Annotated in this window: 56 protein-coding genes (1 of these 56 only partly in view); 18 read left to right on the top strand and 38 right to left on the bottom strand. The window is 57.6% G+C overall.

The annotated features are described in order from the left end of the window. Positions 1-273, top strand: partial view of an amino acid ABC transporter substrate-binding protein gene (locus AKL27_RS21105; protein WP_050464840.1) — the 3' portion only. The gene continues 642 nt to the left of window position 1, outside the view; 273 of the gene's 915 nt are visible here — the last part of the coding sequence; its start codon lies off the left edge, out of view; it ends in the stop codon at positions 271-273. A 6-nt stretch (positions 274-279) separates the two neighbouring features. On the opposite strand, the gene AKL27_RS21100 is transcribed toward AKL27_RS21105, so the two are convergent. Then, a complete protein-coding gene (locus AKL27_RS21100) occupies positions 280-1635 on the bottom strand; it encodes a chloride channel protein (RefSeq protein ID WP_050464839.1) in 1356 nt (451 codons plus the stop codon). Between the two features lie 52 nt (positions 1636-1687). Further along, on the bottom strand, positions 1688-2629 hold the full coding sequence (locus AKL27_RS21095) for a CysB family HTH-type transcriptional regulator (protein WP_050464838.1): 942 nt from the start codon (positions 2627-2629) through the stop codon (positions 1688-1690). 125 nt (positions 2630-2754) lie between these two features. Here AKL27_RS21095 and AKL27_RS21090 point away from each other — a divergent pair, with 125 nt between their 5' ends. The 8 genes from AKL27_RS21090 (at position 2755) to AKL27_RS21055 (ending at position 10305) form a co-directional block, all read left to right on the top strand. Continuing rightward, complete coding sequence (locus AKL27_RS21090) at positions 2755-3528, top strand: sulfite exporter TauE/SafE family protein (protein ID WP_050464837.1); 774 nt, start codon at positions 2755-2757, stop codon at positions 3526-3528. A 66-nt stretch (positions 3529-3594) separates the two neighbouring features. Next, positions 3595-5289: a nitrite/sulfite reductase gene (locus AKL27_RS21085; RefSeq protein ID WP_050464836.1), complete on the top strand. Its 1695-nt coding sequence runs from the start codon at positions 3595-3597 to the stop codon at positions 5287-5289. Beyond that, on the top strand, positions 5276-5830 hold the full coding sequence (locus tag AKL27_RS21080; protein ID WP_050464835.1) for a DUF934 domain-containing protein: 555 nt from the start codon (positions 5276-5278) through the stop codon (positions 5828-5830). Before AKL27_RS21085 ends, AKL27_RS21080 begins: the two co-directional genes overlap by 14 nt. 85 nt (positions 5831-5915) lie before the next feature. Further along, a complete protein-coding gene (locus AKL27_RS21075) occupies positions 5916-6647 on the top strand; it encodes a phosphoadenylyl-sulfate reductase (protein ID WP_050464834.1) in 732 nt (243 codons plus the stop codon). Positions 6648-6753: 106 nt separating this feature from the next. Beyond that, the gene (gene cysD, locus AKL27_RS21070) at positions 6754-7689 is read left to right on the top strand and encodes a sulfate adenylyltransferase subunit CysD (protein ID WP_050464833.1); all 936 of its coding nucleotides are present in this window, start codon (positions 6754-6756) and stop codon (positions 7687-7689) included. Next, positions 7689-9035, top strand: a complete 1347-nt coding sequence (locus AKL27_RS21065; RefSeq protein ID WP_050464832.1) for a sulfate adenylyltransferase subunit 1 — start codon at positions 7689-7691, stop codon at positions 9033-9035. Before cysD ends, AKL27_RS21065 begins: the two co-directional genes overlap by 1 nt. Before the next feature lie 92 nt (positions 9036-9127). Continuing rightward, positions 9128-9856: a uroporphyrinogen-III C-methyltransferase gene (cobA, locus tag AKL27_RS21060; protein WP_050464831.1), complete on the top strand. Its 729-nt coding sequence runs from the start codon at positions 9128-9130 to the stop codon at positions 9854-9856. A gap of 77 nt (positions 9857-9933) precedes the next feature. After that, positions 9934-10305: a tRNA-binding protein gene (locus tag AKL27_RS21055; RefSeq protein ID WP_050464830.1), complete on the top strand. Its 372-nt coding sequence runs from the start codon at positions 9934-9936 to the stop codon at positions 10303-10305. Positions 10306-10347: 42 nt separating this feature from the next. On the opposite strand, the gene AKL27_RS21050 is transcribed toward AKL27_RS21055, so the two are convergent. From AKL27_RS21050 to lptF, 3 genes are read right to left on the bottom strand one after another with little or no spacing between them, the layout of a single operon-like run. Further along, entirely contained in the window at positions 10348-10719 is a 372-nt protein-coding gene (locus AKL27_RS21050; RefSeq protein WP_050464829.1) for a sirohydrochlorin chelatase, read from the bottom strand. After that, positions 10719-11852: an LPS export ABC transporter permease LptG gene (lptG, locus tag AKL27_RS21045; RefSeq protein WP_050464828.1), complete on the bottom strand. Its 1134-nt coding sequence runs from the start codon at positions 11850-11852 to the stop codon at positions 10719-10721. The genes AKL27_RS21050 and lptG overlap by 1 nt, the downstream gene beginning before the upstream one ends. A 1-nt stretch (position 11853) precedes the next feature. Then, positions 11854-12981, bottom strand: a complete 1128-nt coding sequence (gene lptF, locus AKL27_RS21040) for an LPS export ABC transporter permease LptF (RefSeq protein WP_050464827.1) — start codon at positions 12979-12981, stop codon at positions 11854-11856. A gap of 59 nt (positions 12982-13040) precedes the next feature. On the opposite strand from lptF, the gene AKL27_RS21035 reads away from it, so the two are divergent. Both AKL27_RS21035 and AKL27_RS21030 read left to right on the top strand, forming a co-directional pair. Next, on the top strand, positions 13041-14558 hold the full coding sequence (locus AKL27_RS21035; protein ID WP_050464826.1) for a leucyl aminopeptidase: 1518 nt from the start codon (positions 13041-13043) through the stop codon (positions 14556-14558). Between the two features lie 249 nt (positions 14559-14807). Beyond that, complete coding sequence (locus tag AKL27_RS21030; RefSeq protein WP_050464825.1) at positions 14808-15902, top strand: alkene reductase; 1095 nt, start codon at positions 14808-14810, stop codon at positions 15900-15902. A gap of 232 nt (positions 15903-16134) precedes the next feature. Here the strand turns inward: AKL27_RS21030 and AKL27_RS21025 are convergent, their stop codons facing one another. Further along, a complete protein-coding gene (locus AKL27_RS21025) occupies positions 16135-16443 on the bottom strand; it encodes a transcriptional regulator (RefSeq protein ID WP_232311058.1) in 309 nt (102 codons plus the stop codon). Positions 16444-16523: 80 nt separating this feature from the next. Here AKL27_RS21025 and AKL27_RS21020 point away from each other — a divergent pair, with 80 nt between their 5' ends. Next, complete coding sequence (locus tag AKL27_RS21020) at positions 16524-17225, top strand: S24 family peptidase (protein WP_050464824.1); 702 nt, start codon at positions 16524-16526, stop codon at positions 17223-17225. A 6-nt stretch (positions 17226-17231) separates the two neighbouring features. On the opposite strand, the gene AKL27_RS21015 is transcribed toward AKL27_RS21020, so the two are convergent. Together AKL27_RS21015 and AKL27_RS21010 are read right to left on the bottom strand one after the other, a co-directional pair. Further along, entirely contained in the window at positions 17232-17546 is a 315-nt protein-coding gene (locus tag AKL27_RS21015) for a hypothetical protein (RefSeq protein WP_050464823.1), read from the bottom strand. Between the two features lie 312 nt (positions 17547-17858). Further along, entirely contained in the window at positions 17859-19121 is a 1263-nt protein-coding gene (locus tag AKL27_RS21010; RefSeq protein WP_050464822.1) for an MFS transporter, read from the bottom strand. 92 nt (positions 19122-19213) lie between these two features. Between AKL27_RS21010 and AKL27_RS21005 the strand changes: the two genes are divergently transcribed. Continuing rightward, positions 19214-19675, top strand: a complete 462-nt coding sequence (locus AKL27_RS21005; RefSeq protein WP_050464821.1) for a winged helix-turn-helix transcriptional regulator — start codon at positions 19214-19216, stop codon at positions 19673-19675. Positions 19676-20145: 470 nt separating this feature from the next. After that, positions 20146-20913, top strand: a complete 768-nt coding sequence (gene xth / locus AKL27_RS21000) for an exodeoxyribonuclease III (protein WP_050464820.1) — start codon at positions 20146-20148, stop codon at positions 20911-20913. Between the two features lie 102 nt (positions 20914-21015). On the opposite strand, the gene AKL27_RS20995 is transcribed toward xth, so the two are convergent. The 7 genes from AKL27_RS20995 to AKL27_RS20965 all read right to left on the bottom strand — a co-directional run bounded on the left by AKL27_RS20995 (position 21016) and on the right by AKL27_RS20965 (position 28137). Continuing rightward, a complete protein-coding gene (locus AKL27_RS20995) occupies positions 21016-21282 on the bottom strand; it encodes a hypothetical protein (protein WP_050464819.1) in 267 nt (88 codons plus the stop codon). Positions 21283-21291: 9 nt separating this feature from the next. Beyond that, the gene (locus tag AKL27_RS20990; protein WP_050464818.1) at positions 21292-21783 is read right to left on the bottom strand and encodes an arsinothricin resistance N-acetyltransferase ArsN1 family B; all 492 of its coding nucleotides are present in this window, start codon (positions 21781-21783) and stop codon (positions 21292-21294) included. Between the two features lie 93 nt (positions 21784-21876). Then, the gene (locus AKL27_RS20985; RefSeq protein WP_050464817.1) at positions 21877-23787 is read right to left on the bottom strand and encodes a propionate--CoA ligase; all 1911 of its coding nucleotides are present in this window, start codon (positions 23785-23787) and stop codon (positions 21877-21879) included. Between the two features lie 231 nt (positions 23788-24018). Beyond that, positions 24019-25470: a bifunctional 2-methylcitrate dehydratase/aconitate hydratase gene (locus tag AKL27_RS20980; RefSeq protein WP_050464816.1), complete on the bottom strand. Its 1452-nt coding sequence runs from the start codon at positions 25468-25470 to the stop codon at positions 24019-24021. Positions 25471-25542: 72 nt separating this feature from the next. Continuing rightward, the gene (locus AKL27_RS20975) at positions 25543-25938 is read right to left on the bottom strand and encodes an MliC family protein (RefSeq protein ID WP_050464815.1); all 396 of its coding nucleotides are present in this window, start codon (positions 25936-25938) and stop codon (positions 25543-25545) included. A gap of 92 nt (positions 25939-26030) precedes the next feature. After that, entirely contained in the window at positions 26031-27185 is a 1155-nt protein-coding gene (gene prpC / locus AKL27_RS20970; protein ID WP_050464814.1) for a bifunctional 2-methylcitrate synthase/citrate synthase, read from the bottom strand. A gap of 70 nt (positions 27186-27255) precedes the next feature. Continuing rightward, on the bottom strand, positions 27256-28137 hold the full coding sequence (locus AKL27_RS20965) for an isocitrate lyase/PEP mutase family protein (protein ID WP_050464813.1): 882 nt from the start codon (positions 28135-28137) through the stop codon (positions 27256-27258). 545 nt (positions 28138-28682) lie between these two features. Here AKL27_RS20965 and AKL27_RS20960 point away from each other — a divergent pair. Then, the gene (locus AKL27_RS20960) at positions 28683-29963 is read left to right on the top strand and encodes an MFS transporter (protein WP_050464812.1); all 1281 of its coding nucleotides are present in this window, start codon (positions 28683-28685) and stop codon (positions 29961-29963) included. Between the two features lie 108 nt (positions 29964-30071). Here AKL27_RS20960 and ntrC read toward each other — a convergent pair whose 3' ends face one another. The 4 genes from ntrC to glnA all read right to left on the bottom strand — a co-directional run bounded on the left by ntrC (position 30072) and on the right by glnA (position 34854). Next, positions 30072-31553, bottom strand: a complete 1482-nt coding sequence (gene ntrC / locus AKL27_RS20955; RefSeq protein ID WP_050464858.1) for a nitrogen regulation protein NR(I) — start codon at positions 31551-31553, stop codon at positions 30072-30074. 64 nt (positions 31554-31617) lie between these two features. Further along, positions 31618-32691 (bottom strand): nitrogen regulation protein NR(II), encoded by a 1074-nt coding sequence (gene glnL / locus AKL27_RS20950; protein ID WP_050464811.1) that lies wholly within the window; start codon positions 32689-32691, stop codon positions 31618-31620. Positions 32692-32795: 104 nt separating this feature from the next. Beyond that, positions 32796-33284 carry a hypothetical protein gene (locus tag AKL27_RS20945; protein ID WP_050464810.1) on the bottom strand — a complete coding sequence of 163 codons (489 nt, stop codon included), beginning with the start codon at positions 33282-33284 and terminating at the stop codon, positions 32796-32798. Positions 33285-33438: 154 nt separating this feature from the next. Then, positions 33439-34854 carry a type I glutamate--ammonia ligase gene (glnA, locus tag AKL27_RS20940; RefSeq protein ID WP_050464809.1) on the bottom strand — a complete coding sequence of 472 codons (1416 nt, stop codon included), beginning with the start codon at positions 34852-34854 and terminating at the stop codon, positions 33439-33441. A gap of 378 nt (positions 34855-35232) precedes the next feature. Here glnA and AKL27_RS20935 point away from each other — a divergent pair, with 378 nt between their 5' ends. Further along, on the top strand, positions 35233-35697 hold the full coding sequence (locus AKL27_RS20935) for a rhodanese-like domain-containing protein (RefSeq protein WP_050464808.1): 465 nt from the start codon (positions 35233-35235) through the stop codon (positions 35695-35697). A 10-nt stretch (positions 35698-35707) separates the two neighbouring features. Here the strand turns inward: AKL27_RS20935 and AKL27_RS20930 are convergent, their stop codons facing one another. The 3 genes from AKL27_RS20930 to AKL27_RS20920 all read right to left on the bottom strand — a co-directional run bounded on the left by AKL27_RS20930 (position 35708) and on the right by AKL27_RS20920 (position 38555). Then, positions 35708-36409 (bottom strand): response regulator, encoded by a 702-nt coding sequence (locus AKL27_RS20930; RefSeq protein ID WP_050464807.1) that lies wholly within the window; start codon positions 36407-36409, stop codon positions 35708-35710. Positions 36410-36422: 13 nt separating this feature from the next. Then, on the bottom strand, positions 36423-37112 hold the full coding sequence (locus AKL27_RS20925; protein WP_050464806.1) for a response regulator transcription factor: 690 nt from the start codon (positions 37110-37112) through the stop codon (positions 36423-36425). A 156-nt stretch (positions 37113-37268) separates the two neighbouring features. After that, complete coding sequence (locus AKL27_RS20920) at positions 37269-38555, bottom strand: EAL domain-containing response regulator (protein WP_050464805.1); 1287 nt, start codon at positions 38553-38555, stop codon at positions 37269-37271. A 428-nt stretch (positions 38556-38983) separates the two neighbouring features. Here AKL27_RS20920 and AKL27_RS20915 point away from each other — a divergent pair, with 428 nt between their 5' ends. Beyond that, a complete protein-coding gene (locus AKL27_RS20915) occupies positions 38984-40489 on the top strand; it encodes a DUF1800 domain-containing protein (protein ID WP_050464857.1) in 1506 nt (501 codons plus the stop codon). A gap of 7 nt (positions 40490-40496) precedes the next feature. Beyond that, on the top strand, positions 40497-41813 hold the full coding sequence (locus tag AKL27_RS20910; RefSeq protein ID WP_050464804.1) for a DUF1501 domain-containing protein: 1317 nt from the start codon (positions 40497-40499) through the stop codon (positions 41811-41813). A gap of 22 nt (positions 41814-41835) precedes the next feature. On the opposite strand, the gene iscX is transcribed toward AKL27_RS20910, so the two are convergent. The 16 genes from iscX to AKL27_RS20830 all read right to left on the bottom strand — a co-directional run bounded on the left by iscX (position 41836) and on the right by AKL27_RS20830 (position 56887). Then, positions 41836-42030, bottom strand: a complete 195-nt coding sequence (iscX, locus tag AKL27_RS20905; RefSeq protein WP_050464803.1) for a Fe-S cluster assembly protein IscX — start codon at positions 42028-42030, stop codon at positions 41836-41838. Between the two features lie 41 nt (positions 42031-42071). After that, entirely contained in the window at positions 42072-42410 is a 339-nt protein-coding gene (gene fdx, locus AKL27_RS20900) for an ISC system 2Fe-2S type ferredoxin (RefSeq protein ID WP_050464802.1), read from the bottom strand. Positions 42411-42472: 62 nt separating this feature from the next. Further along, positions 42473-44335: a Fe-S protein assembly chaperone HscA gene (gene hscA / locus AKL27_RS20895; protein ID WP_050464801.1), complete on the bottom strand. Its 1863-nt coding sequence runs from the start codon at positions 44333-44335 to the stop codon at positions 42473-42475. 9 nt (positions 44336-44344) lie between these two features. Beyond that, the gene (locus AKL27_RS20890) at positions 44345-44959 is read right to left on the bottom strand and encodes a LysE family translocator (RefSeq protein WP_050464800.1); all 615 of its coding nucleotides are present in this window, start codon (positions 44957-44959) and stop codon (positions 44345-44347) included. Between the two features lie 10 nt (positions 44960-44969). Beyond that, positions 44970-45485, bottom strand: coding sequence for a Fe-S protein assembly co-chaperone HscB (gene hscB, locus AKL27_RS20885; protein ID WP_050464799.1), 516 nt, complete (start codon positions 45483-45485; stop codon positions 44970-44972). A gap of 123 nt (positions 45486-45608) precedes the next feature. Then, entirely contained in the window at positions 45609-45932 is a 324-nt protein-coding gene (iscA, locus tag AKL27_RS20880; RefSeq protein WP_050464856.1) for an iron-sulfur cluster assembly protein IscA, read from the bottom strand. Between the two features lie 93 nt (positions 45933-46025). After that, complete coding sequence (gene iscU / locus AKL27_RS20875) at positions 46026-46430, bottom strand: Fe-S cluster assembly scaffold IscU (protein WP_050464798.1); 405 nt, start codon at positions 46428-46430, stop codon at positions 46026-46028. 52 nt (positions 46431-46482) lie between these two features. Then, complete coding sequence (locus AKL27_RS20870) at positions 46483-47736, bottom strand: IscS subfamily cysteine desulfurase (RefSeq protein WP_050464797.1); 1254 nt, start codon at positions 47734-47736, stop codon at positions 46483-46485. A gap of 17 nt (positions 47737-47753) precedes the next feature. Next, complete coding sequence (gene iscR, locus AKL27_RS20865) at positions 47754-48233, bottom strand: Fe-S cluster assembly transcriptional regulator IscR (RefSeq protein WP_050464796.1); 480 nt, start codon at positions 48231-48233, stop codon at positions 47754-47756. Positions 48234-48455: 222 nt separating this feature from the next. Then, positions 48456-49478 carry a GGDEF domain-containing response regulator gene (locus AKL27_RS20860; RefSeq protein WP_050464795.1) on the bottom strand — a complete coding sequence of 341 codons (1023 nt, stop codon included), beginning with the start codon at positions 49476-49478 and terminating at the stop codon, positions 48456-48458. Between the two features lie 2 nt (positions 49479-49480). After that, positions 49481-50548 carry a chemotaxis response regulator protein-glutamate methylesterase gene (gene cheB / locus AKL27_RS20855; protein WP_050464794.1) on the bottom strand — a complete coding sequence of 356 codons (1068 nt, stop codon included), beginning with the start codon at positions 50546-50548 and terminating at the stop codon, positions 49481-49483. After that, the gene (locus tag AKL27_RS20850) at positions 50545-52758 is read right to left on the bottom strand and encodes a hybrid sensor histidine kinase/response regulator (protein WP_050464793.1); all 2214 of its coding nucleotides are present in this window, start codon (positions 52756-52758) and stop codon (positions 50545-50547) included. The genes cheB and AKL27_RS20850 overlap by 4 nt, the downstream gene beginning before the upstream one ends. Beyond that, entirely contained in the window at positions 52755-53468 is a 714-nt protein-coding gene (locus AKL27_RS20845; RefSeq protein WP_050464792.1) for a chemotaxis protein CheW, read from the bottom strand. Before AKL27_RS20845 ends, AKL27_RS20850 begins: the two co-directional genes overlap by 4 nt. Next, on the bottom strand, positions 53461-54702 hold the full coding sequence (locus tag AKL27_RS20840; protein WP_050464791.1) for a CheR family methyltransferase: 1242 nt from the start codon (positions 54700-54702) through the stop codon (positions 53461-53463). Before AKL27_RS20840 ends, AKL27_RS20845 begins: the two co-directional genes overlap by 8 nt. Next, entirely contained in the window at positions 54699-55154 is a 456-nt protein-coding gene (locus AKL27_RS20835; protein ID WP_198156034.1) for a chemotaxis protein CheW, read from the bottom strand. The genes AKL27_RS20840 and AKL27_RS20835 overlap by 4 nt, the downstream gene beginning before the upstream one ends. A gap of 113 nt (positions 55155-55267) precedes the next feature. Further along, positions 55268-56887, bottom strand: a complete 1620-nt coding sequence (locus AKL27_RS20830; RefSeq protein ID WP_050464854.1) for a methyl-accepting chemotaxis protein — start codon at positions 56885-56887, stop codon at positions 55268-55270. Positions 56888-57150 lie beyond the last annotated feature (263 nt).

Below are 57150 nucleotides of genomic sequence, written 5' to 3'. Positions count from 1 at the left end.
GCAACCGCAAAAAATCCGGCCGGATTCATCATCACGGGCGACCCGCTGTCGGTCGAGCAATACGGCTTGATGTTGCGCAAGGAAGATACCGCACTCAAGAAACTGGCTGACCTGGAGTTGGCGCACCTGGCCGACAGCGGCGAAATCTATCGTATCTACGATCACTGGTTCATGCAACCGATCGGTCCCCGGCACATCTCGCTGAACATGCCGATGAGCTATCTGCTCAGAGATGCATTGCGCTATCCGACCACCCGCACCATCACCGAGTGAGGCCGGCTAACTCGCCGGCGGCCCCGCAGGCGGCGCGGCGACAACGGCGGGCACCACGGGCCGGATATAGCGCGCGGACAAGGCCTCATACAACGGCGGCGCAAAAAAGCGCGAGACGCGGCTGGCCAGCAAGGCGGTTGCCATCAGGGAAATCACCAGCGTGTGACCATTGATCATCTCCATGACAATCACAAAGGCCGTAATCGGCGATTGCGTCACCGCCGCCAGATAGCCGACCATCGCCAGCGCAATCAGCATGGACAGCGACGTATCGCCGAACACCATGTGCAGCATGTTGCCGAAGCCGGCGCCAATCGACAGCGACGGTGCAAAGATGCCGCCCGGGATCCCCGGCAGATACGACCCTACCATCGCCCCCATTTTGAGCAACGGATACCAGGCCGATAAATGTTCTTGCCCGCTCAGCAAACCTTTGGCTTCGGCATAGCCACTGCCGTAGGTGACGCCGCCGCCGATCACGCCGATGGCCGCCACCAGCAAGCCGCAACCGGCGCCGAACAGTACCGGCCGCGCAGCACGGAAGGCAATCAGGCGGCTTGGCATCCACTTGGCGGTATTGAGCAACAGCCAGCAAAAGATGCCGCCGGCAATTCCCATCAGTACGCCACAGACCAGCACCGCCACGATCACCTGACGCGCGCTGTCGGCGCCGGCAGTGATGGTGCCGAAATAGGTATAGTTGCCGTTCAGACCGAGCGCGACGATACCGGCGAAGATGATGGTGGTAATGACGATACCGCTGGTGCGCTGCTCGAAACTGCGGGACAGTTCCTCAATCGCAAACACGATGCCTGCCAGCGGCGTATTGAATGCAGCCGACAGACCGGCGGCGGCACCGGCCAGAATCAGGCGCTTTTCCAGCAACACGCTGGGACGCGGATAAAACCGTCGCATGTTATACATCAGCGCCGCGCCGACTTGCACGGTAGGCCCTTCACGGCCAATGGTGAAGCCGCCGACGATGCCGAGGAAGGAAATACCGATCTTGCCCAGCAACACCTTGAGCGACAGCAACACCGGCGCCCGGCTGGCAGCGGCTGCGCCATGTTCGCTCAGCGTCGCCATCACCTGCGGAATGCCGCTGCCTTCGGCGCCGGCAAAGAAGCGCCGTGTCAGCCACACGCACAAGGCACTCATGGCCGGCGTCAGCAACAACGGCAACCAGCTGTGTTGCTGCTGCATGCCGCGAAACAGATCAAATCCGAAATCGATCAGCCACGCATAGATGACCGCCACCAGCCCGACCAGTACCGCGCCCAGCCATAAAATGCCGTATTGCAACCATAACCGGCGCAAGCGCCGCAGGGTGTGCCCCGGAATCCGGGCCAGGTGATCCATCATTGCCGCATCAGGCTGCGCGCCAGGGCGTCAGCCGCCTCTCAAAGTGGGAACATCAAAGTTCGTACATATCCTTTTCGCCTTCCATCACCTGCGCAATCAACTTGCGATTCAGGGTCGGTGCCAGCAATTCGATGAAGGTATACACATAACTGCGCAAATACGCACCCTGCTTCAATGCCACGCGCGAAACATTGGTGCCGAACAGATGCCCGGCCGGGATCGCACGCAAACCGCGATCGCGCTCGGCATCAAACGCCATGCCGGCAATGATGCCGACCCCCATGCCCAGTTCGACATAGGTTTTGATGACATCGGCGTCAATCGCTTCCAGTACGATATCCGGCTTCAGTTCGCGCAAGGCAAACGCATGATCGACCTTGCTGCGGCCGCTGAACGCGGCGTCATAGGTAATCAGCGGATAACTGGCGATTTCTTCCAGCGACAGGTTTTTGGATTTCAGCAACGGATGATCAGGCGGCGCCACCACCACATGCTCCCATTGATAACATGGCAACGACACCAGCCCCTCGCCGGATGCCAGCGCTTCCGTGGCAATCGCGATATCGGCCTGATCGTTGCGCACCATCTCGGTAATCTGCTTGGGATTGCCTTGCAGCAAGGACAGCCGCACCTTGGGATATTTCTGGGTGAACGCCTGAATCACTTTAGGCAAGGAATAACGCGCCTGGGTGTGGGTGGTGGCAATCGTGAAGCTGCCGCTGTCATGCGCGGCAAATTCCTTGCCGATGCGCTTGAGGCCGTCCACTTCCTGCATGATCAGTTCGACCGACTTCAACACTGCCCGGCCAGGCTCGGTCAGGCCGCGAATACGCTTGCCATGACGCGTAAAGATATCCACGCCGAGCTCTTCTTCGAGCTCGATAATCGCCTTGGAAACGCCCGGTTGTGATGTAAACAGTGCTTTTGCCGCTTCGGTCAAATTGTAGTTTTGCCGTACCGCCTCCCGCACAAAACGGAATTGATGCAGATTCATGGCCGATATCCTTCACTTTGCTCCGCATTTGCATATGCGAAATGTGCATATAAGCAAATAAATACTAAGTAGTATGGTTTGGAACGTAAGTTTATTACGATTCGGGGTGTTATAGACGAGGTATTATGACTGTTTCTTATGTAGTAAGCGGATTTGCGGTAGGACTGCTGGTCGGATTGACCGGCGTCGGCGGCGGCTCATTGATGACGCCGCTATTGACGCTGCTGTTCGGTATCCACCCCAGCGTCGCCGTCGGTACCGATCTGGCGTTTGCGTCAGCGACCAAAACTGCCGGCACTTTCGCCCACCGCTTCAAAGGAACCGTGCGCTGGGACATCGTCAAACGGCTGTGCCTGGGCGCGCTGCCGGCAGCGGTGGTCACCACGCTGCTGCTGAAGCACTTCGGCGCGGTCAGCGAAAGCATCAGTATTTTCATCCGTTATTCCATCGCTATTTCCGTTTTCCTCACGGTGATTGCTTTGCTGTTTAAAGGTAAACTTCAGGCTTGGCTCAATGCCAATCCGGACCAGCAATTGCAAGGCACCGAGCTGACCCGGGCCACCATCATCGCCGGTGCCGTACTGGGTACGCTGGTGACAGTGTCCTCGATCGGCGCCGGTGCCGTTGGCGCCACCTTGCTGGTATTGCTGTATCCGCGTCTGACACCGGCCGAAATCGCCGGTACGGACATTGCGTATGCGGTGCCGCTGACGGCGATTGCCGCCTTCGGTCACTGGTGGCTGGGATCGATTGACTGGGCCTTGCTGGGCGCCTTGCTGCTGGGCTCCGTGCCGGGCATCACCATCGGTTCGCTGGCAGCGCGCGCGGTACCGGAAAAATTTTTGCGTGGCCTGCTGGCAATTACGCTGACGAGCGTTGCCCTCAAGCTGGTTTGGTAGGCTGTTTTTTTAAATACGGGGTCCTGGGTACAGTGACTCCGACAAGACGTTAACAGGGATAACAAGATGTACCGCTATGACCAATACGATCATCTGATCGTCAAAGAGCGCGTTGCACAATACCGAGACCAGGTGCGCCGCCGTCTGTCCGATGAACTGATCGAAGACGAATTCCGCATTCTGCGACTGCAAAACGGCCTGTACCTGCAGCGCCACGCTTACATGTTGCGCATCGCCGTGCCATACGGTTTGCTGGCTTCGCGTCAGGTGCGCATGTTCGCCCACATCGCGCGCAAGTATGACCGCGGTTACGGCCACTTCACTACCCGCCAGAACATCCAGTTCAACTGGATCAAGCTGGAAGATTCACCGGACATTCTGGACGAGCTGGCGACGGTCGAAATGCACGCGATCCAGACCTCCGGCAATTGCATCCGCAATACCACTTCGGATGAACTGGCCGGCGTTGCCGCCGACGAAATCGTCGACCCGCGCCCTTACGCCGAACTGATCCGCGAATGGAGCACCTTCCATCCCGAGTTCGCCTACCTGCCACGCAAATTCAAGATCGCCATCAGCGGCTCGGCGCAAGACCGCGCCGCCACTGCCGTGCACGATATCGGCTTGCACGTGATCAAGAACGAAGCCGGCGAAGTTGGTTTCCGCGTACTGGTCGGCGGCGGCATGGGCCGCACGCCGATTCTGGGCAGCGTGATTCGCGACTTCCTGCCATGGCAGCATGCCATGTCGTACCTGGAAGCGATTCTGCGTGTGTACAACCAGTACGGCCGCCGCGACAACATCTACAAGGCACGCATCAAGATTCTGGTGAAGGCCATCGGCGCGGAAGACTTCGCCCGTCAGGTCGAGCAGGAATGGCAAGACATCAAGGATGGTCCGTCGACACTGACCACCGAAGAATTGCAACGCGTGGCGCAATATTTCACTGAGCCGCCTTACGAAACCCTGCCCGCCACGGACGCCGAATTCGACCGCCTGAAAGCGGAAGACAAAGGTTTCGCCAACTGGCTCAAGCGCAATGTCAAAGAGCACAAGGTGCCGGGTTATGCGGCCGCGATTCTGTCGCTCAAGAAAACCGGCGTGCCGCCGGGCGACATCACTGCCGACCAGCTCGATTTTGTTGCCGGTCTGGCCGACCGCTACAGCTTCTCGGAATTGCGCGTGACGCATGAACAGAATCTGGTGCTGGCCGACGTCAAGCAATCGCAACTGTATGCATTGTGGAAAGAAGCCAAGGCACAGGGTCTGGCGACACCGAACATCGGCTTGCTGACCGACATCATCTGCTGCCCCGGCGGCGATTTCTGCTCGCTGGCGAACGCCAAGTCGATCCCGATTGCGCAAGCGATTGCCGAACGTTTCGACAATATCGATTTCCAGCATGACATCGGCGACATCGAACTCAACATCTCCGGTTGCATCAATGCCTGCGGTCACCACCATGTCGGCAACATCGGCATTCTGGGCGTCGACAAAGATGGCGCCGAGTGGTATCAGGTATCGCTGGGCGGTGCGCAAGGCAACAATTCGAGCATCGGCAAGATCATCGGACCGTCGTTCTCGGCGCATCAAATGCCAACCGTGATCGATCGTCTGCTGCAGGTTTACGTCAAGCAGCGCTTCGAAGATGAGTTGTTCATCGATACCGTGCGCCGTGTCGGTGTCACGCCATTCAAGGAATTCGTCTACGCCAGCCCGATCAAATCGGATCAAGTCCACGGGGAGGATGCTTGTGCCTAATACCGCTCAACAAATCATCAAAGACAAAGTCGTCGTCAACGACGACTGGACCATTCTGCGCCTGACTGAAGAGCAGACACCGGATAGCGTAGTGATCCCGGAAGGCAAGATCATCGTGCCGCTCAAGGTATGGCAAGCGCAGCGCGACAGCTTGCAAGGCCGCAAGGAACTCGGCGTCTGGTTTGCCAGCGACGAACGTCCGGAAGCCTTGAAGGATGAATTGAAAAACACCCCGGCGCCGTTCCAGGTCATCGCCGTCGACTTCCCCAAGTTCGCCGATGGCCGTGGTTATTCAATCGCCTACAACCTGCGCGCCCGCCTCGGCTACACCGGCGAATTGCGGGCAGTCGGCGATGTCTTGCGCGATCAGTTGTTCTACATGCAGCGCGTCGGCTTCAATGCCTTCGCCGTGCGTGCCGACAAGGACATCCATGATGCACTCAAGGGCCTGACCGATTTTTCGGAAAAATATCAGACCTCATGGGATGAAAAAAATCCGTTGTTCCGCCGCGCCAGGCGCAGCGCCGTCGTGCAAGACTGAGCAACAAGCCAGACCGGCAGTCGGTTGTGACTGCCGGCAGCCCGCGGTTCATCGCCGGACGTAACGTTTTCAGGAAAGAAACACCATGTCAAACCCAGCCCTGCAAGATCTGATCGCGCAGACCCGCGCCACACTGGAGACCATCGCCGGTCAATATGGTCCTGCAGTGTTTGCTTCCAGCCTGGCGGCCGAGGATATGGTGCTGACCGACATGATTTTGCGCGACAAATTGCCGATCACCATTTTCACGCTGGAAACCGGCCGCCTGCACGCCGAAACGCTGGGCATGCTGGATCGCATCCGTCAAACCTACGGCTACGATGTGACGCCTTACCGGCCGGAACCGGCAGCGGTTGACAGCTACGTCGCCCAACATGGCCGCAATGGCTTTTACGACAGTGTCGAATTGCGCAAGGAATGCTGCCGCATCCGCAAGATCGAGCCGCTCAACCGGGCGCTGGCCGGCAATACCTCGTGGGTCACCGGACAACGCCGCGCGCAATCGGTGACGCGCGCCGCGCTCGACGTGCAGGAAGCCGATCCGGCGCACGACATGGTCAAATTCAATCCGCTGGCCGACTGGTCAGAAGAAGATGTGTGGGAATACCTCCGCGCCAATCAGGTGCCGTACAACCCGCTGCACGACAAAGGTTTTCCGTCAATCGGCTGCGAGCCCTGTACCCGTGCCGTCGAACCTGGCGAAGATGTGCGTGCCGGCCGCTGGTGGTGGGAAAACCCCGACTCCAAGGAATGCGGATTGCACGTGGTGGATGGCAAGCTGATCCGCATCAAATCGCAAGCCGCCCCGGGTGCCTGAAGCCAGACCAGCCGCCATCGCCAGGCATTAAAACCAGTTGTCGCTGTCTTTCTGAATACGCGGCGGCAACACTCAATGACAGCACTTGAAGAACAAAGGTCGTCGTATGAACACTGCAGTAGAACAACTTTTCCTCGATAACGCCAGCAACCGTCATCTGGACTGGCTGGAATCCGAAGCGATCCACATCATGCGCGAAGTCGCGGCCGAGTGCAGCAACCCGGCGCTGCTGTTTTCCGGCGGCAAAGACTCGGTGGTGTTGCTGCGCATCGCTGAAAAGGCGTTCCGTCCCGGCAAGTTCCCGTTCCCGCTGGTGCATATCGATACCGGCCACAACTTTGCCGAAGTCATCACCTTCCGCGATCAGCGCGCCGCCGAACTCGGTGAAACCCTGATCGTGCGTTCGGTGGAAGATTCCATCAAGCGCGGCACCGTGCGCCTGCGCAATCCGCTGACCGATTCGCGCAATGCGGCACAGGCTGTCACCTTGCTGGAAACGATTGCCGAATTCAAGTTCGACGCTTGCATCGGCGGTGCCCGTCGCGATGAAGAAAAGGCACGCGCCAAGGAGCGCATCTTTTCGTTCCGTGATGAGTTCGGCCAATGGAATCCAAAAGCCCAGCGTCCGGAACTCTGGGACTTGTACAACACCCGCGTGCATCCGGGTGAAAACATGCGGGTCTTTCCGATCTCGAACTGGACCGAGCTCGATGTCTGGCAATACATTGCCCGTGAAAAACTGGCACTGCCGCCGATCTACTTTGCGCACGAACGCCAGGTTATTCCGCGCAACGGCCTGCTGGTGCCGCTGACCGATCTGACGCCCGCCAAAGAAGGGGAAGTGGTGGAAAACAAGATCGTGCGCTTCCGTACGGTGGGCGACATTTCCTGCACGTGCCCGGTGGCATCCGATGCCGACTCGGTGGAAGCCATCATCGCCGAAACCGCAGTGACCCAGATTACCGAACGCGGCGCCACCCGCATGGATGACCAGACCTCCGAAGCGTCGATGGAAAAACGTAAAAAAGAAGGATATTTCTAATGAATGCCGCAGCCACTCTGCTGAGCCCAGCAACGACTTCCGCCAGCACCAGCGATAACGCGCATGAGCGCGGCCTGCTGCGCTTCATCACGGCCGGTTCGGTCGATGACGGCAAGAGCACCCTGATCGGCCGCCTGCTGTTCGACAGCAAAGGCATTTTTGCCGACCAGCTCGATGCCATCTCGCGCGCCAAGCACAAGCGTACCGTTGGCGACACCATCGACCTGTCGCTGCTGACCGACGGCCTCGAAGCCGAACGCGAACAAGGCATCACCATCGACGTCGCCTATCGCTATTTCGCCACCCCGAAACGCAAGTTCATCATTGCCGATACGCCCGGCCATGAACAGTACACCCGCAACATGGTGACCGGTGCCTCGACTGCCGATGCCGTCATCATTCTGGTGGATGTATCCAAGGTCAAGCTCGGCGACGACGGCAGCGTCGAATTGCTGACGCAAACCAAGCGCCATTCGACCATCGCCCGTTTGCTGCAGATTCAGCACGTGGTAGTGGCCATCAACAAGATGGATCTGGTCGGTTACGATCAGACCGTGTACGACCGCATCGTCGCTGCTTACCAGACATTTGCGGCGCAGCTTGGTCTCACGGATGTGCGCCCGATTCCGTTGTCGGCACTAGCCGGTGACAACGTGGTCAGCGCCGGCGACAAGATGCCGTGGTATCAGGGCCCGACGCTGATCGAATTGCTGGAATCGCTGAGCGTCTACGAAGATGCGCACGAAGAACCGTTCCGTTTCCCGGTGCAGCTGGTGGCGCGTCACAACGGCCATGAAGCCAATGACTTCCGCGGCTACATGGGTCGCATCGAAGCCGGCAAGGTCAGCAAGGGCGACAAATTGCTGGTGCAACCGGGCGGCCACAGCGCCACCGTCAAAGACATCCTGACACTGGAAGGTTCGCTGACGTCGGCCTCGGCCGGGCAATCGGTCACGATTCTGCTCGATGAATATCTGGATATTTCGCGCGGCGACATGCTGGCCTCGGCAGCGCAGGCGCCGGCCTTGCTGAAAACCCTCAGCGCCGATCTGTGCTGGCTGTCGGAAGATGCGCTCGATCCACGCCGCAAGTACTGGCTCAAGCACACCACCAAGCAAGTTGCCGCCCGCGTCACTGCGGTCGACACCCTGCTCGACATCAATACGCAGCAGCGTCATCCGGCGCAAGCCTTGAAGCTCAACGATATCGCCCGCGTCACCATCAATGTGCAGCAGGCCATTGCAGCCGATGCCTATGATGCGATCCGGGCGACCGGCGCCTTCATCCTGATCGACGAAGTCACACATCAGACTGTTGCTGCTGGCATGATTCGGCTGGATGCCTGATAATTGCGTCCCATGCACCTGGCATTCCGGTCATCACCGGCAATCAGGTGCATGCGCCAACCGGCACGCTAACCGCTTACCTACTATCCAGCATGCGCACTGCCGCCAGCCAGCCACCGCCACGTGTCGGCAAAGTTTATCTGATCGGCGCCGGCCCCGGCGCGGCAGACCTGATTACCGTGCGCGGCGCGCGTATTCTGGCGCAGGCCGACGTGGTCCTGCACGACGCGCTGGTGACGGCCGAAATGCTGGAGTTATGTCCGCAAGCGGTCAAGATTTCCGTCGGCAAACGCAGCGGTCAACGCTCTACCGCCCAGCAGGAAATCAATCAGCGTCTGCTCGAATGCGCGGCCCAATATGGCATTGTGGTGCGCCTCAAGGGCGGCGACCCGATGCTGTTCGGTCGTGCCGACGAAGAATTGCGGGCGCTGGAAAGTCGCAACATCCCCTATGAAATCGTGCCAGGCATTACTGCCGCCCTGGCCGCTGCGGCTTCCGCAAAACAGCCGTTGACGATTCGTGGCGTGGCACGCAGCGTCTCGTTGTTCACCTCCAGTACTGCCCCCGATCAGCCGCAAGAAGCGCGCATGCCCAACGGCGACACGCTGGTGCAATACATGGGCGGACGCGAAGCCACCGCCACCGCGCGACGGTTGCTGGCGCTCGGACACGCACCTGAAACGCCGGTCATCGTCGTGGAAAATTGCAGTCGTGACGATGAACGCATCCGTCATTTGCAATTGTCCGGCCTGGAACAGGGCCTGACCGAATGCAGCGGACCGGTGCTGGTGATGATCGGCCCCGCGCTGGCGCCACGCTGACCGTACAGAAGCTGGCTGGCAGCAATTTTGCATCGCTGCTATGCTTGAGCGTTTTCACGCTCTGACAACGCCCTCTCATGCACTTACTTCACGCTCCCGACGCTCCGGCCGCAGCGCCCATTGACTTCGATGCCTTTCTGGCCGTGGACATCCGCATCGGCACCATCATTTCTGCCGAAGCCTTTCCGGAAGCCAGAAAACCGGCTTACAAATTGCGTATCGATTTCGGCCCCGCCATCGGCATCAGGCAAAGCAGTGCCCAGATCACCAGCCACTACGCGCTGGAAGCGCTGACCGGTCGTCAGGTGGCAGCCGTGGTCAATTTTCCGCCACGGCAAATCGGCAAGTTCATGTCGGAAGTGCTGACGCTGGGGTTTCCCGATGCCAGCGGCGAAGTAGTGTTGTTCGCACCCGATAGTCCGGTACAGAACGGCGTCAGATTGTTTTGATGATGTGCAGGGTGTTGTGGTGCGGCGCAACTGCTGCCGGCATCAGATGCCGGCGCTGACGATGCAATAACGGGCAATCGCCTGCAATACTGCGTCGTCTTCACCGACCGCCGTCGCCACTTTGAATTGCAGCGTCGGATGGGCTTGCTGCAATTGCGTGATCAACAGCGGCAGGTCACGCCGGACATGTCCGCCCTGCCCCAGAAATACCGGAATGATGCAAATCTCGGTGACACCGGCTGCGGCATGCAGCGCCACTTGCTCCGGCAATGCGGGCTGCATCAGCTCCAGATAAGCCAGCGACACTGTGGCATCCGGCAAGATATCGAGGATCAACTGGCGCAAGCGTTCAAACGGTGCCGCCCAGGCCGGATCGCGGGCGCCATGGGCAAACAGGATCACGGCGCGCGACATCAGTGCCGCTCCACCCAGCGCAAGGCCACCAGCGCCATCACCATGAACAGCAGGCTCGGCACCGCCGCCGTGACGAAGGCCGGCCAGGTATTGAGCAAGCCCAGATGGGAAAACAGGCTGTTGATCAACTGGAAGCACACCCCGATCATGATGCCGGTAAAGATTTTCAGACTGACGCCGCCGGCACGGAAGTGCAGATAAGCGAATGGCAAGGCCAGCGCCATCATGACAAAGATCGACAGCGGGTAAATCACTTTTTTCCAGAATGCAATTTCATAGCGCTCGGTGCGCTGGTTATTGGCTTCCAGATGTTTGGTATAGGCGCGCAAATCATAGGCCGACATGCGATCCGGATCGGCGAACAGCACCGACAGGATTTCCGGCGTCACTTCCGAAATGAAGGTCTTGCTGGGCAGCCGGGTGGTTTTGATCGGTGCCGTGATCGCACTGGCCTGACGGTCGACGGAAAATACGGTCTGCTCGACATCCGACAATTTCCAGACATGGTCCCCCTGATAGTCGCCCGCCGTGGCGGTCAGCATGGTCGCCAGATGGAAGTCCTGATCCAGTTCATAAATCTTGACGCCCTCCAGCCGGCCATCCGACAAGATGCGCTGAATGTTGAGGAAGCGGGTACCGATCACATCGCCTTCGAGGCCATTGACCTTGATCACGTCCTTGGCCCACAGGCCGGAGCGGAATTCCTGCGACAGCGAAGCGCCCTGCGCCTGCAGCCGGACCTTCTCGCCCAACTCGGTGGCCTTGGGCGCCACCAGCTCGCCGAACAGAATCGTCACGACCGCAAAGCCGACACCGATCTTGAGCAGCATTCTGGCAGTCATGGCGGTCGACATGCTGGACACCCGCATGATCGTGAATTCGGAACTGGCGGCAAATTGCGCCAGGGCGTAGATGGTGCCGATCAGGACGGCAATCGGCATCAGCTCATACACATTGCCCGGCAAGCCGAGCGCCACATACAGCAGCGCATGCTGCAATTGATAACCATTGCGACCGACCGATTCCAGTTGCGTCATCAGTTCGAAGAACGCAAACAGCGCCAGAAATGCCGCCAGCGCAAAGGTCACCGAGCGGACGATTTCCGTTGTGAAATAACGTTGCAGAACAGTCATGTCAGCCCTGCCGTTTCAATGTCATGGCGCGCCGTACGCACGCCCACATGACTTGTGGATGATAACGGCTGTTGACGGTCAGACGCCACGCAAACAAAGCCACCACCAGCAGCAACACCAGAATGTGCACCGGCCACCAGCCGACCAGCAGCGACATGCGGTTTTGCACCACCGCCGCCTGAAATACGCTGATCGTGTTGCTATAGACGACAAACAGCAGCAACGCCACCAGCAAGCCGATGGAGCGGCCCGCGCGCGGATTGACGAAAGCCAGCGGAATCGCCAGCAGCATCAGCAATACCGCCATCAGCGGCAGCGCCACGCGCCACAGCAATTCACCGCGACTGAAGCCGTTATCCTGCGTCAGCAAGTCCCAGGTCTGCAAGGCCTTGGCCGACTTGTCGCCGGCCGCTGCCTGTGACTGATTCGCCACCAGCAAGCCGTAACGTTCGAATTCGATCAGCTGGAAGTCCGGCTGGCTCGGCATGCCGTCGTAGCGACGGCCTTTATTCATGATCACGAATTTCTCGCCATCCTTGTCGACTTCCATCTCGCCTTCTTTGGCCACCACCACACTGTTTTTGCCATCCTGAAAGGTATTGACGAAAATATTCTTGACCTTGCTGGCGTCACCGGACACGCCTTCGACAAAGAAAATGCGATTGGCAGTGGCCGATTCCTGAAATTTTCCCGGTGATACGCGGGCAATGTCTTCCCGTTTCTCGAACCGTTCGCGGAACTGCGCGCTTTGCTCATTGGCCCACGGCGTGGCAACAAAACTCAGCACCCCGGTCAGCAACACGATCGGCCAGCCGAACAGCAGCACCGGCTTGACCCAGCGCGTCAGGCTCAGGCCGGCCGAAAACCAGACCACCATTTCCGAGTCCTGATAGCTGCGCGTGACTACCAGCAACACCGAAATGAAGCCGGTCAAAATCAAAATGATGGGTAAATAGTTGAGTGATTGAAAGCCGATCAGCGCCACCACGTCCTGCGAACTGACCTGGCCCCCGGCCGCCTGCCCCAGGATCTTGATCAGCATCACGGTAAGGGTAATTGTAAACAGCGTCGTAAACACCGCGCCGGCGGTGCTTACCAATTCGCGTCGAAGAGCGCGCTCAAAAATCATTGGGGGGCTTAAAAATGGAAGCTTATAATTGCGGGAGTAAATCAAACAAAGGATTAGCGATGGACTTTAGCATAAAAACATTGGACGCAAAAACCTCTGTTACCGCAATCAAGACGGGCGTACTCGTCGTCGGTATCTTTGAAAACCGCAAACTGACCAGCGCCGCGCAGGCACTGGACAAAATGGGCGCCATCAGCAGCGCCCTCAAATCCGGCGACATTTCCGGCAAACCCGGCGCTACCCTGCTGCTGCGCGGACTGACCGGCGTCGCCGCCGAGCGCGTGCTGCTGGTTGGCCTGGGCAATGAAGAGTCGCCAGCCGACAAGAGCTTCAGCTCCGCCGCCCAGGCCGCTGCACGGGCACTGACCACCGTCGGCGCCGCCGATGCCGTGGTGGCGCTGCCGCTGGACAAGATCAATCAACGCGACCTGAATTGGGCCATTTGCACCCTCGTGCTGGCCGCGCGCGACCTCGAATACCGCGCCGATACGCTCAAGAGCAAAAAAGATCCGGCGCCGACCGGCGTGCGCAAGCTCGCGCTGGCAGTGGCTGCCGGCGATGCCGCGCAAGCCAGACAGGGTCTGGCCGAAGCCGTGGCACTGAGCAATGGCATGGAGCTGACCAAGGATCTCGGCAACCTGCCCGGCAATGTCTGCACGCCGACCTATCTGGCCAATACCGCCAGAAAACTGGCCAAGGACTACAAGCTCGGCATCGAAGTGCTGGATCGCAAGCAACTCGAAGCGCTGAAAATGGGCAGCTTCCTGTCGGTCACCAATGGCAGCGACGAACCGCCGAAATTCATCGTGCTCAAGCACATGGGCGGCAAAGCCAAAGATGCGCCGACGGTGCTGGTCGGCAAGGGCATCACGTTCGACACCGGCGGCATTTCGCTGAAACCCGGTCTCGGCATGGATGAAATGAAATACGACATGTGCGGCGCGGCGTCGGTGCTCGGCACTTTCCGCGCCATTGCCGAATTGCAATTGAAGCTGAACGTGATCGGCGTCATCCCGACCTGCGAAAACATGCCTTCCGGTCGCGCCACCAAGCCGGGCGATATCGTGACTTCGATGTCCGGGCAAACCATCGAAGTCTTGAACACCGATGCCGAAGGCCGCCTGATCCTGTGCGACGCCCTGACTTACGTGGAGCGTTTCAAACCGGCCGCCGTGGTCGATATCGCGACGCTGACCGGCGCTTGCATCGTGGCCCTGGGCCATCACAACTCCGGTCTGTTTACCCGCAGCGATGATGCCCATGACAAACTGGCCGCCGATTTGCTGGCTGCCGGCAAGGCCAGTGGCGATACTGCATGGCGCATGCCGATTGAAGATGCCTATCAGGAACAGTTGAAGTCGAACTTCGCCGATATCGCCAATATCGGCGGTCAACCGGCCGGCAGTGTGACCGCCGCCTGCTTCCTGGAGCGCTTTACCAAGAAATATACCTGGGCCCATCTGGATATCGCCGGTACCGCATGGAAAAGCGGCGCAGCCAAAGGCGCCACCGGCCGTCCGGTGCCCTTGCTGACCACCTATCTGCTGAATCTGGCACGCAAGCCGGCACGCGCCTGATATCGCGTCGCAGCAAGATACGGCCCGCCTCCGGGCTGTAGTGCGCAACAAAGAAAAAGCCGCCATTCCGATCAGGATGGCGGCTTTTACCGTTATATAAAATAGAAATAAAAGTAGTTACTCAAAACCCGGGGCGGGCCTGCAAGAAAAATTTAACCCGACTAGAATGGTCAGGTTAAATTTTTTGTGCAACTGCTGACGAGCCCCCCACAAGGGAAACCGACCCCACGTTTTGAAAGAACTCCTATCATGAGTAACGCCAACAGCGATCTTTTCCATTCCACCCAGCTCGGCCCATTCACTCTGCAAAACCGTATCGTCATGGCGCCGCTGACGCGCAGCCGCGCCCAGAGCGGCGATATCCCAAGCGAACTGGCGCCGCTGTATTACGCTCAACGCGCCAGCGCCGGCCTGATCATCGCCGAAGCCACGCAAATCTCGCCGCAGGGCAAAGGCTATGCCTTCACCCCCGGTATCTACGACGACGCTCAGGTTGCCGGCTGGAAAAAAGTGACCGCCGCAGTTCACGCCAAGGGCGGCCATATCTTCTTGCAGTTGTGGCACGTAGGCCGCATCTCCCATCCGTCACTGCAACCTGACGGCGCCTTGCCGGTAGCGCCATCGGCGGTGCAGCCGGAAGGCAATGCCTTTACCGAAGACGGCTTCCAGCCATTCGTCACACCGCGCGCACTGGCCCTGGAAGAATTGCCCGGCATCGTCGAGCAATATCGCCATGCCTCGTTGCTGGCAATTGAAGCCGGCTTCGACGGCGTTGAAATCCATGCTGCCAATGGCTACCTGCTCGACCAGTTCCTGCGCGACAAAACCAATCTGCGCACCGACAATTACGGCGGCTCGATCGAGAACCGCAGCCGTCTGTTGCTGGAAGTGGTGGAAGCCGTGACAGCGCTGGTGCCAAGTGATCGCGTCGGCATCCGCCTGTCGCCGGTCAGCCCCGCCAACGACATTGCCGACAGTAATCCGCAAGCCCTGTTCAGCCACGTGGTGGAACAATTGAATCGCTTCAAGCTGGCGTATCTGCATGTGGTCGAAGGCGCCACCGGCGGCCCGCGCCAGGTGGATGACGGCTTCGATCTCCAAATCCTGCGCCGCCTGTTCAACGGCACCTACATCGCCAACAATGGTTACGATCTGGCGCTGGCAATCAAGGCGCGGCAAGACAACCTGGCCGATCTGATCGCCTTCGGTCGTCCCTTCATCGCCAATCCTGATCTGGTAGAGCGCCTCAAAACCGGCGCCCCGCTCAACGCTCTCGACCCGGATACCTTGTATGGCGGCGACGCGCGTGGTTATACCGACTATCAGGCGCTGAACGCGGCTTGATGCGACACATCCGCAGGCGATTGAGCCTGCGGATGGCCGCGCCAAATGGCCTTGCGATTGCGGTGGATTGTATTAAGACATGAATCATCCGGCACTGCTCCGAATGGTGAAAGCCGCACGGTAATTAGCCACACCAGAAAACTCCGCGGAAAGGAAACGCTGATCGCAGTGTTGAAATCATTACTTTGGGCGAGAGAGATTGCCGGCAAAACAAGAGGCTTTTGTCGAAGTATCACGGGCACAACTGCATGTCACCGGCCGGCACCTCAGCGCCATCTTTTGCCACCACCTCCGCAGCATCCTCAAACAACCAGCCGGCGCCGGCCAGTTCTGGCCATAACTGTTGCCAGTCGTCCGGGAACAGGATCTTTCTGGTGATTGCACCGCGTGACTCTCGCTCGAGATTGACTGCGAGGCGAGGAGAACATTGACGATTGCCATAACCGATCTGACGCAGATACTCAAAAGAAGTGGCGCACCGTTGAGCAAATTCGTCCCGTTTGGCGACAGGTAACGAGTTCAAATATTGAATAAGTGTCATATTGACAATATAGCACCAGCTACAAATTTTTCAAGCGTATGGTAATTTACCAAATGCTAAATTTGCGTTTCAATATTTGCATGAATATGCATGAACACCGGCGTGCGCGCCTGCTCTCCCTGATTGCAACCCACCATGCAGGCAGTCGAAAAAAATTTTGCGACGACAGCGGTCTGAGCGAATCCCGACTGGCGCAATTACTTTCCCCGACCTACAGAGACGGCCAGAGTTTCGGTGAAAAAGCCGCCCGCACTCTGGAGGAAATCCTCCGTCTGGACAAATTCTATTTCGACTTCTACGCTGCCGATGCGGCCAATGCAGAACACAGCAAACATGTTGCCGTCACGGCGTCGGCCGGCAGCCAGTACATCGAAATCCAACGAGTAAAATTAAATTTGGAGGCCGGGAATCCGTTTTTCTCCACCACACCTTTTAAGTCTACTGGTCAACTGATCAGTTTCCATCAGGATTGGTTCCGCAGCCATGCCTATATTCCGGAAAAAATACTTGCCACTACGGTCAGCGGCAACAGCATGGAGCCGACCATTTCGGATGACGATCTGGTGATCTTCAATACCGGCGACTCTGAACTCAGAGATGGCGCGCTGTTTGTCATCAATTGCGCCGGTGCCGCCGAAGTAAGACGATTGATACGCGATTGCGGCCAGTGGTTCATGAGCGCCGACAATCCCGAAGAAAAATATTACCAGCGGCAGGCATACCTGGCCGGCACCGATATCGTCATTGGTCGAGTAATTTTAATCCAGCGCGAAAGTCCGTAAGCGTAATCACGGCGGTAACCCCAACCCGCTGGCACCACTACCGGATACCGCATCGGCAGGAGCATGCACGAAACGCCACTCCGCATAGGTGTTGGCCCCGGAAAAATCCATATCGTCGGCAAACCCGGCTTGCTTGCGCGGCTTCTTTGCCGACAGCGAATGCACGCCGACAATCCGTCCGCCTGCCTTGATCAGTCCCCACTCAGCTTTGCCGGTCATGGGGTCGACAAAAATTTTCCGCAAGTGGCGCTTGATACCCGGTACCCGGCCGTCGCGCAGCAAATCCTCCAGCGTGGCCGGATAACGCTGCAAGCCGCTCATATATCAGTTGCCACACTTGACTTGCACGACACAGGCCTCGCACATTGAAAAATCGGCGCAATACACATTTATTTCGATGTACCTTTGATCAACGCAAAGAGCGACATGTGAAAATGAGATTTTTGTTGAAATAAAAGGGAAATTTTTGACGTGAAAAAATCGCGATTTGTACAAACCGCCTTGGATGAATTTTGCTGATGGGAGAACGGATGCGGGGAGATTGCATCGGTTCATCAGCGGCACACTTTTACTTATTGAAAATCGGAAGTGCAGACGGTATGCAACACGATGCAGCCATCTGCAAAATGATGATCAGCGCTGGCCGCACATGTCATCAGGGCTTGCGGCTGCGGCAGACGCCGGCATGTAGCGCAAACTCCAGGCCCAAAACAACAAACCGGTCAGACTGACCAATGCGCCCAGCAGACACACGCCATACCAGCCGGCAAATGCATAGACGCTGGTGGCAGCGATGGCACCGATGCCGCTGCCGACTGCATAGAACAACATGTAACAAGCCACCAGCCGGCTGTGCGATTGGCTATCGCCACTGAAGATCATGCTCTGATTGGTCACATGAATTGCCTGGCCGGCCAGATCCAGCAGCACGATCCCGAGCACCAGCGCCCACATGGTGTGCGCCATCAACGCCAGCGGCAACCACGCTGCCAGCAACAGCAACCATGCAATGCCGGTGGTTTGCTGCCCATAACCCTGGTCAGCACGTTTTCCGGCACGGGCGGCACCGAGTGCACCTATAACGCCGACCAGACCGAAGGCGCCGATCTGAGCATGAGACAAAACAAACGGCGGCGCACTCAGAGGCAATACCATCGCACTCCAGAAAATGCTGAACGCAGCAAACATCAGCAGCGCAATCACTCCGCGAATTTGCAACACCCGCTGCTGCGTCAGCAACGACAACATCGATTGCAACAAGGCCCGGTAAGACAGCCGGCTCGCCGTGGGCAACTGCTGCGGCAACAATCGCCACAACGCGGTCAGCAACAACACGGCCAGCGCCGCCGACACCAGATATACCATGCGCCAGCCGGCCACCTCTGCCACCGTGCCGGCCAGAGTCCGCGCCAGCAACAAGCCGATCACGACACCACCCTGTGCAGCCCCCACGACGCGGCCGCGTTCTGCACTGCCGGCAGCACTGGCAGCGCAGGCAATCAAGCCTTGGGTCATCGCGGTACCCAGCAAGCCCAGCGCCAGCATGCCCGTCAGTAACCAGAATGAGGTACTGGCGGTGGCGGTCGCCAGCAACGCCACAATCAGCAAGACCAGTTGCACCAGCATCAAACGCCGCCGTTCCAGCAAATCGCCGAGCGGCACCAGCAGCAGCAACGCCAGCGCGCAACCGGCTTGCGTCATCGTAATCACGATCCCGATCGTGGCGGCACTGAAACCGAAATCGCGCGCCAACGCATCCAGCAGCGGCTGCGCATAATACACGTTAGCCACACTCAAACCACAAGCAATTGCAAACAACAATACCGTGCTGCCCGGCAATGTGACCGGCGCCGGCGATCCCGGCAACGGCTTCTTCACTACGATTTCATCAGGCATGCCCGCTCCAATCCAGTTTCAAATAAAAACCAGTTGCAGTCTAGGGCATCAAGTTTTAAAATGCAACCAGATTATTCTGAGGACAACGTGCCATGAGTCAGCAAGAAAATATGCCGGGTGAGACCTGTCCTGTCGCCAGAACCCTGGATGTGATCGGCGACCGCTGGTCGTGGCTGATCGTGCGCGATGCCTTCGACGGCATTCGCCGTTTCGGTGAGTTTCAGAAAAATCTGGGCATGGCGCGCAATATTCTGGCCTCGCGCCTGCGCGCCCTGACCGAACAAGGTGTGCTGGAAATCGCGCCGGCGTCGGATGGCAGCGCCTATCAGGAATATGTGCTGACGCCGAAAGGCGAAGATCTGTTCACGGTGGTGGTGGGATTACGCCAATGGGGCGAACAGCACTTGTTTGCGCGACGCGAGAAGCACTCCACCCTGATCGAACGCGCGAGTGGCAAGCCGGTGCCCAGAATTTCGCTGCACGATCAGGATGGTCAGGCGCTGCGGCCGCAAGACACGATAGTCAAGAAGGTAACGCCGCAGAATCGCTCATGATCCGGAATTGCATCGTCCGCAGCGCATCGGCAGCAATGCCTGAATCACGCCCCGGGATTACGGGCGAACAAAAAAAATGGCGACATCAATCGTAATTGACGCCGCCCAAACCCACCCTCAAGAGTACTTTGTACACAAAATTCGGATACATCCCGAAATTGCGATCCATGACGTCATCATAGAAGAACATTTCCAATTTGCAATTTTTTTATTGCCATATTTGCATTAATTATCATTAATTTCCAATAAGCAACAAATACCCCTGTCGTCCTATCGGGTTAATTGGATTCTGATTGGAATCCTCATTAAAAAAATTTGAGAGCGGATTCAAATCACGGCAAAAGACCGGGCTGGCACAGCGCCGTCATCGACCCAGGGGATTAGGGTAAGATTCTGTCCTCGCCGAAATATCGGCTATCCGACAGCAAGCATCACCGGCTGTCAGCCGTATCAATGTCTAAGGAATTCCGATGAAAATCGCCACATGGAACGTCAACTCCCTCAAAGTACGCCTGCCGCAAGTGCTGCAATGGCTCACCGACAACCCGATTGATGTGTTGTGCCTGCAGGAAACCAAGCTGACCGATGATAAATTTCCGCTGGCGGAAATCAATGCGGCTGGTTATCAGGTGGTGTTCACGGGGCAAAAGACCTATAACGGCGTGGCGATTCTGTCGCGTCATCCGATTGAAGATGTGGTCAAGAACAATCCTTTGTTCGAGGATGAACAACAGCGTTTGCTGACCGCCACCATCAACGGCATTCGTATCGTGTGCGCCTACATTCCCAATGGACAATCGCTTGAATCGGACAAGTATCAATACAAGCTGAAGTGGCTCAATGGCTTGCATGACTGGTTGCAGCAGCAACAAGCACAACATCCGAAACTGGCCTTGCTCGGTGATTACAATATCGCGCCGGAAGATCGCGATGTTCACGATCCGGCCGCCTGGGAAGGACAAGTGCTGGTCTCGCCGCCGGAGCGCGCCGCGTTCGTGCGCATGCAAGAGTTGGGACTGACCGATGCCTTCCGTTTATTCGAACAGCCGGAACGCCTGTTCAGCTGGTGGGATTACCGGCAGATGGGGTTCCGCATGAACAAGGGCTTGCGCATCGATCATATTTTGCTGTCGGCGCCGCTGGTGCCGTTGTGCAGCGCCTGCATCATCGACAAGGTCCCACGCAAATGGGAACAGCCGTCGGATCACACGCCGGTGATTGCAACACTGGATCTGTAACCGGTTCTGGAACCTGCTCTGTAAAACGACAAAACGGCTTCGTGCAACACGAAGCCGTTTTTGATTGGTACAGCGTCAGCGCAACGTCTTGCGCGCCGCCGGTTATTGCGCCGGGTCTTTCTTCTTCAGTTGCTTTTCAAACGCGACGTCGAGCTTGCTGACGCGCTTCGGTTTTTGCGGTCCGTAGGCATTCACGAATTGCACGAAGCTGTCGAGGTCGAGTGCTTCGCACAGTTTCTCGGCCGGGTTTTCGGGTGTCCGCTGCAGCAGGATAAAACGTTCATCGGAAGTGCGCGCCATGGAATACTGGCGCGACCCCGCGCGCACATTCAAACGGTCGATGGCGGCGGTTGCGCGGGTAGATCTCATTTCTGGGCCTTATAAAATACGCTGCCAGTAAGCCACATCCAGCCACTGATCAAATTTTTTGCCAACCTGGCTGAAGTGCGCCACTTTGACGAATCCCATCTTTTCATGCAAGGCGACACTGCCCGGATTGGGTTGCACGATGCCGCCCATCACCGCATGCACTGATGCTTGCTGCAATGCTTCCAGCAACGCCGTATAGAGTGCCGAACCGACCCCGCGCCCGCCGCTGTTCTGCGCCAGATAGACCGAACTCTCCACCGAATGCCGATAGGCGGCGCGCTGTTTCCACTTGATGGCGTAGGCATAGCCGAGTATGCGGCCCTGCTCTTCGTATACCAGCCATGGATATTGCGCCGCCACCTCGTCGATACGACGGCCCATCTCTGCGGTATCAACGGCTTCGGTTTCAAAACTGATCGTCGTATTGAGGACGTAGTGATTGTAAATTGCGCAAATGGCAGCGGCGTCGGCCGTGCTTGCATTGCGAATCGGGTTAGCCATGTCTGCAGCCGGAAACTGAAATGAGGAAACCCGTAGTGTAACCAAATTGGCGACGCCCGGCCGGCGGCGTCGCCAAATACTGCCGGACCGGCTTCAGTTTTCCAGCGCTTGCCGGATTTGCTGCAACGAGGTCGGATCTTCGATGGTGGTCAGGTCGCCCGGATCGCGGCCTTCGCAGATGGCCTGAATCGAACGCCGCAACAACTTGCCGGAACGGGTCTTGGGCAACAGGCTTACCACCAGCACCCGGGCCGGACGCCCGACTGCGCCGATCTGTTTGTCGACCACCCGCATCACTTCGGCCTCGAAAGCCTGCTTCTGTTCCTTGCTGGCGGTACTGTCGGCATTTTTGGGGATCACGAAGGCAATCGCGACCTGCCCTTTGAGTTTGTCTTCCACGCCGACCACGGCCACTTCCGACACATTCGGATGCGATGAAATGCTCTCTTCAATTTCCCGCGTCCCCAGCCGGTGGCCGGCCACATTGATGACATCGTCGGTGCGGCCGAGGATGAAGTAATACCCGTCTTCGTCGCGAATGCCCCAGTCAAACGTCGAATACGCCATGCGCGGGAAATTGGACCAATAGGTTTTGACGAAGCGTTCATCGTCACCATAGATGGTCTGCATGCAACCGGGCGGCAGCGGCCCTTCAATCGTCACCACGCCCTTTTGATTGGGTCCGCATGCCTCACCCGTGGCTTCATCGATGATGTGCATGCGGTAGCCATACAGCGGCACGCCGGGGCTGCCCAGTTTGGTTGGCTTGTCTTCGATGCCCTTGGCAATCGACAAGATCGGCCAGCCGCTTTCGGTTTGCCAGTAGTTATCGATGATTGGTACCTGCAAGGCCGAGGAAATCCAGCTGGAGGTGGTTTCATCCAGCGGCTCGCCGGCCAGATACAACGCCTTCAATGATGACAGATCGTACTTGCTCATGAATTCCGGCGGCTGCTTCTTCAATACGCGAATCGCGGTCGGTGCCGAAAACATGCGGGTGACCTTGTATTTTTCGACAATGCGCCACCAGATACCGGCATCGGCCTGCGCCTCGCCGGCCGCGCGCGCCAGTACCGGCAAGCCCTCATACAACACGGTGGCCATGCCGGCAATCAGCGGACCATACACAATATAGGAATGACCGACCACCCAACCGATATCCGAAGTACAGAAATAGGCCTCACCGGGATTGCCGCAAAACACATGCTGCATCGACGCCGCCAGCGCCACCGCATAACCGCCGACGTCACGCTGCACCCCTTTCGGTTTGCCGGTGGTGCCGGAGGTGTACAGAATATACGAAGGCTGATTCGACTCCAGCCAGGTCACCGGCACTTGCGCATCCAGATATTGCTGACGCAACGCGCTGTAGTCGAGATCGCGGCCAGCCGTGCGCGGCATCTCGGCCAGACCGCGATCCACCAGCAAGACGTGCGCCGGCTTGTGTTGCGCCAGACGAATCGCCTCATCCAGCAACCCCTTATAAGCTACTACTTTGCCGCCGCGCGAACCGGCGTCGGCCGACACGATCAGTTTCGGTTGCGCATCATCAATCCGGCTGGCCAGGCTGTTCGACGCAAAGCCGCCGAACACCACGGAATGCACGGCGCCGATACGGGCGCATGCCAGCATGGCAAACACTGCTTCCGCAATCATCGGCATATAGATCAAAACACGGTCGCCTTGTGCTACACCTTGCGCCAGCATGATCGCTGCCATGCGATTGACTTCGGCGTGCAATGCGCCGAACGAGTAGGTTTTTTCAGTACCGGTTTCCGTCGAGATCGCGATCAGTGCCGCCTGTTCGGCACGGGCCGGCAAGTGGCGGTCAATCGCGTTATGACACAGGTTGGTTTGACCGTCGATGAACCAACGCGCGAATGGCGGCCGCGAATAATCCAGGGTGTTGGTGAAGGGCTGGTGCCAGTCGATGCGACGCGCTTCGTTCGCCCAGAAGGTGTTCGGATCGTCGATTGATTGCCGGTAAAAACTGTCGAAATTCATGGGATCTCCTCATCGTAGTATGTCTGTCGTGCAAGCCGCATCTGTGTGCTGCTTTTTCTGCATGCAGTGTCCCATTTCAAGCTTACGCAAAACTGAACGGATCACAAAAAAATCCCTTGCAAAACAAAGAGATGCAAGAGAATTTCGCGTTATCGACGCGCACGAAAAAGCCACCGGCCCGGCATCCGTCAGATGCGCAATCCGCTGTCACCGGCAAAGCTCGGATCACGCTCAGATCACATACAGATCCACATAATCGTTGACTGACATCGCTTCGAGTTTTTTCTGGTTGAGCGAGACATCCAGAATCTGTTGTTGTTGGCGCGGCGGGAACTGGCGCGCCAGATTGGTCTTGAATTTTTGTTCCAGCAGCGGAATGCCTTCCTGGCGACGGCGCGCATGACCAATCGGATATTCCACCACCACTTCCTTGAATTGCTTGCCATCCTTGAATTCAATCGTCAGCGCATTGGCAATCGACCGCTTGGCCGGATCGTGATAATCCCTGGTGTAAGCAGGATCTTCAACGCAGACAATCTTGCTGCGCAAGACATCGATGCGCTTGTCGCCGGCCACCGCATCTTCGTAATCGGCAGCCGTCAGCCGGCCGAAAATCAGGGGGACTGCCACCATGTATTGAATGCAGTGATCGCGGTCCGCCGGATTATTCAACGGTCCCTGTTTATCGATGATGCGCAGGCAGGCTTCATGGGTGCGGATCGTGATCTTGCGGATATCTTCGGCCTGGCGACCTGCCTTGCGCAGTTGGGCGTGCAGCGTCATTGCCGCTTCTGCCGCGGTCTGCGCGTGGAACTCGGCCGGGAAGGAAATTTTGAACAACACGTTTTCCATTACATAGGAAGCGTACTTGCGCTGGAATACGAATGGCTGACCCTTGAACGACACGTCGTAAAAGCCCCAGGTTTTGGCCGTCAATACGGAGGGATAACCCATCTCGCCGGTCTGGGCGATCAATGCCAGACGCACCGCGCGCGAGGTGGCGTCGCCAGCCGCCCACGATTTGCGTGAACCGGCATTCGGCGCATGGCGATAGGTGCGCAGCGATTGCCCGTCGACCCACGCCAGCGATACCGCATTGAGAATTTCTTCGCGGCTCAGCCCGAGCATGCCGGCGACCACCGCCGTCGATGCCACCTTGACCAGCACCACATGATCCAATCCCACTTTATTGAAGGAATTCTCAAGCGCAATACAGCCCTGGATTTCGTGCGCCTTGATCATCGCGCCCAGCACGTCTTTCATGCTGAGCGGTGGCTTGCCGGCGGCCACGGCATTGCGCGACAACCAGTCGGCAGTCGCCAGGATGCCGCCCAGATTATCGGAGGGATGACCCCACTCCGCTGCCAGCCAGGTATCGTTGAAATCGAGCCAGCGGATCATGGCGCCGATATTGAATGCCGCCTGCACCGGATCAAGCTGAAACCGGGTGCCCGGGACGCGCGCGCCATTGGGCACGATGGTGCCCGGCACCAGCGGCCCCATCAGTTTTTTACAGGCGGGATAGGTGAGAGCTTCGAGACCGCAGCCCAAGGTATCGATCAGGCAATTGCGGGCCGTATCGTAGGCAACTTTCGAAACAATCTTGTATCGGGTGACATAGTCGACGATATCGACCAGTACCTGATCATACTTGGGACGACCCTTGGCAACAGACCCGGACATGTTTTTTCCATTCACTGAAAAATGAAAATAACGCGCCGCCCGGGCCAGTTTTATGCTGCCGGACAGGCGCTGTTATCTGACCTTGCATTCATTGGCCAGTTGCTGACCAAGCTTGGCATTGAGCAACATCGATTTGGCCGGGATCTGAATCCAGACCAGACCATCGCCCTTGTTTTCAAAGCGCAAGGCGCCGGTCGATGTCGATACCGATGTCATCTTGTAGCTGCTGCCCTTCCAGACCAGCGTCATGCTTTCGTTGCTTTTGTCTTCGAACTTGACGTCCACCCGGTTGCCCATGTCGCAGGAAAAATTGCCGGTCTTCAGGCTCGCTGCCCAGGCTGGCTGGATCGCCACCGGCAAGGCCGCAATCGGTGCCGGTTTGGTTTCGGCAATCGGCAATGGCGAGGAAGCGCAGGCTGCCAGCAGCGCAGGCAAGGTCAGGGCGAAAGAGAGTTTCAGAGCATTCATCATGATTCCAGTGCAATTGATCAGGGGATAATGGACCGCATATTACCAAATCCCCTGATACACACACCACTTTTTACTGCCGCTGCGGCTGCCTACTTGCGCTGATCGATCGGCACGAACTTCAGATCTTCCGGGCCGACATAATTGGCCGACGGACGAATGATCTTGTTGTCGATGCGCTGTTCGATGATATGCGCAGCCCAGCCCGAAGTACGGGCAATCACGAACAATGGCGTAAACATGGCAGTCGGTACGCCCATCATGTGATACGACACGGCCGAGAACCAGTCCAGATTCGGGAACATTTTCTTGATGTCCCACATTACCGTTTCCAGACGTTCGGCAATGTCAAACATCTTCAGCGAGCCGGCATCATTGGACAGATTGCGCGCCACCTCCTTGATGACCTTGTTGCGCGGGTCGGAGATGGTGTACACCGGATGACCGAAACCGATCACGACTTCCTTGTTTTCGACGCGACGCTTGATATCGGCTTCCGCTTCGTCCGGATTGTCGTAACGTTTCTGGATTTCAAACGCCACTTCGTTGGCGCCGCCATGCTTGGGGCCGCGCAGCGCGCCAATCGCGCCGGTGATGGCGGAATGCATGTCGGAACCGGTGCCGGCAATGACGCGGCCGGTAAAGGTCGAAGCGTTGAATTCATGCTCTGCGTACAGGATCAGCGAGGTATGCATGGCCTTTTCCCACAGCGCCGACGGCTTCTTGCCATGCAGCAAATGCAGGAAATGGGCGCCGATCGATTCGTCGTCGGTTTCGACTTCGATGCGCTTGCCGTTATGGCTGAAGTGATACCAGTACAACAACATCGACCCCAGCGAGGCCATCAGGCGATCCGCGATATCGCGTGCGCCCGGCGTATTGTGGTCATCTTTTTCCGGCAGCACACAGCCCAGCACCGACACACCTGTACGCATGACATCCATCGGGTGCGATGATGCCGGCAAGCTTTCGAGTGCAGTCTTGACGTTGGCAGGGACACCGCGCAAGGCCTTGAGTTTGATCTTGTATGCCTTCAGTTCGGCTGCGGTCGGCAACTTGCCGTGCACCAGCAGATGGGCGATTTCTTCGAATTCACAGCTGTCGGCCACATCCAGAATGTCATAGCCGCGGTAGTGCAGGTCGTTACCGGTCTTGCCCACGGTACACAGTGCGGTGTTACCGGCAGTGACGCCAGACAGCGCGACGGATTTTTTTGGTTTGAAACCTGCTGCTTGTTGCTCGCTCATTACAATCTCCTTCCAGTGTTATCGGCTTGGACGGTCGCGCCGCCAGGTTCATGACGGGCGCGGCCGGCTATCATTTGTCGCTGTACTTTTTTTCCAGCAAATCGAACATCGGCTTGTTGACCAGACGCTGACGCTCGGCAAACGGCGTCACGAAATTCGGGTCTTCATCGAGACGGTGCGTATCGCGCAGCACGGTCAGCGCCTTTTGCATGCCGGCCACCGCACCCTGCAACGCGGCATTGGCGTACAACACGATGCCATAGCCCATGCCGGCCAATTCATCCGCGCTGAAAATCGGGGTCTTGCCGCCGATCACCAGATTGACCAATTGCGGCTTGTCCAGCACTTGCGGCAGGCGGCGAATTTCTTCGGCAGTTTCGGTCGCTTCCACAAACAGGATATCGGCGCCGGCTTCGCTATAGCGCGCAGCACGCTCCATCGCATCTTCAAAACCATGCACACTGCGCGCATCGGTACGCGCCATGATCAGCATGCCTTCATTGGTGCGGGCATCAACGGCCGCATGAATCTTGCCGACCATCTCGGCACAGGAAATCACTTCCTTGCCATTGAAGTGGCCGCAACGCTTGGGCGATACCTGATCTTCCAGTTGCACTGCATCGGCGCCGGCGCGCTCCAGCGTACGGATGGTGTGACGCACATTGAGCGCATTGCCGAAGCCGGTGTCGGCGTCCACGATCAGCGGAATCTCGACCGCATCGCGGATACGCGCGGTGTGGTCAGCCAGTTCATTGAGGCCGATGAAGCCTTGATCCGGCATGCCGAAATACATGTTGGTGACGCCGGCCCCGGTGATGTACAGCGCCTCGAATCCGAGATCGGCGATGACGCGTGCCGACAAGGCATTGAACGCGCCTGGCACCAGCATGCCGCGTCGCGCGTTAACCTTTTCGAGCAGAATCTGCTTGGTGGTTTTTGAATTGGTAGTCATAAAAGTCCTTTGACAGAATTGTTTCACCGATGTGATTGCTCCTTTTATTGCAATGGCCGTGCCATCTGCGGCCAAAACGGGGAATCTGCGGCCGGCGCTCCTGCCGGGCAACGACAAAATTTCATGAAATCAACGGCTTATCCACGGCGATAAATAAGCGACAACATTTCTGATCAATGCCATTTACCTGCTGACGACGTTGCATTTGAAACAATTGAAACAATGCGGCGAAACACCGCATTTTCTTTTGCAACACCGCTTCTGTCCCCCTGCCGCGATGCAATGACAGCGACGTCATGCGGTCCTGAGCGGTGGCGACAAATGCGTTTCAGCCTCGCCGGCGAAGGCCCATGCAATAGCCGATTGACAAGGACTCGTTACGCGTCTTACCCTCGCGCATTACCTAGAAATAATATGGATAAATATCAGAACAAATAACAAGCAGAAATATTACCGGCATCTGCGCTAACCATCTGACGCAGCCCAGACTGCCGCCCATCCCGCGACCCGGGACCCCGTACCCATCGCTCTTATCCGGAGACTTCATGACCAGCAGTACTACCAACAGCCAGCAGGATCAAATCCATCCGCAAGCATGGCGCGCCGTTATTTCCTCGTCCATCGGCAATGCGCTCGAATGGTTCGACATCCTGATTTACGGCGCCTTCGCCGTGGTCATCGCCAAACTGTTCTTCCCGACCGACAATGAAACCGTATCCCTGTTGGTGACGTTCGCCACCTTCGGTGTGTCCTTTTTCATGCGCCCGCTCGGCGCCGTCATTCTTGGCGCCTACTCTGACCGCGTCGGCCGCAAAGCCGCACTGTCGCTGTCGATTCTGCTGATGACCATCGGCACCGCGCTGATCGCCTTCATGCCGACCTATGCCAGCATCGGTTTGTGGGCACCGGCCGGCATCGTGCTGGCACGCCTGATTCAGGGTTTCTCGGCGGGTGGCGAGTTCGGCAGCTCGACCGCATTTCTGGTCGAACACGCGCCACATCGACGCGGCTTCTTTTCCAGCTGGCAGGTCGCCAGCCAGGGCTTGAGCCTGCTGCTGGCAGCCGCCTTCGGCGCCGGCCTCAATGGCTGGCTGACAGTCGAACAGTTGTACGACTGGGGCTGGCGCATTCCATTCCTGTTCGGTTTGCTGATCGGACCAGCCGGCTTTTATATTCGCCGCCATCTGGAAGAGTCGCCGGAATTCGCCGCTGCTGAGCGTACCGAAACACCGCTGCGTGACATGTTCACGCAACAAAAGGAGCGTCTGCTGATCGGCACCGGCTGCGTGATCATGGCGACGGTATCGGTATATCTGGCCTTGTACATGCCGACCTATGCCATCAAGCAATTGGGCATGCCGGCATGGTCGTCGTACGCTGCCACGCTGATTTCCGGTCTGATCATGATGCTGGCGTCGCCCCTCGTCGGCAAGCTGTCGGATCAATATGGCCGCACCCCGTTCATGCTGGCCAGCAGCGTGTTGTTCGTGGTGATGACGTATCCGATGTTCGTGTTCTTGACCGGCAATCCGACCTTCGGCAATTTGCTGTTGCTGCAAATCGTGATCGGCGTCCTGATGACTGCTTACTTTGCCGCCATGCCGGCACTGCTGTCGGATATCTTCCCGGTGCAAACCCGCGGTACCGGCATGTCGCTCAGCTATAACATCGCGGTGATGATTTTCGGCGGCTTTGCCGGCCTCATCATTACCTGGCTGATTCAGTCGACCGGCAACAAGCTGGCCGTCAGCTTCTTCGTCATCTTCGGTGCCGTACTGAGCGTGATCGCCACCCTCGCGGCGCGCTATCGCCTCAAGATCCGCTGATCCGGATCACGCCAGCCATACCGCTCCGGTACGGCTGGCGGCAGCAGACATAAAAAAGCGGGAACCTTGCGGTTCCCGTTTCAGCTTCCCCTTCAGCAGTACCGACCATCAATCGTCTTCGGCGCCGCCGATGCCCAACTCTTGAATTTTTCTGGTGATGGTATTGCGACCAATACCGAGCCGCACTGCCGCATCATTCTTGCGACCATGGGTATGCTTGAGCGCTATCTTGATCAATGCCGCCTCAAACTGACGCCCCAGAATATCCATCACTTCCGGACGATCCTGACTCAGCATCTGCGCCGCTTCGGTTTCCAGCAAACTGATCCAGCTATGCCGCTCACCATCCAACGCCACCCCGGCGCTGACGCGCAGTTCCGCCACCGGCGCCGCAAATGCGACAGTCGGTGCAGTAGTGGCCTGCATCGTGGTGCTTTGTTCTTCGATCAGTTCCTGCGGCAAGTCCTTGACTTCCACGGTCTGCCCCGGCGCCATCACGGTAATCCAGTTGCACAGATTTTCCAGTTGACGCACGTTGCCGGGCAATTCCAGTTGCGACAAGAACTGCATCGCCTGCGGTGACAAGCGCTTGGCTTCCACTCCCAACTGCCGTGCACTCTGCGTCAGGAAATGGCGTGCCAGAATCGGAATGTCTTCACTGCGTTCACGCAAACTCGGCAAGCGCAGACGGATCACATTGAGACGGTGATACAAGTCTTCGCGGAACAAGCCTTCGCGTACCCGGTGTTCGAGATTCTGGTGCGTCGCGGCGATCACGCGCACATTCGCCTTGAGTGACTGATGACCGCCGACCCGGTAGAAATGCCCATCCGACAGCACGCGCAACAGACGGGTCTGCAAGTCCAGCGGCATGTCGCCGATTTCATCGAGAAACAGTGTGCCGCCTTCGGCTTGTTCAAACCGGCCACGCCGCATTGCCTGGGCGCCGGTGAAAGCGCCGCGCTCATGTCCGAACAGTTCCGATTCCAGCAGATCCTTGGGAATGGCCGCGGTGTTCAATGCCACGAACGGTTGCGCCGCGCGCGGGCTGTGCTTGTGCAATGCACGCGCCACCAGCTCCTTGCCGGAACCGGATTCACCGGTGATCAATACCGTGACGTTCGATTGCGACAAGCGACCGATGGCGCGAAACACATCTTGCATGGCCGGTGCCTGACCGAGTATTTCCGGTGCATTGGCAGAGGCTTGCTCAACATCGGCTTCCCGCAAGCTCTCTTCTAGTGCACGGCGTATCAGTTCGACCGCTTTATCGACGTCAAACGGCTTGGCCAGGTATTCGAATGCACCACCCTGGAACGCCGAGACTGCAGAATCGAGATCGGAAAATGCCGTGATGATGATGACCGGAATCCCCGGGTGCTTGGCCTTGATCGCTTGCAGCAATTCCAGACCGGAGGCACCCGGCATCCGGATGTCCGAAACCAGTACCTGCGGCATGCTGGTTTGCAGTGCCTGCATGGCATCACGCGCACTGGAAAAACTTTGCGTGGCGAGATTTTCGCGCGCCAGGGCCTTTTCGAGTACCCAGCGTATTGATTCGTCGTCGTCAACAATCCAGATTGGTTTCATATGTATCTTTTCCTGCGAGTGATTGAGCGGCATCCGACATGGCTGCCTCTTGATCTGCTGCCCGTCACGGCAGCGGTATCAATATTCTGAAATCCGTGTATCCCGGCCGACTCTCGCATTCGATCACACCCATGTGCTGCTGCACGAATGTCTGCGCCAGAGTCAACCCCAATCCGCTTCCTCCCTCTCGTCCTGAAACCAGCGGGTAAAAAATGCGGTCCTGGATGTCGGGTGAGATACCGGGGCCGTTATCGATGATATGCAAGTCTAGTGCCAGCCGGTAACGGACCTTGGCCAGCGTGATCTGACGACTCACTCGCGTTTGCAAAATCAGTTCGGCATCGCCGGCCGCGATACGTTCGGCCAGCGCCTGGGCAGCGTTATGCACGATGTTCAGCAGCGCCTGAATCAATTGCTCCTTGTCACCACGGAATTCCGGAATCGACAAATCGTAATCGCGGCGAATCATCAGCCCGCTCGGGAACTCGGCCAGAATCAGGCTGCGCACGCGCTCGCATACTTCATGGATGTTGACGTCGCCGACGATATGCGGTCGCCGGTGTGGCGCCAGCAGGCGATCCACCAGCGTCTGCAGGCGGTCGGCTTCCTTGATGATGACCTGCGTGTATTCGCGCAATTCTTTCAGGTGGCGCTCCGGCAATTCCAGTTCCAGCAATTGCGCCGCGCCGCGAATGCCGCCCAGCGGGTTCTTGATTTCGTGCGCGAGGTTGCGGATCAGTTCTTTGTTGGCCTGACTCTGGTCCAGCAAACGTTCTTCGCGATCCAGCTTGAGTTGCTGTACGTTTTCACGCAACTCCAGCAACACCGGCATCTCCGGATTTTCCAGTGCCGTGACGATGGCGTGCACCTGCAAGGCTTCGCGCCCGACCCGCTCCAGCACGAGGTCCAGCCGCTTGTCGGCAAACTGATGTTCCACTGCCTGCGAAAACAGATGCACCAGTTCTTTGCCATTCAGGAAGAGCTCGCTGAGCTTTTGCTGCGACAAGACTTTGAACGAACTCTCCAGCAGGTTTTCTGCGGCGGCGTTGGCGTACACGATGCCGCCATCGGCATCGAGAATGATGACGGCCGAAGCCAGCAGGTCCAGCCCGTCAAGTGAAGGTAATGTAGTTTTCATTCTTTTCATGATAAAAGCCGCGGTCAGGTCGGCAACTTCGCTTGCCATGATGCAATCACCAGTGGCAAGCGGCTGTCATTCAAGAAAGCAAGAAGCGGGCAAGCTTATTGTCTGATGCCGCCAAGCTCGCGTCTGAGCGCTTCGATATTGCGGTCGCTGCGTGCCAGCGCATCCTTGAGCGTCTGCACGCGCTCCTGATATTTTGCATAATTGCGTTCATCGCCGCGGCGTTCCGGTTCACCGTTATTGAACTCCGCCTGCAATGCCGCGCGTTTCTTCTCTTCGTTGCTCAGCTCGTTGAGCAGTATCTGGCGCCGGTCATCATCGCCGGCCTGCCTGGCACTGGCATCGCGCTTGGGAAATCCCGCTGCTGCCGCAGCCGGCGGCTTGCCTGCAGTAACCGGCCTGGCCGGCGGCGCGGCCGTCAATCCCGGCAGAGTCACTTTCCGACAATCCTTGCCGGCGCCGCTGTTGCGGTATTCCGCGAGACCATTGGCATCCACGCAGCGATAGACTTCATTGGCCGCTGCGGCCACGGTACTTGCTGCGGACGTCAGCAGCAGCATCGACAACAGACGTGAACATGGTTTCATCGGCCTGCTCCGCAAGAAAATAATGATAAGTGTATGTCAATATTTCCCTGTGGACAAATCAGCAGATACGGGCCGGCCCGGGCAAAAAACGACTGCCGGAAAACAAAAAAAGGGAAGCAAGCTTCCCTTTTTTTTCAATCATCAGCGATATGGATTACAGCGAGTAATACATGTCGAATTCGATCGGGTGCGTCGTCATGCGATAGCGCTGTACTTCCTGGCCCTTCAGGTCCAGATACGCATCGATCATGCTGTCAGTGAAGACGCCGCCGCGGGTCAGGAACTCGCGATCCTTGTTCAGGTGTTCCAGCGCTTCTTCCAGCGAAGAACACACGGTCGGGATCAGCTTGTCTTCTTCCGGTGGCAGATGGTACAGATCCTTCGAAGCAGCTTCGCCCGGATGAATCTTGTTCTGCACGCCGTCCAGACCTGCCATCAGCAGTGCGGAGAAGCACAGGTACGGATTCGCCAGCGGATCCGGGAAACGGGTTTCGATACGACGACCCTTCGGATTGGCAACGTGCGGAATACGGATCGATGCCGAACGGTTGCGTGCCGAGTAAGCCAGCTTGACCGGCGCTTCGAAACCTGGAACCAGACGTTTGTACGAGTTGGTACCTGGATTGGTGATCGCGTTCAGTGCCTTGGCATGCTTGATGATGCCGCCGATGTAGAACAGGGCGAATTCGGACAGGCCGGCATAGCCGTCGCCGGCGAACAGGTTCTTGCCATCTTTCCAGACCGATTGGTGCACGTGCATGCCCGAACCGTTGTCGCCAACCAGTGGCTTCGGCATGAAAGTCGCGGTCTTGCCGTAGGTGTGTGCCACGTTCCAGATCACGTACTTCATGGTCTGGGTCCAGTCAGCGCGCTCTACCAGCGTCGAGAAGCGGGTACCCAGTTCATTCTGACCGGCGCCGGCAACTTCGTGGTGATGCACTTCAACCGGAATGCCCAGGGCTTCGATGATCAGCGACATTTCCGAACGCATGTCCTGGAAGCTGTCGACCGGAGGAACCGGGAAGTAACCGCCCTTGACGGTAGGACGGTGACCGCTGTTGCCGCCTTCGAGCTTGGCACCGGTACTCCATGCCGCTTCTTCGGATTCGATCTTGACGAACGAACCGGACATGTCTGCGCCCCAGCGCACACCGTCAAAAATGAAGAATTCCGGTTCCGGACCGAAGTAGGCGGTATCGCCCAGGCCGGAGGATTTCAGATAGGCTTCAGCGCGCTTGGCGATGGAGCGTGGATCACGGTCATAGCCCTTGCCATCGGCAGGCTCGATCACGTCACATTGCATGAACAATGTGGTTTCTTCCATGAACGGATCGATGTTGGCTGTGTTCGGATCAGGAATCAGCAGCATGTCGGAAGCTTCGATACCCTTCCAGCCGGCAATCGACGAACCGTCAAATGCATGACCGGATTCAAATTTGTCGATATCGAAATGGGAAACTGGCACCGTTACGTGCTGTTCTTTACCCCGGGTGTCGGCAAAGCGAAAGTCAACAAACTTGACTTCATTGTCCTTAACCAACTTCAAAACTTCTGCGGCCGTCCTTGCCATGCGAATCTCCTAAAACGAGGAAGTAGTATAAATTTGCGAATTGGGTTATGAGCCAACTACATGCTTGTGCAGCCTGTAACAGCTAACAGTTAGTGCGTCAGAACTCAGCCAGAAATGATAGCAGATTCCATGCCACCAACCGCGTTGTATCGGGTACAGAGGTATATTTTAGGGAGTAATTGCAGAAAGCGCGCCGACAGGCCGCCACAGCAGGGAAAATGATCGCATTAATTTGGTGCAAATTACGATATTTGCACCAAATTAATTCAAATTCTTTGCTTTGCTTTTTTATGGTGCGTTTTTGCACCATAAGTGGCGCTGAGGCGTGATCTGCACAAAATTACTATAATCGTGACAAACCACTGACCAGGAACTGCAATGACGACCAAAGATGCTGTTTTGACTTCTGCCACTCAACGAGCCCAGTCTGGCGCCCTGCCCTACGCCGGCGCCGTGACGCCGCAAGAAGCATTTGCTTTGTTGCAACAAGACCCCGGCGTCAGACTGGTTGACGTGCGCACCAAAGCAGAGCGGGACTGGATCGGCTTCCCGACGCTGCCGGCGTCTCAGCAAGTGGCGGTGCAATGGAATCTCTATCCGGAAAGCACGCCCAATCCGGCCTTCCTTGAGCAACTGGCGCAGGCTGCGCAAAAGAATGAAACGCTGCTGTTTCTTTGCCGCTCCGGCGTGCGCTCACGGCATGCGGCCAAACTGGCAACCGAAAACGGCTACCTGCATTGCTTTGACATTCTGGAAGGTTTTGAAGGCAACAAGGATGCCGCAGGCCATCGCAAGACCGTCGAGGGATGGTGCCATGCCGGCCTGCCGTGGACCGGTGCCTGAAATACGGATCTCAGCGGTAAGCCAGCAACTGCTTGCCAAGTTCCCGGACCTCTGCCGATAACGTCTCCGCTGGCACCGGCGTGGTCTGGGCCGCCAGCATCTCCAGCCGCACCAGTGTCTCGACGATGGCATGTGCATCCATGGTAAGCGCGGCGCCTTTCATGCGATGCGCGAGCCGTCTGACCGCACTCAGATCGCGGCGGGTCACGGCGTCATGCAGGGCATTGATATCGTCGCGAGAAGTGCTGCGAAACAGTGCCGGCAAATCGACCGCACGCACTTCTGCAATCGACAATGGCGGCACGGCCTGCACATCGAAGTCACACCACAGCGCCAGCATTTTTTTCAGTTCTTCTGCCGGCAACGGTTTGCCGAGCACGCCATCCATGCCGCTGTCCAGGCACAGTTGCATGTGCTCGGCATCGGCTTCCCCCGAAATGGCGATGATCGGCGTATAGGGCGCGTCCCCTTTCCGTTCTCTGAGCCGGAATTGCCGGGCGACTTCGTAGCCGTCCAGATCCGGCATCTGACAATCCAGCAAGACCAGATCGAAGCGGTAGGTTGCCAGTACCCCGAGGGCCGACGCGCCATCCGATGCCGAGGTCACGCCACATCCCAACTTTTTGAGCTGGCGATCTATCGCGAAGCGACTCGTGGCCGAATCATCGACCACAAGAACCGTCGGGTGGGTTGTATTGAATAGACCGCTCATGTTCACGGGTGCCTTATAAATCCTGCAATTGGTTCTCGATCTTGAAAAGCTCGCTGTCATTGCGCACGCCGAGTTTGCGAAATGCCGATTGCTTCTGACCGCTGATGGTTTTGACGCTGCGGGCAAATTTTTCGGCGATCTCGGTCACCGACATGCCGTCCAGACAACAGCGCAACACTTCCCGCTCGCGCGGTGACAATTCCGAATTCTGCGTCAGCGAATCGGTGGTGATGTTGTCGCCTCCGGTTTCCGTATTGTCGATCGACAGCATGGAAGACAGCTCGGCCGCCATGGCCGCATTCAGATGAACCCGTCCCAGCGCCACCGTGCGCACGGCAGCCACCAGCTCCGACAACTCCTGCTCCTTGCCGACAAAGCCGCGCGCGCCGGCACGCATGGCAAGCGCTACCGTGGCCGGATTGTAATGCGATGAAGACACCAGGATTTTGCTTTCCGTGAAACGGACCTTGAGGGCACGAATAAGATTCAAGCCATCGATATCATTCATGCCCAGCGAATAATCGATCAACAGCACATCGGCGGGTGCCGCCCGCAATGCCGCCATCATGTCCTTGCTGGTGGCATAGGCGCCGATCACGCTGAAGTCTGACTCATCCGTCAAACGCGAAACCAGACCATGACGTACTACCGCATGATCGTCCAATAATGCAATCCGGATCGGCTTGATTGCTGTCCATGTCATCACGGCGTCCTTTATCCAGGCTCTCGTTAAAAAAATCTGCGGATGCATCACCGCCGACGTCCCCTGCACAGACATGTCGCAGACATGCCGGTGCACCATCAGCCACAGGCTGCCGGGTGCTGCAAACGCCCCCTGCCGTATTGCGATCACAGCGCCTCAGGCGTTCATCAGGTTACCGCTGAACAAACGATTGGCACCAATATTGGTAAGGAAATCCCCTTGCATCATCGGCTCGGCGATGGCCCCCTGCCCGCAGTTGCATCCCAGAGCCTGCAAGGCTTCCAGTTGCCCGCTGTTTTCTACCCCCTCCGCCATGACTTTGATATTCAGTCTTCTGGCAATGTCGATGATGGATTCGATCATTACCTTGCATGGCGTTTGTCGCGACAGCTGATCAACAAAATAACGGTCAATCCGGATTTCGGTAAATGGCATTTGCGACAATAGTTTCATGGTCGACAAGCCGCTGCCGAAATCGTCAATCGCCACCCCGAAACCTTTGATGCGCAAACGGTTCAGGGAAGCCGCCAGTTTCAGTGCCTGACTTGGCAGGTCATTTTCCGATACGCCTATCGTCAGCAACGACGGCCGCAGCTGGTATCTGCTCAGACGCTCACTCAGGTAATCTGCGATTTCCGGCACTTCCAGCGTCAATGCCGAAGCCTTTACCCAAATCGGAATATTACAACCGATTTTTTGCAACTGCTGTTGTGTCTTAAACACATGATTGACAGTACGATAAAAAAGCATCAGCCCCAGCCCCTGCTGCTCGATCAACGTCACGAATTTTTCCGCCGTCTGCGTGCTGAAGCGCGGATGATTCCAGCGCACCATGGCTTCGGCGCCGATGATTACCCGGGTATCCAGTGACACCTGCGGCTGGTACAACACCTCGAACTCGCTGGTGTTGCAGATCACGCGCATGATGTCATCTTCACTGATATCGATGTCGCGGCTGCCGCCATCGCGCAGCTCGGTCACCAGCGGCCGGCACGCCGGCTCAAGGCGATAACGGACCTGATCCGCATTACGCCACGCCAGTGCGGCTCCGATCAACTCCTGCAACGCTTGCAATGCCAGCGGCTTGGCCACGCCTTCGACAAATTCAAACCCGGCCGAACGCGCCATTTGCATATGCGACGCGCGGACGCCACAGTCCAGCGCACTCATCCAGACCAACATCGGCATCGGCGTTCCCGCCGACGCGGACTGGGCATGCTCAACCTGGGCCAGCACAAATTGCGGACCATCCATATTCGGCATGCCGATGTCGCAAAAAATCAAATCGGCCGGCTGCTCCTTGAGCATCACCGTCGCCTGCAAACCGTCTTCGGCTTCACGCACATTGACGGCGCCCAGCATGGCCAGCATCCCCAGTGCGAATGCGCGTTGCAGTGGCTGATCTTCAACCACCAGAATCGACAAGTCCGCTATCGTATACATTTTCCCTCTCACCATTTATTCCTGCTGCCAATCCGGCATGTAGTTCAGGCCTGCATTGTCTTTCCCATCCCGGTCAACGTATATGAGAATTCTCTCAATTGCGGCCGCTGTCGCGGCGCGGCGTCAGCCAGAAAGAAAAAATCATCGTTTCTCCGTGAGCCCGCACAAAAATCCGACCGCACCGCGCCGGGTGCAAGCGGGCATGTGGCTGACCGCCACTGGCCTCCCGGCATGCAATGAATTTGTGACGCTTTGCTACCAACCATCCCGGCGCTTCAGCAAAATGTCAGCAGAGTATGAAAAACTCCGAGGGAAGCACCTCGTTGCCGGCTGATCTGGCGCATTACACTTTATTACACCTGCCCCGCACCAGCCTGCGCATACTGATCCGGCAGCCATTATCACTTTCCCCGACCAAGAAAAAAATCATGCCCGTTTCGCTCAACACTACGGTAGTGCGCGTGGCACTTCTGGCGCTCTGCGGTTTCAGTTCGATCGCGCAGGCGCAGGCCCTGAATCCGCAGGAACAAGCGCTTCATGTATTGAACCGGCTAGCATACGGACCACGCCCGGGCGACGTCGCCGCCGTCGAAAAAATGGGCGCCCGCAACTATATCGACGCGCAGTTGAATCCCCAGCGCATTCCCCTGCCGCCCGAGTTGCAAGCCAGACTGGACGGCCTTGCCACCTACCAGCTCAGCGCGACGCAACTCTACGTACAGTATGGACCGCCGTCATTTCCCGGCAAAGATGCCAGCCCGGAAGAAAAAAATGCGGCACGGCAGCGTGCCGCCCGCGACATCACTCCGCAAACACATCTGGCACGCGTATGGCTGGCGACCGAAAGTCCGCGCCAGTTGCAAGAAGTCATGACCGAGTTCTGGCTCAATCACTTCAATGTATTTGAAGGCAAGGAATGGGTGCGCTACTGGACCGGCGACTACGAAAAAAATGCAGTGCGTCCGTATGCCCTGGGAAATTTCCGCGAATTGCTGGGCAGCGTGGTACATCATCCGGCCATGTTGTACTACCTCGACAACTGGCTCAGCAGCGGCGCCAACACGCCCGATGCCAAGGGCCGCTTCAAGGGTCTCAACGAAAATTACGCGCGCGAACTGATGGAGCTGCATACGCTCGGCGTCAACGGCGGTTACAGTCAGAATGACGTGATCACGCTGGCACGCGTGCTGACCGGCTGGACCATCAATGAGCGCGGCATGCAGCAAGGCGCAACACCGTTTGCCTTCAATCCGCGCCGGCACGACAATGGCAGCAAGCAATTTCTTGGCAAACCGCTGGCAGTCAATGGCTATCAGGAAGGTGAAGCGGCGCTGGACATTCTCGCGCACCACCCGGCCACGGCCAGATTCATCGCCGTCAAGTTAAGCGAGTATTTCGTTTCCGACCAGCCGGACCCGGCACTGGTCGATAAACTCACGCAAAGTTTTCTGAGCAGTAACGGCGACATCAAGACCGTGCTGCACACCTTGTTCAACAGTCCGCAATTCTGGTCACGCAGCAATTACCAATCGCAATTCAAAACACCGTATCAGTACGTCATCTCGACATTGCGCGCGACGGCCACACCGGTGGTCAATATCAAACCGGTTGATGGCGTGCTGCGGCAATTCGGCCAGCCACTGTATGGCTGGCTGACACCCGAGGGCTACAAGTATTCGCAAGAGACATGGCTGACGCCGGATGCGATTCTGCGCCGGATCAATTTCGCCAACAGCCTGAGCAATGGCAAGTCGCCGATTGCGCGTCCGGAAAACACACCACCGGCAGCGGATGTGGCACCGATCAGTACCGCCGCGCTGGAACAAACCCTGACGCCGATATTGAGCAAAGAAGACGCGGATACCGTGGCGGCCGCGCCAGTCAATCTGCAAACCGGCCTGATTCTCGGCGGGCCGGCTTTCATGAAACGGTAGGTATCGTATGAATCGTCGTGACTTTATTCGTTTTGTCGGCGCCGCCGGTGGCAGCGGGATACTGATTCCAATCGGCTTGTCCGGATGCGCCGTGGCACCAGCCACCACATCGGCGCGCACCAATACCAGCGTGAATGCACCGCTGGCGTATGGCTCGCCCAGGCCAAGAGCACATGCTGCCGGCGATGGCACGCCGCGCATGATCGTGGTCTTCTTGCGGGGCGCCGTCGACGGTCTCAACGTCGTTGTGCCGCACGGCGACCGCGAGTATTACCTGGCCCGCCCCGGCATTGCAGTGGCACGTCCCGGTCTGCCCAACGGTGCGATTGATCTGACCGGCTATTTCGGTTTGCATCCGGCGTTGCGCAGCCTGCATCCGTATTGGGAAGCAGGCCAGCTGGGCTTCGTGCATGCCTCTGGCTCACCGGATGGATCGCGTTCGCATTTCGAAGCGCAAGACTATATGGAAAGCGGCACGCCCGGTCAGCACAACACCCGCGACGGCTGGATGAATCGACTGCTCGGCTATTTGCCGGTGTCGGACTCGCCGGTGCAGGCACTGACCCTCGGTGAAGCGCTGCCACGCATCCTGAGCGGCAGACAAGTGGTCGCCAATCTGCCGACCGGCCGCGATGCCGCGCGGCCGACGTTGATTGATCAACCGCGTGTCAATCAGGCGTTCAACAAACTGTATGCAAGCGACGACACGCTGGGCAAAGCCTATCGTGACGGCCTCGCGGCACGCAAGGAACTGATATCGGAAATGAGCAGCACTGAACAGCAAATGGCCAACAATGGCGCACCGTTGCCGAATGGCTTATCCATCGACACTGCCCGGCTGGGCCGCCTGATGCGTGGCGATCCGCGCATCCGACTCGGCTTCCTCGCCGCCGGCGGCTGGGATACCCATGCCAATCAAGGCAACGGCTCCGGCCAACTGGGCAACCGGCTGGCGCCGCTGGCCGACGGACTGGCGACGCTGGCGCGTGAACTAGGTCCGGCGTTCAACGATACGGTGATTGTGGTGCTATCTGAATTCGGTCGCACGTTCCGTGAAAACGGCAATGGCGGCACGGACCATGGTCATGGCAATGTGATGTGGCTGCTGGGAGGAAATGTGCGCGGCGGCCGCATTCACGGGCGCTGGCCGGGACTCGATAAAAATGCGCTGAACGAAGGCCGCGATCTGGCGATCACGACCGATTTTCGCAGCGTACTGGCGAGCATCGCGGAAAAGCACATGCGCATTCCGGATGCCGCGCTGCAAAAAACCTTTCCGCAATTTCCGGTCAGCGGCCATGCACTGCCGGAAATCCTGATCTGACGCCGACTGCGTCAGGTCTGCTCTACTCTGCTTCTTCAATCCAGGCGGCCTGAATTGCCTCCAGAATCTTTTCTCCGGAATGATTCGGGTCGTCGTCAAAACCATCAAGCTCCAGCACCCATTGCCGCAGATCGGTGAAGCGAATCATCTTCGGATCGACATCCGGAAACTTATCGTTGAGATCTTCCGCAATCCGCTCAATATCAGTCCATTTCATAGCTGCCTCACTTATAGGTAACGTCGCCGGACGGAGAATGCTCAGTGATTTTCGCTGGCGTGATTAATGGTGTACTTCGGGATTTCAACCACCAGATCGTCGTCACCGAGAATCACCTGACAGGACAACCGCGAATTGGCTTCCAGACCCCAGGCCATATCCAGCAAATCTTCTTCCTTGTCGGTCGGTTCGCCAAGTGTTTCGAAGCCTTCCCGAATCACTACGTGACAGGTGGTGCAGGCGCAGGATTTTTCGCATGCATGTTCAATGTCGACATCATTGCCGAGCATGGCATCACACAGGGACTTGCCAGCAGGCGCGTCGATCACGGCGCCGTCGGGACATAACACGGCATGGGGGAGTATCACGATTTGGGGCACGGCATTTACCTCGGTACTTGTTGGCAGTTCAATCAGTCAGGAGTGAGGTCACTCAATCCCGGTTATATTTCATCCAGTTTTTTTCCAGCCAGCGCGGCATGCACGCTGCGGTCCATGCGGCGCGCCGCAAACTCTTCGGTACCGTGCGCCAGCGCATCCACCGCCGCCTTGATAGCCAGATGATCTGCGCCCTGCGCCTGTGCGCGAACCGCTTCTATCAATTGCGCGATGTCAGCGCGCTCGGCGGCCGACAACAACGCGCTGTCGGCGTCCAGTGCCGACTGCGTAGCCAGCACAATGCGCTCGGCATCAACCTGCTCTTCGCGCAAGGCACGCAATTTCATATCTTCATCGGCGGACTGGAATGAGTCTTGCAGCATTTTGGCGATCTCATCATCGGCCAGTCCATACGATGGCTTGACCGTGATCGAGGCTTCCACGCCGGAAGTCATTTCGCGTGCCGACACCGACAGCAACCCATCGGCATCGACCTGATAGGTCACCCGGATGCGGGCAGCTCCGGCGGCCATCGGCGGAATGCCGCGCAGTTCAAAACGCGCCAGCGACCGGCAATCGGCGACCAGCTCGCGCTCGCCTTGCACCACGTGCACGGCCATCGCGGTCTGACCATCCTTGAATGTCGTGAATTCTTGCGCACGCGCACAGGGAATCGTCGAGTTGCGCGGAATGACTTTTTCGGCCAGCCCGCCCATGGTCTCGATACCGAGTGACAACGGAATCACATCCAGCAACAGCCAGTCATCGCCGGCAGCGCGGTTGCCGGCCAGCAGATTGGCCTGGACGGCAGCACCGAGCGCAACCACCTTGTCCGGATCGATATTGGCCAGCGGCGTGGTCTGGAAAAACTCACCGACCGCCTTGCGTACATGCGGCATGCGGGTAGCGCCGCCGACCATCACGACGCCATCGACGTCATCCACGGTCAGGCCGGCGTCGCGCAAGGCTTTCTTGCTCGGCGTCAGGGTCTTGTTGACCAGGTGCTGGGTAATTTCGGTAAATACGGCTGCGGTCAGTGTCTGATGAATCGCTTCACCAGAGTTGAGCACGGCGTCAATCAGCGTTTCCGATTTGGTCGACAACAATTCCTTGGTTTCGCGCGCCTTGACCATCAGAATTCGGGTATCTTCGTCGGACAGCGGCGCCAGTTGTTCCTGTTCGCAGATCCAGCAGAACAGACGGTGATCGAAATCGTCACCGCCGAGCGCCGAATCGCCGCCGGTCGACAACACTTCGAATACGCCCTTGGACAATTTCAGGATCGAGATATCGAAGGTGCCGCCGCCCAGATCGTAGACCGCGAAGATACCTTCGGAGCCATTGTCCAGGCCGTAAGCAATTGCTGCGGCGGTAGGTTCATTGAGCAAGCGCAAGACATTCAGTCCGGCCAGTTGCGCCGCATCCTTGGTGGCTTGCCGCTGGGCGTCATCGAAATAGGCCGGCACCGTGATCACCGCGCCGACCAGATCATCGCCCAAGGCATCTTCTGCCGTTTGTCGCAGCGTCGCGAGAATTTGCGCGGAAATCTCTACCGGGCTCTTGACGCCGGCCACTGTCTTGAGCTGCACCATGCCCGGCGTATCCTGAAAATCGTAAGGCAGATTTTCGACATACGCGATATCTTTCAGGCCACGGCCCATGAAGCGCTTGACCGAGACAATCGTATTTTTCGGATCGGTGGTTTGCGCGGCCTGCGCCTTGTAACCGATGTGGGCATTCCCGTTCGGCAAATAGCGCACCACCGACGGCAGCAACGTGCGTCCCTCTTCGTCGGTCAGCACTTCGGGAATGCTGTTGCGCACAGTGGCGACCAGCGAATTGGTGGTACCCAGATCAATCCCTACCGCCAGCCGATGTTGATGCGGTGCGGTGGACATGCCCGGTTCGGAAATTTGAAGAAGCGCCATAGAGTATGTTTATTCCGGTAATGCGATGCGAATGCCTAATCCGACAAACGCACATCCGGCCAATCGATTCAACCACGAAGCAGCATGCGTACGGCGCTGGAAATACGCACCGACGATGCCGGAAAAAAAGGCAATCGCACTAAAGATCAGCAATGCCTGCAAAATGAAAACGATTGCCAGCAACAACATCTGCGCGTCGACATGACCGGCTTCGACGTGGACGAATTGTGGCAGGAACGCGATGAAAAACAGCGTCACCTTGGGATTGAGCATATTGGCGATCACACTTTGCCAATAGATACGCGACAACTTCAGGGGCGCCATCAGCGCCGCCGACGACAGGCTGGCGGCAGCACGCAAGGTGCGCACGCCAAGATAGATCAGATAGGCAGCGCCGGCATAGCGCAAGGCATCGTAAGCTGCCGGCCAGGCCTTGATGATGGCGGCAAAACCGACGACCGCCAGCAGCGTATGCAATAACAAGCCGGAGCAGAATCCGGCGGCGGCCGTCAGGCCTGCTGCACGTCCCTGCGCCACGGCGCGCATCAGCACGTAAATATTGTCCGGGCCCGGCGCCAGGGTCAGCGTGACGGCGGCAATCAGAAACAGGAAAATATCAGGCATGGGCGCGGCATCATTCTTCGATCATGGCGAACACGTCGCCAATCTCTTGACCAAATTTTTCCAGGAACATCAACTGTCGCACCAGTTTGGCGGCAGCAGTGAAATCCTCTGCATCGAACGCAACGGCGATCCGTTCCATTTCAGCTTTGCGTGCGTTCTTCAGTGCCGCGTCCAGTTGCTCCAGCGCCGCCATATCCTTGCCGGCCTTGGCGTCGTCCAGCTCTTCGCGCCATTCCATCTGCTGCATCAGAAACACCGGCGGCATCGAGGTATTCGACTCCGTCTGCAGATCGACGCCGTGCAACTCGCACAGATAAGCAGCGCGCTTGAGCGGATTTTTCAAGGTTTGATAGGCTTCGTTGGCGCGTGTCGCCCATTGCATGGCAACCCGTTTCTCGGCACCGGTCGCTTGCGCAAACTTGTCCGGGTGCGCCTGATTCTGCACTTCGTGATATGCACTCTCCAACGCTTTCATGTCGATGGCAAAGCGTTGCGGCAAATGAAACAGCACGAAGTGATTTTGCATGAGATAAAAAAATAAAAGCCTGTTTGTATGTCAACAGGCTTGGCAGAGCAACTTTTGAAGGCTATCGCGGACGATTCTGGCTAAGCACTGAATAATGGATGCCGCACACGCGGCACCGTCAATCTATATGCGGAAGCTTTCGCCACAACCGCACTCATCCTTGACGTTCGGGTTCTGGAACTTGAAACCTTCGTTCAGACCTTCGCGCGCAAAATCGAGCTCGGTACCATCAATATAAGGCAGACTTTTCGGATCGACGAACACGCGAATGCCCCGCGATTCGAACATTTGATCTTCCGGCGTTTCCTCGTCCACGTATTCCAGTTTGTATGCCAGACCGGAACAACCCGTGGTGCGCACACCGAGACGCAGGCCAATGCCCTTGCCGCGCCGTTCCATGTAACGGCTGATGTGTTTTGCTGCCTTTTCAGTGAGTGTAATCGCCATGATGCCTGCCTTTTCTGTGCTGCTCTTCATTCGCTGCGGGCGGTTGTGCCAACCGCTCCGCACCGGCAGTTTCCCGCCGGCGTTCAGCGCTTGTTACGCCGCTGCCTTTTGTTCGACGTCGCTGTGCTTGGCCTTGTAATCCTGCACCGCAGCCTTGATCGCATCTTCTGCCAGAATCGAGCAGTGGATCTTGACCGGCGGCAATGCCAGTTCTTCGGCGATCTGGGTGTTCTTGATCGTCAATGCCTGATCCAGCGTCTTGCCCTTGACCCACTCCGTCACCAGCGATGACGAGGCAATCGCCGAACCGCAGCCGTAGGTCTTGAATTTTGCATCTTCGATCACGCCATCGGCACCGACCTTGATCTGCAACTTCATCACGTCGCCGCATGCAGGGGCGCCGACCATACCAGTACCGACAGTGTCATCGCCCTTTTCAAACGCGCCGACATTGCGTGGATTTTCGTAGTGATCCAGAACTTTTTCAGAATAAGACATTTTGCTGCTCCTTGATGAGATGAGCCCGGCTACTCGCGAGGCGCGTTATCTTTTAATGTGCTGCCCACTGGATCGTGCTGATGTCGATCCCATCCTTGTACATATCCCACAGCGGCGACAATTCGCGCAGCTTGCCGACCTTGCTCTTGATCAGGTCGATGGTGAAATCGATATCTTCTTCAGTAGTGAAACGGCCAATCGTGAAACGGATCGAGCTGTGCGCCAGTTCATCGCTGCGGCCGAGGGCACGCAACACATACGATGGCTCCAGGCTGGCCGAGGTGCATGCCGAACCTGACGAGACGGCGATATCCTTGATCGCCATGATCAGCGATTCGCCTTCGACATAATTGAAGCTGACGTTCAGGTTGTGCGGTACACGGTGATCCATGTCGCCGTTGATGTAGGTTTCTTCGATTTCCTGCAAACCCTTGGCCAGACGATCGCGCATGGCGCGGATGTGTTCCAGTTCGCTCGTCATTTCTTCACGGGCGATGCGGAATGCTTCACCCATGCCGACGATCTGGTGCGGCGCCAGCGTGCCGGAACGCAAACCACGCTCATGACCGCCGCCGTGAATCTGTGCTTCGATCCGGACGCGTGGCTTGCGGCGGACATACAACGCGCCGATACCCTTCGGACCGTAAGTCTTGTGGGCCGAGAAACTCATCAGGTCGACCTTCAGCTTTTCCAGGTCAATCTCGACCTTGCCGGTGGCCTGCGCTGCGTCGCAATGGAAAATGATGCCCTTCTTGCGGCAGAATTCACCGATTTCTGCGATAGGCTGAATCACGCCGATTTCGTTGTTGACCATCATCACCGAAATCAGGATGGTATCGGGACGGACCGCTTCAGCGATCTGCTCAACCGTTACCAGTCCGTTGTCCTGCGGTTGCAGGTAAGTCGCCTCGAAACCCTGACGTTCCAGTTCACGCACGGTATCGAGCACGGCCTTGTGCTCGGTCTTGATCGTGATGATGTGTTTGCCCTTGGTCTTGTAGAACTGCGCCGCACCCTTGATGGCCAGGTTGTTGCTCTCGGTGGCGCCCGATGTCCAGATGATTTCGCGCGAATCGGCGTTGACCAGTCGGGCGACTTCTTCGCGCGCATCTTCGACCGCCTTTTCCGCCGTCCAGCCATACATGTGGCTGCGCGAAGCAGGATTGCCGAATTGCTCACGCAAAAACGGAATCATCTTGTCGGCTACGCGCGGATCAACCGGGGTAGTTGCCGAATAGTCAAGATAGATAGGAAAATGGGGCGCCTTGATGGTGTCCAACAGGCTTTTTTCCAGAGGTGCGTTCATTTGTGTTCTAGCTCCAATCAAGCCGCTGCGTGAGGGCGGTGCATTACAACCACGCTTTGTTCGGTATGCCTGTGTTCCGGATTTTGCTGATCAACCAAATCCTGTAGCGACACAGAGTCCAGATATTCGACCATCTTTTCATTCAGGGTAGACCACAGATCATGTGTCATGCAGCGGGTGCCGCCGGGATGCTTGACACTGTGACAATTTTCCTTGCCGCCGCATTGCGTCGCGTCCAGCGGTTCATCGACTGCAATGATGATGTCCGCCACCGAAACGTCCGCAGCCTTGCGCGCCAGGTTGTAGCCGCCGCCGGGACCGCGCACCGACTCTACAATCTGATGGCGTCGCAGCTTGCCGAATAATTGTTCCAGATATGATAAAGAAATTTCTTGTCGCTCGCTGATCGCGGACAACGTGACCGGTCCATTGCCCTGGCGCAAGGCCAGATCAATCATCGCAGTCACAGCAAAACGGCCTTTGGTGGTTAAACGCATGAAATCTCGACTCCAGAAACAATGTTCAGACCCAACTCCCTGAATTCCCGAATAATTGCGTCAAGTATAGCAAACTTGAGTAAATCTGTCAGGTACTCGAAATTGCTGTTGCGGGTGATGCACGGCGACCGCGTGCGCGAATGAAAACGTCCAATGACAGAGCACCGGCGAACGCCGGTGATTGCCGGAAAACGCTGCGCAGCGCTTCCGGTCACGATTGCCTCAGATATCCGAGACGACCTGGTTCTTGCCGGCCTGCTTGGCCCGGTACAAGCATTGATCAGCGAGCTTGATCAATTGAATCGGTTCTTCGTTTTGCTGCGGCACAAGCGTTGCAGCACCGATACTGACCGTCATCCATTCCGAGATGACCGAACCGGCATGCGCCAGATGCAGATTTTCAATATCGGCACAAATTTTCTGCGCCGATGCCAGTGCGCCCTGCGCATCGGTCGACGGCAGAATCACGGCAAATTCTTCGCCGCCAAAACGCGCACTCATGTCAGCCGGACGCATGGTGCCGGAGTCGATGGTGCGCGCAATCTGCTTCAAGGCATCGTCGCCGGCGACGTGACCGTAACCATCGTTGTAGAGCTTGAAATTATCGACGTCGATAATCAACATCGACAATTGCAATTGCTCGCGCTTGGCACGGCGCCATTCGGCGCTCAGGTAATCATCGAAATAACGGCGATTGGCGATGCCGGTCAGGCCATCGGTATTGGTCAGGCGCTGCAATTCGAAATTGCTTTGCTGCAATTGCTGCTGGCTTTCGCGCAAGGCACGGTAGGCCGCATCACGCTGCAACAGATTGATATAGGAGCGCGAGTGATAGCGGATGCGCGCAATCAGCTCGATCCGGTCCGGCAGTTTGACCATGTAATCGTTGACGCCGGACGCAAATGCATCACGCTTGATTTCCGGATCTTCCTTGCTCGACAACACAATGATGGGAATGTCGCTGGTGATCGGATTGGCGCGATACTGGCGCGCCAGCGTCAAGCCGTCCATGCCGGGCATCACCAGATCCTGCAGGATCACCGTCGGCCGCGTTTGCTCGGCAGTCCGCATGGCATCCTCGGCGCGCGAGCAAAAATGAAAATCGATATTGGGCTCATTCATCAACGCACGGCGAATTGCTTCGCCGACGATGGCCTGGTCATCGACCAGCAGCACCATGATTTTGTAATCTTCTTCCGATCGATTCGGCCCCGGGCCGTTTTCGGTCAATTCTAAAGATTTCATTATTATTCCTTTATCTCTGAAAAACATACCAGGAGTTTTCTGGCAATGCCGGTTACCGGCACAACGTCCACGGCGGCGTTGAGTTCCGCTGCTGCCTTTGGCATTCCATATACCGCACTGCTTTCCTGGTCTTGCGCAATCGTGTAATACCCTTTGTCCCGCATCGCCTTCAGACCGTCCGCGCCATCGCGCCCCATCCCCGTCAGCAACACCCCCACTGCCTGACCGCGCCAATAGCGCACCACGCTGTGAAAAAATACATCGATCGACGGATGATGCACGTCCTCCGCCGCCTCCGGCACATAGCCAAGCGTGGTGCCACTCTTGAATTTCAAATGACTGCTGGTGCCGGCCACCAGTACCTGACCGGCGCGCGGCTGATCGCCCTCTTCCGCCAGACGCACCGGCAAGACCGTTTGCTGACTCAACCAGTGCGCCATGCCATTGGCAAACGCTTCGCCGATATGCTGGACTACAATCACGGCCGCCGAAAAATTCACCGGCAATGCCCGCAACACTGTCGCCAGTGCTGCCGGTCCGCCGGTCGATGCACCAATCGCAATCAGGCGCTCCGGCACTTCGCCAGCGCTGCGTTCGCGTCGTGTGCGCTCGGGTGGCACTGATACGCCTACCGGCGCCCGCGGCAGCACTTTTGGCGATGGCAAGTAAGCGCCCTGACTGATGCGCTGACCAATCGCATCGATCTTCGCCATCAGCGATACTGCGCCGCGCTTCATGTCGCCCGATACCAGTACCGGCGTATCCACGGCATCGAGCGCGCCATAGCCCATCGCTTCATAAACCTTGTTGGCGCTGGCGCCGACATCGACCGTGACGATCAGGATCGGACATGGCGTCTTGCCCATGATGCGGCGGGTCGCCTCGACGCCATCGACCTTGGGCATAACCAGGTCCATCAAGATCAGATCCGGCTGCTGCCACGCGCACATATTGACCGCCTGCTCGCCGTCGCCGGCAATCCATACCACCTGATGTTCCGGCCGCGTAGCCAAAATCCGCCGCAGCAATTCGACTGCCATCGGGGTGTCATTGACGATGCCGATTTTCATTTTCCTGCCTCGCCAATCAGGTCCGTAACTGCCTGCAACAACGTTTCGTCATGAAAACTGCTCTTGGTGAAATAGTAATCAGCGCCGGCATCCATACCGCGCTGACGATCTTCTTCGCGGTCCTTGTAGGACACGATCATGACCGGCAGCGATTGCAGATTCGGCGCCTTGCGAATCAGCGACACCAGTTCGATGCCATCCATGCGCGGCATATCGATGTCGGTAATCACCAGATCGAAACTCTCGGTACGCACAGCGTTCCAGCCATCCATGCCATCGACTGCCACCACCACCTGATAACCGCGATTGGTCAACAGCTTGCGCTCCAGTTCGCGTACCGTCAATGAATCGTCCACCACCAGCACCCGTTTGCGCTTGCCGGCTTCGGCGCCGCCATTGCCATGACGCATGGTTTCCAGCTTGCCGGCCGAGGTCAGTTTTTCCACCGAACGGATCATGTCATCGACATCCAGGATCAGCACCGGTGCGCCATCTTCCATCAGTGCGCCGGCCGAGACATCCGGCACTTTGCCGAGACGGGTATCGAGCGGCTGCACCACCAGCATGCGCTCACCGAGGAAGGCATCGACCGCCAATCCATAGGTGTGTTCATGATTGCCGATCACCACCACGGCCACCGTGTCACCGTGCTGCTGAAACGCACCGACCTGCAGAATCTGACTGGCGCTGACCAGTCCGATCTGACGGCCCTCGAAGGTAAAGTGCTGATACCCTTCCAGCATGGACAACTGATCCTGCTGCAACTCCAGCGTCCGATTGACGTAGGCCAGCGGGAATGCATAAGGTTCGTCATTGATCAGCACCAGCAAACTGCGGATCACCGACAGCGTGAGCGGCAGCTTGAGCTGAAAGCGCGTGCCCTGGCCCGGATTATTGGTGATATCAATCGTCCCGCGCACTTGCTTGAGCATGTTGTGCACCACATCCAGACCAACCCCGCGTCCGGATATTTCGGTGACCGTATCGCGCATGGTAAAACTGGGCAGCAGCAGGAATTCCAGCAGTTCCGATTCGCTCATCAGTTCGACCGTATCCTGATTCGCCAGCTTGCGTTGCACAATGGTCGCGCGCAAATGATCCAGATCGATGCCGCCGCCATCATCACTGACGTTGACCAGCAGCATGCCGGCGCTGTGACGTGCTTCCAGCGTGACCACAGCCTCTTCCGGCTTGCCGGCGACATCGCGCTGCCATGCCGGTTCGATACCATGATCGATTGCATTGCGCAGCAAATGACCCAGCGGCGCATCGAGTTTTTCCAGAATGTCGCGGTCGATCTGGGTGTTCTCGCCAATGATTTCGAGCCGCACCTTTTTGCCGAGCGAATGACCGACATCGCGCACCATGCGCGCATAGCCGCCGGTGCCGTCCGAGAACGGCCGCATGCGGCACGCCAGCGCCTCGTCATACAGGCGTTGCGACAGATTGACCGAGCGCCGGTCGAACGCTTCCAGATCACTCAACTGATCGGCCAGCATATGCTGGCATTGCGCCAACACATCGCGCAAATCGTTGATGACAGTTTGGGTGCGTTCATCCAGCGCCATCGTCGCCAACTGCTGATGCAAGGTATCCAGCGTCTGTCCGGCATGCCGCTGCTGACGCTTGAGTCGCAGCATGGAGCCGGCAAACGGTTTCAGCCAGCGCGATTCGACCAGCGATTCGCCGGACAGGCTCAGCAAGCGATTCAGATTGTCTGCCGTGACCCGCAGCACGCGGCCATTGTTTTCGCGCAATTCATCCGGCAGCACCCGGCTCAATTCCGGTTCGGCATCACCGGTTTCCGCCATGGCGTTGCCGAGGTCGGAAAGAAAGCGTTCAATTTCCAGCTTGCCGGCCTGCTCCACCCAGCGTTCATCATTGCCCGGCGGATTGGCGACCCGGTTCAGCAAATCCACGCCTTGCAGCAAGGCATCGATCTGGGGACGGCGCAAGGTCAGCTTGCCTTGCTGTGCCAGCACGAAACAATCTTCCATGGCATGCGCAATGGTCACGCCGCCGCCGAGTTCAATCGTGCGCGCCGCGCCCTTCAGTGAATGCGCCGCGCGCATGCAGGATTCCAGCAAGTCGGCCGAAGTCGGATGACGCTCCAGCTCCAGCAAGCCCTTGTTCAATACCTCCGACTGGGTTTCCGCTTCCAGCCGGAACAAGTCGAGCATCGACATGTTTTGCAGATCAACTGAACTCATGTCAGGCTCCGGTTCAGTGCGTAAAACAGCAACTCGCAATCGATCAGGCCGACGCTCTTGTTATTCCAGTCGACAATTGCCTGGGTATAAATTGCAGTGGCATGGGCCATGGTGGTGGGAATTTCGCGCAAGCTGGAAGTAGCGTAGCGCTGAATGCCGAATACTTCGTTGACCGGAAACACCAGCGTGTGGCCATCATGCTCGACCACCAGCAGCCGTTGCTCCTGCGCGGCAGCCTGGGCCGGCGCTGCCAGACCCAATACCTGCGACAGCGAAACGCACAGCGTCAGTGAACCTCGAATATTGGTTAATCCCAGAATCATGCCGGATTTCTGATGCGGCAAAGTATGAATCGGACGCGTGGCGCTGACCTCACTGATCACCGCTGTCGGCAAGCCGAACCATTCATCGGCGACCCGGAAAATCAATACTGAACCATCAAGCTGCAATCGCGATGCCGACTGTTCAACCGGTGCCGCCAGATAATCCGCATCGCGCACATCACTGTCCTGCACCATCCGGTCCAGCAACAGCGCGGCCGCATTCATATAGGTGGGGCAATTCAGACAGCGCAGATGTTTTTCCAGCTCCGGGCAAGTATTGTCGCCACGTACGCCGATCTGATTCCAGCAATCATGGATGTCGCGGCTGTCTGCGGCCAGTTCAAACGGCGCCGCCGCCGGATCAAAGAGGGTGAGCGCGTCAGGCATCTTGCTGCTCCTTCAGACGCTGGGCGCGGCGCATGATGCGTTCGGCACCGCTGTGATCGCCCTGCATTTCCATCAACGCTGCCAAATGTTCCAGCGCTTCCTGATGTGACGGCTGCAGATAGATCGCCTTGCGGTACTGCTGAATCGCCGCTGCCGAGTCATCCCGGGCGTCACTGATCAGGCCCTGCAAATAAAAGGCATCGGCACTCGGGCCATGCGCTTTCAAATGGGCCGCGCACAGATCCGCCGCTTCATTCAAGCGTCCCTGATCGGCCAACTGCAAGGCGTGCTGCAACTGGCCGGCGGTCTTCTGTTGCGGCTGCACTGCCGCGACTATCGGCTTGCGTACTGCCGGCATCCGCACCACGGCAGTTTTGTGCGCCACGGCTGGCGGTGCACTGCGCAGCGGTGGCGAACTGGCACGCTGCACGCTGGCCAGCTTGACCTCGGCGCGCTTCTTGCGGAAAGCAAACGCCAGCGGGATGGCGGCCGACTCCAGGGTATTGCGCAACATCAGACCGGCTTCTGCCGGGCCGACGAAAATGGCGCCGTCTTCCTTGAGCAATCGCTCCAGCACCAATACTGCCTTTTCCTGCATGGGGCGGTCGAAATAAATCAGGACGTTGCGACAAAACACGAAATCGTAGGGTGCTTCCGTCGCCAGAAAATCCGCCGCGAACAAATTGCCATAGCGGAACCGAACCTGTTTTTTGACCGCATCATCCAGCACGTAATGCGCTTCCTGCGGCGTAAAGAATCGATCGCGGTAGTCCAGCAATTTGCCACGGAACGAGTTGCGGCCATAAATGCCCGCCGTCGCAAACGCCAGCGAGCGGTTGCAGATATCAATTGCATCAATCTGAAAGCGCGCTGCCGGCATGCCGGCCTCCAGCATGCCCATGGCGATGGAATACGGTTCTTCGCCGGTGGAGCACGGCAGGCTCAGGATGCGCAGGGGCCGTTCGGGCGTGTTCATCATCAGTTCCCGCGCCATCGCCGCGACCGCAATGATGGCTTCTCGATCACGGAAAAACCAGGTTTCGGGAACGATCACCAGTTCGATCAATTCCTGCAACTCGACGGCATCGCCATGCAACGACAGGAAATAGGCATTCTGATCGAGCAAGCCGAGCGCTTCCATTCTGGTCTGCACTGCGCGTTCGATCAGCGCCGGGCCGACCGAGGCGACATCCAGCCCCATGGTTTGCTTGAGCAAGACGGCGAATTGGCTCATGTGATTGCGCCCATCGGAAACAGTTGCTCGCGTACTTCGTCGCTCAACAGCTGATCAATTTCGACCCATTGGATCAGACCGCGCGTATCCTGCATCACCGGTCCCAGATAGGGAGCAGCATCATTACCGAGACCGTAAGGCTGGAATGCGGCGGCATCACTGCGCAGTGTTTCGGTGGCTTTTTCGGCGATGATGCCGAGCAGGTGCTGCTGGTCGGGATAATGCACCAGGATGATACGGGTCCCCAGACTTTGCCGCGCCGGACGCGACAACGCCAGCATGCTCATGTCCACTACCGGCACATGCACGCCGTGATAATTGAAGATGCCGGCCACCGCCGCCGGTGTGCCGGGAATCTGTTTCAGACGCACCAACGGCAACACCGCAGCGACCCGCCTGGCATCCAGCGCATAACGATCGTCACCGATCTGAAACAACAAAAAAAGCATCATGTCCATGCAAGCAGGCATCAATTGATCAAAGACAAACCGATCACGGAATTGATCATTGGATTTTTACCGGATCGACGTTACATCTGTTGCGTGTGCTGCGTCGTCCGCGTTCATTACACCTTGAAACGCGACACGCCATTGCGCAATCCGTTGGCGACCAGATTCAACTCGTCGATGGCCTGACTCGATTGCTGCAGGGACTCCACCGTTTGCTGCGCGGCTTCGCTCAACTGCACCAACGCCTGATTGATCTGTTCGGCGCCGGTCGCCTGCGCCTGCATGCCTTCGTTGACTACCTGAAAACGTGGCGCCAGCGCCTGCACCTGCTGGATGATCTGGGACAACTGACTGCCCACTTGCTGCACTTCCGACATGCCGCGTCGTACCTGATCGGAGAATTTATCCATCCCCATGACGCCGGCCGCCACCGCAGACTGGATTTCCTTGACCATGACTTCGATGTCGTAGGTTGCCACCGCAGTCTGGTCGGCCAGACGCCGGATTTCAGTCGCCACCACGGAAAATCCGCGGCCGTACTCGCCGGCCTTTTCGGCTTCGATGGCGGCATTCAATGACAACAGATTGGTCTGATCCGCTACCTTGGTAATGGTGGTCACGACCTGATTGATGTTACCCGCCTTTTCATTCAGGATCGCCAGCTTGCCGCTGACCGAGCCGGCGGCGTCCATCACGCTTTCCATCGTATCTTCCATACGCGTCAGGCTGGCCTGACCGCTGCCGGCCAGCGTTGCGGTCTGTTCCGACACCAGCGACACTTCGCTCATGGTGCGTACCAGATCGCGTGAAGTGGCAAAAATCTGGCGCGAGGTAGCGCCGATTTCAGTGGTAGTCGCAGCGGTTTCCGAGGCAGTTGCCTGTTGTTGTTTGGAGGTGGCGGCGATCTCCGTAACCGAGGACGACACCTGGGTCGAGGATTTCTGCGCCTGCCCAACCAATGCCGTCAGTTCATCGGTCATGCGGTTGAAACCGGACGCCAGATCGGCAAACTCATCACTGCGCTCCAGATGCAGACGCTGCGAAAAATCACCGGTGCGCATGACATCCAGAATCGCGATCAGACGCTGCATCGGGATGGTAATCGCACGCAGCAGGAAATAACCGCACACCAGCGCTATCAGCAAGGCGACCACAAATGCAAACAACATGCTGGCCTTGGCCACGGCCACGGCATCCATGATGCTGGTCGAGGAGCGGTCGGAAGACTCCTTGTTGGTTTCCACCATTTTCTGGGTCAATGCATAACCACTGCGCCATGCTGGTCGCAGTTGCTCACTGACGATCTTGTGGATGGCGTCTTTCTTGCTGCCTTCCATCTTCAATATTTCCGTCACCAGCGAACGGTAGACATCGCGCTGCCGTTTGAAGTCTTCAAAAATGGCGCGGTCTTCGCTGCCATGAATGGTCTTGTCGTATGCATCCTGCAACTGGTTCAGGCGCTCGCCGTTTTGCTTGAGCAAGGCGGTATCGGCCTGACGCATTTCCTCGGTATCATCGAGCTCGAAGATTTGCTGGCCAAGCATGTAGTTCTCATACCAGGCCGCATTGATCATGGTCGAATAATACAAACCCGGGGTCGAATCTTCTTTGAAACTGATCGCTTCACGTTGAATTTCAGCCAGCCGGGTATAAGCGACTGCCGCCATCAGCGCCATTACGGCGAGAATAACGCAAAAACTCCCAAGTATCCGCCGCTTGATGGTCCAGTTTTTCATGCTTGAAATGATGTCGAGTTGTTTGGCGGTAGCGTACCCTACTTGTGAGAATTTGGTAACCAAAGCATGCGGCAAATGCCAAGATAATTTCGCCAATTACCCTGCATTTTCTGCATACGCCGACCATCTATTGTCGTTACGTCAAGTTTATCTCCGCATATCGAAACCGGGGCATCAGTCCGGCATTTGCAGGGCCGGCCGTCATCATGAAAAGCCTTATTGCACTCAAAATTCGTCCCAGTCATCGTTGTTGATGCGAGGTC

The organism is Herbaspirillum autotrophicum, assembly GCF_001189915.1.
GTDB classification, from domain to species: Bacteria; Pseudomonadota; Gammaproteobacteria; order Burkholderiales; family Burkholderiaceae_D; genus Herbaspirillum; species Herbaspirillum autotrophicum.
This window is presented reverse-complemented; position numbering and strand designations above follow the sequence as displayed.

Excerpts from the sequence above, each read along its gene's own strand:
- cobA (WP_050464831.1), top strand. The coding sequence starts at position 9,128 with ATGCGCACTGCCGCCAGCCAGCCACCGCCACGTGTCGGCAAAGTTTAT.
- AKL27_RS20910 (WP_050464804.1), top strand. The coding sequence starts at position 40,497 with ATGAATCGTCGTGACTTTATTCGTTTTGTCGGCGCCGCCGGTGGCAGC.
- AKL27_RS20860 (WP_050464795.1), bottom strand. The coding sequence starts at position 49,478 with ATGAAATCTTTAGAATTGACCGAAAACGGCCCGGGGCCGAATCGATCG.
- AKL27_RS20845 (WP_050464792.1), bottom strand. The coding sequence starts at position 53,468 with ATGCCTGACGCGCTCACCCTCTTTGATCCGGCGGCGGCGCCGTTTGAA.
- ntrC (WP_050464858.1), bottom strand. The coding sequence starts at position 31,553 with ATGAAACCAATCTGGATTGTTGACGACGACGAATCAATACGCTGGGTA.
- AKL27_RS21015 (WP_050464823.1), bottom strand. The coding sequence starts at position 17,546 with ATGAGCGGCTTGCAGCGTTATCCGGCCACGCTGGAGGATTTGCTGCGC.
- AKL27_RS20995 (WP_050464819.1), bottom strand. The coding sequence starts at position 21,282 with ATGAGATCTACCCGCGCAACCGCCGCCATCGACCGTTTGAATGTGCGC.
- iscU (WP_050464798.1), bottom strand. The coding sequence starts at position 46,430 with ATGTCTTATTCTGAAAAAGTTCTGGATCACTACGAAAATCCACGCAAT.
- AKL27_RS20840 (WP_050464791.1), bottom strand. The coding sequence starts at position 54,702 with ATGAGCCAATTCGCCGTCTTGCTCAAGCAAACCATGGGGCTGGATGTC.
- AKL27_RS21035 (WP_050464826.1), top strand. The coding sequence starts at position 13,041 with ATGGACTTTAGCATAAAAACATTGGACGCAAAAACCTCTGTTACCGCA.
- iscA (WP_050464856.1), bottom strand. The coding sequence starts at position 45,932 with ATGGCGATTACACTCACTGAAAAGGCAGCAAAACACATCAGCCGTTAC.
- AKL27_RS21050 (WP_050464829.1), bottom strand. The coding sequence starts at position 10,719 with ATGTCGCGCGCCGTGATCCTGTTTGCCCATGGCGCCCGCGATCCGGCC.
- AKL27_RS20990 (WP_050464818.1), bottom strand. The coding sequence starts at position 21,783 with ATGGCTAACCCGATTCGCAATGCAAGCACGGCCGACGCCGCTGCCATT.
- AKL27_RS20945 (WP_050464810.1), bottom strand. The coding sequence starts at position 33,284 with ATGAAACCATGTTCACGTCTGTTGTCGATGCTGCTGCTGACGTCCGCA.
- AKL27_RS21030 (WP_050464825.1), top strand. The coding sequence starts at position 14,808 with ATGAGTAACGCCAACAGCGATCTTTTCCATTCCACCCAGCTCGGCCCA.
- AKL27_RS21020 (WP_050464824.1), top strand. The coding sequence starts at position 16,524 with ATGAATATGCATGAACACCGGCGTGCGCGCCTGCTCTCCCTGATTGCA.
- lptG (WP_050464828.1), bottom strand. The coding sequence starts at position 11,852 with ATGACTGTTCTGCAACGTTATTTCACAACGGAAATCGTCCGCTCGGTG.
- AKL27_RS20935 (WP_050464808.1), top strand. The coding sequence starts at position 35,233 with ATGACGACCAAAGATGCTGTTTTGACTTCTGCCACTCAACGAGCCCAG.
- AKL27_RS20890 (WP_050464800.1), bottom strand. The coding sequence starts at position 44,959 with ATGCCTGATATTTTCCTGTTTCTGATTGCCGCCGTCACGCTGACCCTG.
- cheB (WP_050464794.1), bottom strand. The coding sequence starts at position 50,548 with ATGAAAATCGGCATCGTCAATGACACCCCGATGGCAGTCGAATTGCTG.
- xth (WP_050464820.1), top strand. The coding sequence starts at position 20,146 with ATGAAAATCGCCACATGGAACGTCAACTCCCTCAAAGTACGCCTGCCG.
- AKL27_RS20830 (WP_050464854.1), bottom strand. The coding sequence starts at position 56,887 with ATGAAAAACTGGACCATCAAGCGGCGGATACTTGGGAGTTTTTGCGTT.
- lptF (WP_050464827.1), bottom strand. The coding sequence starts at position 12,981 with ATGATTTTTGAGCGCGCTCTTCGACGCGAATTGGTAAGCACCGCCGGC.
- AKL27_RS21080 (WP_050464835.1), top strand. The coding sequence starts at position 5,276 with ATGCTTGTGCCTAATACCGCTCAACAAATCATCAAAGACAAAGTCGTC.
- AKL27_RS21025 (WP_232311058.1), bottom strand. The coding sequence starts at position 16,443 with ATGACACTTATTCAATATTTGAACTCGTTACCTGTCGCCAAACGGGAC.
- AKL27_RS20985 (WP_050464817.1), bottom strand. The coding sequence starts at position 23,787 with ATGAATTTCGACAGTTTTTACCGGCAATCAATCGACGATCCGAACACC.
- AKL27_RS20870 (WP_050464797.1), bottom strand. The coding sequence starts at position 47,736 with ATGAACGCACCTCTGGAAAAAAGCCTGTTGGACACCATCAAGGCGCCC.
- glnL (WP_050464811.1), bottom strand. The coding sequence starts at position 32,691 with ATGAAAACTACATTACCTTCACTTGACGGGCTGGACCTGCTGGCTTCG.
- cysD (WP_050464833.1), top strand. The coding sequence starts at position 6,754 with ATGAACACTGCAGTAGAACAACTTTTCCTCGATAACGCCAGCAACCGT.
- glnA (WP_050464809.1), bottom strand. The coding sequence starts at position 34,854 with ATGGCAAGGACGGCCGCAGAAGTTTTGAAGTTGGTTAAGGACAATGAA.
- AKL27_RS20835 (WP_198156034.1), bottom strand. The coding sequence starts at position 55,154 with ATGATGCTTTTTTTGTTGTTTCAGATCGGTGACGATCGTTATGCGCTG.
- AKL27_RS20965 (WP_050464813.1), bottom strand. The coding sequence starts at position 28,137 with ATGACTACCAATTCAAAAACCACCAAGCAGATTCTGCTCGAAAAGGTT.
- hscB (WP_050464799.1), bottom strand. The coding sequence starts at position 45,485 with ATGCAAAATCACTTCGTGCTGTTTCATTTGCCGCAACGCTTTGCCATC.
- iscR (WP_050464796.1), bottom strand. The coding sequence starts at position 48,233 with ATGCGTTTAACCACCAAAGGCCGTTTTGCTGTGACTGCGATGATTGAT.
- AKL27_RS20925 (WP_050464806.1), bottom strand. The coding sequence starts at position 37,112 with ATGACATGGACAGCAATCAAGCCGATCCGGATTGCATTATTGGACGAT.
- AKL27_RS21005 (WP_050464821.1), top strand. The coding sequence starts at position 19,214 with ATGAGTCAGCAAGAAAATATGCCGGGTGAGACCTGTCCTGTCGCCAGA.
- AKL27_RS21075 (WP_050464834.1), top strand. The coding sequence starts at position 5,916 with ATGTCAAACCCAGCCCTGCAAGATCTGATCGCGCAGACCCGCGCCACA.
- AKL27_RS21100 (WP_050464839.1), bottom strand. The coding sequence starts at position 1,635 with ATGATGGATCACCTGGCCCGGATTCCGGGGCACACCCTGCGGCGCTTG.
- prpC (WP_050464814.1), bottom strand. The coding sequence starts at position 27,185 with ATGAGCGAGCAACAAGCAGCAGGTTTCAAACCAAAAAAATCCGTCGCG.
- AKL27_RS20920 (WP_050464805.1), bottom strand. The coding sequence starts at position 38,555 with ATGTATACGATAGCGGACTTGTCGATTCTGGTGGTTGAAGATCAGCCA.
- AKL27_RS20850 (WP_050464793.1), bottom strand. The coding sequence starts at position 52,758 with ATGAGTTCAGTTGATCTGCAAAACATGTCGATGCTCGACTTGTTCCGG.
- iscX (WP_050464803.1), bottom strand. The coding sequence starts at position 42,030 with ATGAAATGGACTGATATTGAGCGGATTGCGGAAGATCTCAACGATAAG.
- AKL27_RS20980 (WP_050464816.1), bottom strand. The coding sequence starts at position 25,470 with ATGTCCGGGTCTGTTGCCAAGGGTCGTCCCAAGTATGATCAGGTACTG.
- AKL27_RS21095 (WP_050464838.1), bottom strand. The coding sequence starts at position 2,629 with ATGAATCTGCATCAATTCCGTTTTGTGCGGGAGGCGGTACGGCAAAAC.
- AKL27_RS21055 (WP_050464830.1), top strand. The coding sequence starts at position 9,934 with ATGCACTTACTTCACGCTCCCGACGCTCCGGCCGCAGCGCCCATTGAC.
- AKL27_RS21090 (WP_050464837.1), top strand. The coding sequence starts at position 2,755 with ATGACTGTTTCTTATGTAGTAAGCGGATTTGCGGTAGGACTGCTGGTC.
- AKL27_RS21085 (WP_050464836.1), top strand. The coding sequence starts at position 3,595 with ATGTACCGCTATGACCAATACGATCATCTGATCGTCAAAGAGCGCGTT.
- AKL27_RS21010 (WP_050464822.1), bottom strand. The coding sequence starts at position 19,121 with ATGCCTGATGAAATCGTAGTGAAGAAGCCGTTGCCGGGATCGCCGGCG.
- AKL27_RS20960 (WP_050464812.1), top strand. The coding sequence starts at position 28,683 with ATGACCAGCAGTACTACCAACAGCCAGCAGGATCAAATCCATCCGCAA.
- AKL27_RS21065 (WP_050464832.1), top strand. The coding sequence starts at position 7,689 with ATGAATGCCGCAGCCACTCTGCTGAGCCCAGCAACGACTTCCGCCAGC.
- hscA (WP_050464801.1), bottom strand. The coding sequence starts at position 44,335 with ATGGCGCTTCTTCAAATTTCCGAACCGGGCATGTCCACCGCACCGCAT.
- AKL27_RS20975 (WP_050464815.1), bottom strand. The coding sequence starts at position 25,938 with ATGAATGCTCTGAAACTCTCTTTCGCCCTGACCTTGCCTGCGCTGCTG.
- AKL27_RS20915 (WP_050464857.1), top strand. The coding sequence starts at position 38,984 with ATGCCCGTTTCGCTCAACACTACGGTAGTGCGCGTGGCACTTCTGGCG.
- AKL27_RS20930 (WP_050464807.1), bottom strand. The coding sequence starts at position 36,409 with ATGAGCGGTCTATTCAATACAACCCACCCGACGGTTCTTGTGGTCGAT.